This is a genomic window from Cellulomonas gelida (assembly GCF_006538725.1).
Classification (GTDB): domain Bacteria; phylum Actinomycetota; class Actinomycetes; order Actinomycetales; family Cellulomonadaceae; genus Cellulomonas; species Cellulomonas gelida.
In genome coordinates this window covers 1-56916 of the sequence record NZ_BJLQ01000013.1, presented here as the reverse complement: position 1 = coordinate 56916, position 56916 = coordinate 1, and the positions used below count along the sequence as shown (strand labels likewise).

The following is a 56916-nucleotide window of genomic DNA, read 5'->3' as shown; positions in this document are numbered from 1 at the left end:
GGTGGGGGAGTCGGACGAGCCTGTGGTTGCTCCGGGCTCGGGCCGGGGTGGCCGGAGTGATGACTGGGTCGTGGTGGGGGAGGCGGGCGAGCCTGTGGTTGCTCCGGCCTCGGGGGCGGGTGGCCGGAGCACGCACTGGGTCAGGGGACGGGGACGACCGAGCCGAGGGCGTGGGGCTTGCCCGTGCGGGGGTGCCAAGCCGCCATCGTGAACGACGAGCCGTCCGCGGTCCGGCGGGTCGCGGTGGCGACGGTCGCCGGCAGCAGGATCGGCTTGACGAAGTCCACGTGCCAGACGAACGCGTCGCCGCGGGCCGGGCCCACGTCGGCGAGCAGGCGCGACGCGGTGTACATCCCGTGCGCGATCGCCTTGTCGTACCCGAGCGCCTTGGCCGTGAGCGCGGACAGGTGGATCGGGTTGCGGTCGCCGGAGACCGCGGCGTACCGGCGGCCGGTGTCGGCGGCGAGCCGCCACTGCCCGGTCGGCAGCGGCGCCACGAACGGCGCGCGCTCGTCGTCGTCCGGCACCAGACCGCCGAGCCGCACGCCCTTGGCGAGGTACGTGGACGTGCCGCGCCAGACGAGCTCGTCGTCGGACGTGACCTCGACGACGAGGTCCACCTGCGTGCCGGTGCGGTGGGGCCGCAACCCGTGCGCGCTCGCGACCACGTCGAGCGTCTCGTCGTACCGGACCGGCCGGTGCTGCTCGACGACGTTCGCGAGGTGCACCATCCCGGCCAGCGGCAGCGGGAAGTCCGCGCGCGCCATGAGCGCGATCGCGACGGGGAACGCGAGCACGTGGACGAACCCCGCGGGCAGGGTGTCGGTCGCGCTCTCGCCGACGAGGCGCTGGAACGCCGTCAGGTGCTCGAGCGTGGGGCGCACGCCGCGCACGCGGTAGGCGACGTCCGGCAGTGACGTGGGCGCGTTGCCGGTCCGACGAGCGAGCGCGAGCCGCCCGGAGGCGCCCGCGCCGCGCACGTACAGCCCGCCGAGCCCGGGGACGGCGGGCAGCTCGACGAGCGTCATGCGCCGACCACGTGCTGGCCGCACACCCGCAACGTGCGCCCGACGATCCCCCCGGCCTGCGGCGAGGACAGGAACGCGACGGCCTCGGCGACGTCGACCGGCTGCCCGCCCTGCTGCAGCGAGTTCATCTGCCGGGCGACCTGGCGCGCGAGCGCGGGCATCTTGGCGGTCATCTCCGTCTCGATGAACCCGGGCGCGACCGCGTTCGCGGTGCCGTCGAACGGCTCGAGCAGCGGTGCGGTCGCGCGGACCATGCCGATCACCCCGCCCTTGGTCGCGGCGTAGTTGGCCTGCCCGCGGTTGCCCGCGAGCCCCGTGGTCGAGGAGATCGAGACGATGCGCGGCGCGTCGGTGAAGTCGCCCGAGGTCAGCAGGGCCTCGTTGATCGCGAGCTGCGCGGCGATGTTCACGGCGATCACCGCGTCCCACTGCGCATCGGTCATGTTGGCGAACAGCTTGTCGCGCGTGATGCCTGCGTTGTGCACGACGACGTCGAGCCGCCCGTGCCGTGCGAGCGCGTGCTCGAGGATCGTGGCGCCCGCGTCGTCGGCGGTGATGTCGAGCTGCAGCGCGGTGCCGCGGATCCCGTTGGCGACCGCCGCCAGCTGCTCGCCCGCGGCGGGGACGTCGACCGCGACGACCGTCGCGCCGTCCCGCGCGAGCGTGCGGGCGATCGCCGCGCCGATGCCGCGTGCCGCGCCGGTCACCACCGCGACGCGTCCGGCGAGCGGGGCGTCCCAGTCGGTCGGCAGCGCACCGGCCTGCGAGTCGACGGCCAAGAGCTGGCCGTGCACGAACGCCGAGCGCGTGGACAGCAGGAAACGCAGCGCCCCGACGACCGAGGCCGCGGTGACGGGCACGCCGTCGGCCAGGACGATCCCGTTGGCCGTGCTGCCGCCCCGCGACTCCTTGGCGATCGTGCGCACCACGGCGTCGATCCCCTGACGGGCGGCGGCCACGGCGGGAGCCGCGTCGTCGGCCGAGCGGGAGATCGTCACGACCCGCCCGCCGCGCGCGAGCTTCTTGAGCGTGCCGGCGACGGCCAGCAGCGGCGCGTGCAGGTCGGACGGGTGGTCGACCTCGGTGAGCACGACGACGACCGCGGCGTACCGCTCGTCGGGCACCGGGTGCCGGTAGACGTCCAGGCCCCAGCCGTCGAGGACCTCGTCGCCCGACGCGTCGGGCGTGGCCGAGGGCGCCGACGGCGAGCCGGACAGGAGCGCCGCGATCGCATCCGCGTCCGCGTCGGGACCCGTGCCGGAGCCCAGTACCAGGACCTTGCCGTCGACGAGCGGCTGCCCGGGTGCCCAGCGCCGCAGCGGTGCCGCGGGCGAGAAGCCGAGGACCCCGGAGAGCTTGGCGGACAGCGTCGTCGTGATCGGGTTCGCCATGTCAGGCCGCCTCGAGGATCGCGGTGAGGCCGAGCCCGCCGGCCGCACAGATGGACACCAGGGCGCGCGGCGTGCCGCCGTCGCGCTGCTTGCGCAGGTGGAGCTCCTTGGCGATGGTCGCCACGATGCGGCCGCCGGTCGCGGCGAACGGGTGGCCCGCGGCGAGCGACGATCCGTGCACGTTGAGCCGGGCGCGGTCGACGGTCCCGAATGCGCCGTCCAGGCCCAGGCGCTCGCGGCCGAACTCGGGCGACTCCCACGCGGCGAGCGTGGACAGCACCGTCGCGGCGAACGCCTCGTGGATCTCGACGTAGGCGAAGTCGTCCAGCGCGAGGCCGTGGCGTGCGAGCAGGCGCGGGACCGCGAACGCGGGCGCCATGAGCAGGCCGTCCTCGCCGTGCACGAAGTCGACCGCGCCGGCCTCGGCGTCGACGACGGCGGCCAGCGGCGTGAGCCCGTGGCTCGCGGCCCACTCGTCGGAGCCGAGCAGCACGGTCGAGGCGCCGTCGGTGAGCGGCGTCGAGTTGCCGGCCGTCATGGTCGCCTCGGCGTCCAGGCGGGTGCCGAACGTCGGGCGCAGCGACGCAAGCTTCTCGAGCGAGCTGTCCTTGCGCAGGTTCCCGTCGATCGTCTGGCCGCGGTACGGCGTGACGAGGTCGTCGAAGAACCCGGCGTCCCACGCGGCCGCGAGCCGCTGGTGGGACGCGAGCGCGAGCTCGTCCTGCGCCTCGCGCGTGATGCCCCACTGCGCGGTCGTCAGCGCCTGGTGCTCACCCATCGACAGGTGCGTGCGCGGCTCGCTCGTCGACGGCGCGACGGGCGCGAGGTCCTTGGGCCGGATGCGGCCGAGCGCCGCGAGCTTCTGGGCGGCGGTCTTGGCGCGCGACAGGTCGAGCAGCGCGCGGCGCAGGCGGTCGGTGACGACGATCGGGGCGTCGGAGGTGGAGTCGACGCCGCCGGAGATCGCGGACTCGAGCTGGCCGAGGCGGATCTTGTTCGACAGGCCGACGAGCGTCTCGAGCCCGGTCGCGCACGCCTGCTGGACGTCGTACGCGGGCGTCGTCGCCGCGAGCGACGAGCCCAGCACGGCCTCCCGCGTGAGGTTGAAGTCGCGGCTGTGCTTGAGCACCGCGCCCGCGGCGACCTCGCCGATGCGTTCGCCCTGCAGCCCGTAGCGGGCGACGAGCCCTTCGAGCGCGGCGGTGAGCATGTCCTGGTTCGAGGCGTGGGCGTAGGCGCCGCCCGAGCGGGCGAACGGGATCCGGTTGCCGCCGAGGACCAGGGCGCGGCGGCGCGCGCTCGTGGGGCCTGTCTTCTTGAGTGCCATCTGCGTGGCGCTCCTCTCGCGTCGTCGCGATCAGCGTCGGACCCGCAGGTCCAGGGACGTTCGTCCCGAAGTGGTGTCCAGAACCCACAGTACCTGATACCTTCAGTTTCGTGAGCCCGATCACACGTGGCCCGTCGACGACGACGGCCACCACCGGCAACGCCGCCGCGACCAGCGCCGGCGCACCCCACGCTGCGCGCGACCTACGACGTGACGAGCCCCGCCGCGACGACCCCCGACGCGACGACCCATTCGTCGTCGACGGCCGCTCCGCACGCTGGGCGGACCACCGCGAGGCCCGCCGCGCCGAACTCGTCCGCGTCGCGCGTCGCACGGTCCACCACAAGGGTCCCGACGTCTCCATGGAGGAGATCGCGACGGCCGCCGGCACGTCGAAGTCGATCGTCTACCGCTACTTCTCGGACAAGACCGGGCTGCAGATCGCGGTCGCCGAGGCCGTCGTGCTGCAGATCCAGGGCGCGCTCGAGGGCGTGCTGCGCGTCGCGCCCACGCCGCGCGACGGCCTGCGCGCGATGGTCGCGGTCTACCTCGAGATGATCGAGTCCTCGCCGAACGTGTACGCGTTCGTGACGCGCGACGGCTCGGTCGAGTCCGGCGGTCCGCTCGGCCACTTCCTCGACTCGGTCACGCACCTGGTCGCGCTGCCGTTCGCGCGCGAGCTGGGAGAGCACGACGCGCCCGCGCCCACGGTGGCGCACGACGACATGGCGCACGACGACATGGCGCACGACGAGGCCGCCGACGCCGCGAAGGCCGCGCGCGACTCGCTCGCCGAGGTGTGGGCCGCCGGGGCCGTGGGCTTCGTGCGCGGCTCGGGCGAGTGGTGGATGGCGCACCGCGGCGAGCCCGGCACGCCCGACCGCGCCACCTTGACCGCACAGGTCGCCGCCTGGCTCTGGGCCGGCCCGGTCGGCCTGCTCGCCCGTGAACGCACCAGCACGCGTACCGCGTGGGAGATCCGATGACCCGGGAGACCCGATGACCACCACCACCGCGACCGACCAGCGCGGCCACGAAGGCCGTTCGCCCGCCCTGTCCGTGCACGAGGACCCGCGCATCGACGTCGCTGCGCTGACCGACCAGCTGCTCGGCCCCTACGCGCAGCTGCGCCGGGAGGCCCGCGCGGTCGCCGGCAGCCCCGAGTTCCACAAGATCGAGGGTCTGCCGCTCGCCGAGCACCGCGAGCGCGTCCTGCACCAGCTGCGCGAGCTCGTCGCGAAGCACGACGTGCTGCGCGCGTTCCCCACCCGGCTGGGCGGCGCCGACGACCACGGCGGCAGCCTGTCGCGGTTCGAGGAGCTCGTCGCGGGTGACCCGTCGCTGCAGATCAAGGCCGGCGTGCAGTGGGGCCTGTTCGCGAGCGCGATCCTGCACCTGGGCACCGAGCACCACCACGACGCGTTCCTGCCGGACGCGATGTCGGTCGAGGTGCCCGGCGCGTTCGCGATGACGGAGACGGGGCACGGCTCGGACGTCGCGTCGATCGGCACGACCGCCGAGTACGACCGCGAGACGCAGGAGTTCGTCATCCACACGCCGTTCCGTGCGGCGTGGAAGGAGTACCTCGGCAACGCGGCCCTGCACGGCACCGCGGCCGTCGTGTTCGCCCAGCTCGTCACGGCGCCCGAGGGCGGTCAGCGCGTCAACCACGGCGTGCACGCGTTCTACGTCCCGATCCGCAACCCCGCCACGGGCGAGTTCCTGCCGGGCGTCGGCGGCGAGGACGACGGCCTCAAGGGCGGCCTCAACGGCATCGACAACGGCCGCCTGCACTTCGACCACGTGCGCGTCCCGCGGACCAACCTGCTCAACCGGTACGGCGACGTCGCCCCCGACGGCACGTACTCCTCGCCCATCAAGAGCCCCGGTCGCCGGTTCTTCACCATGCTCGGCACGCTCGTGCAGGGCCGCGTCTCACTCGACGGTGCCGCGGTCAACGCGAGCAAGCTCGCGCTCGCGATCGCGGTCCGCTACGCCAACGAGCGCCGCCAGTTCGCCGGTGCGGGCGAGGACGAGGTCGTCCTGCTCGACTACCAGCGCCACCAGCGCCGCCTGCTCCCGCTGCTCGCCCAGACGTACGCGTCGACGTTCGCGCACGAGGAGCTGCTCGCCGCGTTCGACGAGGTCTTCTCCGGCCGGGGTGACACGCCCGAGGGTCGCGAGGACCTCGAGACGCTCGCCGCCGCACTCAAGCCCACCTCGACGTGGAACGCGATGACGACGATCCAGGAGTGCCGCGAGGCGTGCGGCGGGGCGGGCTTCATCGCCGAGAACCGCCTCGTCGGGCTGCACCAGGACCTGGACGTCTACGTGACGTTCGAGGGCGACAACACCGTCCTGTACCAGCTCGTCGGCAAGCGCCTGCTCGGCGACTACGCCAAGGCCCTCAAGGCCGGTGGCGCGGGCGACGTCGCGCGGTTCGTCGCCGACCGTGCCGTGCACCGCACGCCGCTCGTGCGCGCGGTCCAGACCATCGCCGACGTGGGCGACGCGCGCCGCTCCGCGGGCCAGCTGCGCGACGTCGAGACGCAGCGCGAGCTGCTCACCGACCGCGTCGAGGTCATGGTCGCCGAGCTCGCGGCCGCGCTGCGCCCTGCCGGCAAGCTCCCGCCCGCCGAGGCCGCCGCGCTCGTCAACGCCCACCAGCACGAGCTCATCGAGGCCGCCCAGGCGCACGCCGAGCGCGTGCAGTGGGAGGCCTTCACGCGCGGCGTGCAGGCGGCCACGGACCCCGGCACCAAGCAGGTCCTGACGTGGCTGCGCGACCTGTTCGGGCTCACGCTCGTCGAGCGGCACCTCGCGTGGTACCTCGTCAACGGTCGGCTCTCGGCCGGCCGTGCGCGCACGGTGTCGTCGTACATCGACCGTCTTCTGGTGCGGCTGCGGCCGCACGCGCAGGACCTGGTCGACGCGTTCGGCTTCGGTCCCGAGCACCTGCGCGCGCCGATCGCGTCGGGCGCCGAGGCCGAGCGGCAGCAGGAGGCGCGGGCGTACTACCGCGCGGAGCGCGCCGCCGGACGCCTGCCCGTCCCGGAGAAGCACCTGCGCTGAGGGCCGACGCGGGCCGCCCGGGCCCGCGTCCGCCCTGGCAGGTCAGGCGCCACCGCGGCAGGATGGCCGCAGGGGGCGGCGTGCGACCGCCCGGACCACTGGAGGTCCGATGTCCGCGGGACAGCAACCGGTCGAGAGCAAGCCCGTCCCCTGGCGCCCGATCCTGGGGCTCGTCGTGCTCGCGGCGGCGCTCGTGCTGATCTTCCAGAACGCCGACGAGTACCCCGTCCACCTGTTCTGGACGTCCGTGACGATGCCGCTGTGGATCCTGCTGGCGATCACGTTCGTGCTCGGGGTGGTCGTCGGCTGGATGCTCAAGACGCGACGCGCGCGGCGCAACCGCTGACCGGTTCCCGGCTCAGGTCGGGTTGCACCGGGTCGCGATCATCTCGAACGGGTCCACGTCGGGACGCCACGGCTCGAGGTTCCACGTGGCCTTCGAACGTGCGCCGAGCTGGTGGCACGCGAGCTGCGCGAGCATGCTCGCCGAGCCGGCCTCGGCGTCCGCCGCCTCGAGCTGGGCGGCCGCGAGCTCCTCGGCCGCGTGGCCGCCCGCGCGGGTCCAGTCGGCGGGCGTGACCGCGAGCGAGCGCCCGCCCTCACGCTCGCCCCAGGCCAGGTCGAGGATCGCGCGCGCGGTGAACCACAGGCCCGTCGGCTGGGCCCGCGCGGTCAGGACTGCCGCATCGCCGTGCGCCTCGAGCCGGCCTGACGGGTCCGCCCGCAGCCCCGCGACCGGGACGTCGCCGTCGAGCACGAGCGCGGTGCCGTCGGGCAGCACGTCGAGGCGCAACGGAGCGGGCGCCGCGACGACGAGGGACGTCCCGGCTCCGTCCGTCGTGTCACGCTCGGCAGCGTTGCTGTGCGCCGCCGTGGGTACCGCGGTAGGCACTGCGGCGAGAGCGGCAGTGGGGCCACCGGTCGGTGCGGCGAGGTCCACCCGGACGCTGCCGTCCTCGAGCGCGCGTGGCGTGCTCGGTGCGAGCACCAGCACCGTCACGCCCTGCGACGTGATCGGCACGCCGTCGCGCAGCGCCGCGGCGGCGAGGTCAGGCTCCGCGTCCGGGGTGCCGGGTGACGACGCACCTGCCGACGGCTCGGCGGTCGAGGCGCCGGTGCTCGGGTCACGCGACGTCGACGGGCGGTCCGTCCCGGGTGCGCACCCGCTCGTCGTGACCGCGACGGCGAGCCCGATGCCGAGCAGCCCGACGACGAGCGTGCGCCCCGTCACGGAGCGGGCTGCGGCGGGCATGGCCCGACCGTAGCCCGCCCGGGCGGCCCGGAGCTCGACCAGCGAGCTCCGGGCGCGCACTCAGCCGCGGTGGGCGGGCAGGTGCCGGCGGCGGACGTGGATCATGCGCAGGGTGATGCCCGCGACCAGCGCGGTGAGCGCGAACGCGAACCCGGGCAGCAGCGAGTCGGAGCCGGTCACGGCGAGCGGGGGCTCGTCCTCGCCCTCGACGAGGACCTCGGAGTCGATGCTCGGGGTCGGCGTCGGCTCGGGGCCGGCGACCTCACCCTCGTCGTCCCCCGGGGTCGTGGGCTCGGGCGACGGGGCCGGCGTCTCCTCGTCGGACGGCACGGGGGGCACGGCCGGCGTCGTCGTGGGCTGGGGAGCGGGCGTCGACTCGACGGGCTCGGGTGCCGGGGGCGGGGTCTGCGACGGCTCGGGCTCGGGCGACCGCGTCGGCTCCGGGCTGGGCTCCTGCGTGGGCGGCGGCGTCGGCGTCACGGTCGGTGTGGGCGACGGCTCGGGCTCGGGCGACTCCGAGGGGGACGGGCTCGGCGTGGGGTACGGGTTCGGCTTCGGCTTGCACGTCGTGTTGCAGACGGGCTTCTGGCCGCCCTCGCCGAAGTGCTCGTCGTACCCGCTCACCTGCACCCACGTGATGCACGAACCCTGGGGGACGCCGACGAGCTCCCACCGCACCGTGCTCTTCCCGACGAGCGCGGCGCTCGACCGGCCGGGCTCGATGTGGATGTTGGCCGAGCCGTCACGGCCGTGCTTGGTGTAGCGCACGTTGACGTGGTCGTGGACGTCGAACGTGTCACCGACGGGGAGCGTGAGAGCCTCGGGGGAGACGTCGTAGGGGATGGGCGCGTCCGAGCCGCCGGCCGTGGCGCTCGCGGAGCTCGCGAGCAGCAGGAGGCCGGACAGGGCGGGGACGGCAACGGCGGCGACGGCGCGGCGGAGCATCAGACCTCGAATCCTCGACAAAACGGGCTAAACGGGCATCCAGCCGCGCCAGACCTTAGGGCTGATCAGGCAAAACGCACAATTGCCTCACCGGCGTGTCGGCCGCGAAACGCCGGTGAGGCAACTGTCGTCACCCGAAGGGCGGAACGACACGTGTCACCCCTTGGTGGCCTGCGGTGGGACCGCCCTGGCCCGCCGCGCGCTCGCCGCCGGCCCGTCTCGCGCCGCGCCCGCCTCGTCGCGCGCCCCGGTCGCGGGCCTGGACAGCCGTTCGGGCGGCCGCGGAGCGTCGCTATCCTGGGCCCGTCCGCCGACGACGGCCGTGCGTCCTGCCGACCAGCGCAGGCCGCGAGCGATCTCGCCCAAGGGAACCGATGACCTCCGCACCCGCGCGCCCCAGCAGCGACCAGCACTACGACACGGTCGAGGGCGCCGCCGCGACCCCCGACCTCGCGCAGCCGTACGCCGAGCTCGGGCTCAAGCCCGACGAGTACCAGCGCATCCGCGACATCCTCGGGCGGCGCCCCACGGCCGCGGAGCTGGCCATGTACTCGGTCATGTGGTCCGAGCACTGCTCGTACAAGTCCTCCAAGACGCACCTGCGGCAGTTCGGCGACAAGACGACGCCGGCCATGAAGGAGCACCTGCTCGTCGGGATCGGCGAGAACGCGGGCGTCGTGGACATCGGCGACGGCTGGGCGGTCACGTTCAAGGTCGAGTCGCACAACCACCCGTCGTACGTCGAGCCGTACCAGGGTGCCGCCACGGGCGTCGGCGGGATCGTGCGCGACATCATCTCGATGGGCGCGCGCCCGGTCGCGGTCATGGACCAGCTGCGCTTCGGCGCGATCGACCACCCGGACACCGCCCGCGTGGTGCACGGCGTGGTCGCGGGCGTCGGGGGCTACGGCAACTCGCTCGGCCTGCCGAACATCGGCGGCGAGCTCGTGTTCGACCCCAGCTACCAGGGCAACCCGCTCGTCAACGCGCTGTGCCTGGGTGTGCTGCGGCACGAGGACATCCACCTGGCCAACGCCTCGGGCACGGGCAACAAGGTCGTGCTGTTCGGCGCGCGCACCGGCGGTGACGGCATCGGCGGTGCGTCGATCCTCGCGAGCGAGACCTTCGACGACACCAAGCCGTCCAAGCGGCCCTCGGTGCAGGTCGGCGACCCGTTCATGGAGAAGGTGCTCATCGAGTGCTGCCTCGAGCTGTACGCCGCGCGCGTCGTCGAGGGCATCCAGGACCTGGGTGCGGCCGGCATCTCGTGCGCGACGTCCGAGCTCGCGTCCAACGGTGACGGCGGCATGCACGTCGACCTCGAGAACGTGCTGCTGCGCGACCCCACCCTGACGGCCGGCGAGATCCTCATGTCGGAGTCGCAGGAGCGCATGATGGCGGTCGTCACGCCCGCCAAGCTGGACGAGTTCCTCGCGATCACCGCGAAGTGGGACGTCGAGACGGCGATCATCGGCGAGGTCACGGGCACGGGTCGCCTGACGATCGACCACCACGGCCACCGCATCGTCGACGTCGACCCGAAGACCGTCGCGCACGAGGGTCCGGTGTACGACCGCCCGTACGCGCGTCCCGCGTGGCAGGACGGCCTGAACGCGGACACGTCCGCGTCGCTCGCGCGTCCGACGAGCCCCGACGAGCTGCGCGCGACCGCGCTGCGGCTGCTCGGCTCGCCCAACCTGGCCTCGAAGTCGTGGGTGACCAAGCAGTACGACCGCTTCGTGCAGGGCAACACGGCGCTCGCGCAGCCCGACGACTCGGGGGTCGTGCGCGTCGACGAGACCACGGGTCTCGGCGTCGCTCTCGCGACCGACGCCAACGGCCGCTACGGCAAGCTCGACCCGTACACGGGCGCGCAGCTCGCGCTCGCGGAGGCGTACCGCAACGTCGCGACGACGGGCGCTCGCCCGCTCGCGGTGACCGACTGCCTCAACTTCGGCAGCCCCGAGCACCCCGACTCGATGTGGCAGCTCGTCGAGGCGATCCGCGGCCTGGCCGACGCGTGCCAGGTGCTCGAGGTCCCGGTGACCGGCGGCAACGTCTCGCTGTACAACGGCACGGGCGAGCCCGGCCTGATCGACTCGGCGATCCACCCGACGCCCGTCGTCGGCGTGCTGGGCGTGCTCGACGACGTGGCCGCCGCGGTGCCCTCGGGCTGGACCGCGCCCGGCATCGCGGTCTACCTGCTCGGCACGACGCGCGCCGAGCTCGACGGCTCCGCGTGGGCCGACGTCGTGCACGACCACCTCGGCGGCCTGCCGCCCGCGGTCGACCTGGCGGCCGAGCGTCGTCTCGGCGCGGTGCTGCAGAACGCGGCGCGCGACGACCTGGTGGACGCCGCGCACGACCTGTCGGAGGGCGGTCTGGTCCAGGCGCTGCTCGAGTCCTCGCTGCGGTTCGGCGTGGGCGTGCGCGTCTCGCTCGACGCGCTGTGCGAGCGCGACGGCGTCACGCCGTTCGAGGCGCTGTTCTCGGAGTCCACGGCGCGTGCGCTGGTCGCCGTGCCGCGCTCGGAGGAGGTGCGCTTCGCCGACCTGTGCGTCGCGCGCGGCGTGCCGGCACTCAAGCTGGGCCAGACGGCCGACGTCGCGACGGGCGACGAGGAGGCGGGCCCCGCCGTCGAGGTCGAGGGCCTGTTCACGATCCCGCTGGCCGAGGCCGGCGAGGTCTTCGAGGCGACGCTCCCGCGCCACTTCGGCTGACCACCCCTGCTCGGACGAAGCCCGCGGTGCCGCTCGGTGCGGCCCGCGGGCTTCGTCGTCCCTGCGCGCGTCAGGGTCGTGCGGGGTCGCCCGACGATAACCCGACTTATTCAGTCCAGATTGTGGGACCGACGGGATGCGCCGTTGACTCCGTCCGGCCCCACCCCTAATTTCTGACCAGCGCAGTCCGGATTGTCGGTCTGCGGACAGAGGTCATGAGCTCCGACGCGTAGCCCCGGCTGGTCGGACGGCAACCCTCCCGCGCGGCGGGGTGCCCCGGGTGAGGACCTGGCTCGAGCGGCACCCGCCGTCCGAGCAACGCGCCAGACCCCGGACAGGGGACGAAGGAGACCGCACGCATGAGCACGAGGAGCCTGACCGCGGACGTCCGCGCCACGCACCTGTGCACGCGCTGTCGCGTCATGTGCGCCGCCGAGAGCTGTCGCTGAGACGACGTCCCGCGCACCGGGGCCCGCGGGCCACACCGCTCGTCGCCGGCGCTGACCGGCGCTGACTGGCGCCGTCCTCCCGGACCGCGCCCGTCTGGGCGGGCCACGCCGGCGCCGGCGACCTTCCCACCCACCACCTGACGGCCCCAGCCGTCCGGTCCTGCGCGCGTGCGCCGACCGCGGCGTCCTCGCCGACGGCAGGCGGGCCCGCGGCACGCCACGGACCACCGATCACCCGCCGCGCACGCGGCCTCGAGATGGAGCCCTTCGATGTCCCAGCACTCCCACCCTCGCTCGCGCTCGGACCGCACTCGGTCGGTGCATCTGGGCGTCGACCTCACCGACGCCGGTGCGCACCCCGCCGCCTGGCGCACGCTCGGCTCGCAGGCGCAGCGGCTGTTCGACGCGCAGCGCCTGGACGCCCTCGTCGCGACCGCGCAGCGCGGCCTGCTCGACCTCGTCGCGTTCGACGACGCGTTCTCGCTGCAGCCCGTGACCCGCCACGGCGTGCAGGGACGGCTCGACGCCGCGCTCGTCGCCTCGCGCCTGGCGCCCCGCTCGGCGGGCATCGGTCTGGTGCCGACGATCGACACGACGCACACCGAGCCGTTCCACGTCTCGAAGGCGGTCGCGACGATCGACCACGTCAGCAGGGGGCGCGCCGCGTGGCAGGTCGGCTGGTCGACGACGCAGCAGGCGACGGACGCGTTCGGGCGCAAGGCCGCGCAGGACGAGGTCGACGCGATCGACGAGGCGGGCGAGGTGATCGACGTCGTCGGCCGGCTGTGGGACTCGTGGGAGGACGACGCGGAGATCCGCGACCGGGCCACGAGCCGGTTCGTGGACCGCGACAAGCTGCACCACGTCGACTACGAGGGCATCCGGTTCGCGGTCAAGGGTCCGTCGATCACGCCGCGACCGCCGCAGGGCCGGCCGCCGGTCGTGGTGACGGCGACGAGCGACGAGGCGCTCGCGTTGGCCGCGCGCCGGGCCGACGTGGTGCGCCTGCGCGCGACGAGCCTCGACGACGCGCTCGCCCAGCGCGCGCGGCTGGACGACCTGGCGGGCGACGCGGGCCGCAGCACCGACGAGGTGCGCGTGCTCGTCGACACGTACGTCGTCCTGGCCGACGACGAGTCGAGCGCGCGTGCGCGCCTCGAGCTGCTCGACGACCTCGAGCCGTCGTCGTGGGCGACGGACTCGCTCGTGCACGTGGGGACGGCCGGTGCGCTGGCCGAGACGATCGAGACGTGGGTCGCGGCGGGTGCCGTCGACGGCTTCCACGTGCGGCCGTCGTCGCTGTCCACCGACCTCGACGTGCTTGTCCACCGGGTCGTGCCGATCCTGCAGAGCGCAGGACTGTTCCGCACCGCCTACCCGGGTCGCACGCTGCGCGACACGCTCGGTCTGACGCGTCCCGCCAACGTGTTCGCCGCGACGGCCTGAGGGCGGGGCCATGACGACGCGACCGCGCAAGCAGATCCACCTGGGCATCCACTTCCCGGGGGTCAACAGCACGACCGTCTGGAGCGACCCGGACTCGGGTAGCCAGATCGACTTCGACTCGTTCGAGCACCTCGCGACGCGCGCCGAGGCCGCCAAGCTCGACTTCTTCTTCCTCGCCGAGGGTCTGCGCCTGCGCGAGCACAAAGGGCGTATCCACGACCTCGACGTCGTCGGCCGGCCCGACACCCTCCCGGTGCTCGCGGCGATCGCGGCGGTCACCGAGCGCATCGGGCTCGCGGGGACGATCAACACGACGTTCAACGAGCCGTGGGAGCTCGCGCGGCAGTTCGCGACGCTCGACCTGCTCTCCGGTGGTCGCGCCGCGTGGAACCTGGTGACGAGCCCGGACGCGTTCACGGGCGAGAACTTCCGGCGTGGCGGGTACCTCCCGTACGCCGAGCGGTACGAGCGCGCCGCGGAGGTCGTGCGGGTCGCCCGCGCCCTGTGGGACTCGTGGGACGACCACGCGGTGCTCGCGGACACGGCGACCGGCCGGTTCCTGCGCGACGCCGGCGTGCGTGAGGTGGTGCACGACGGCACGCACGCGCAGGTCCGGGGGACGTTCACGACGCCGCGCGGGCCGCAGGGTCATCCGGTGCTGTTCCAGGCGGGCGACTCGGCGCAGGGCCGGGACTTCGCGGCACGCACCGCGGACGTCATCTTCTCGATGCACTCGACGTTCGAGGCGGGCCGTGCGTTCTACGACGACGTGCAGGCGCACCTCGTCGCGAACGGCCGCAACCGTGGGGACCTGAAGATCCTCCCGGCGACGACGGTCGTCATCGGCCAGACGCCCGACGAGGCGCACGAGCGCGCCGAGCACATCCGGCGGCAGCAGGTCTCCGGCCCGACCGCGATCGCGTTCCTCGAGCAGGTGTGGGGCCGTGACCTGACGGCCTACGACCCGGACGGCCCGCTGCCGGAGGTCGACCCCGACGTCGAGAACATCTCGATCACGCGCGGTCGGGTGCGCCACACTACCGACCCGCTCGCGGTCGCCCGCGCGTGGCGTGAGCAGGCCGAGGCGAACCGCTGGTCGATCCGCGACCTCGTGATCCGCACGACGACCCGCGGCTCGTTCGTCGGAACGGCGCAGCAGGTGGCCGACGACCTGGACAGGCACGTCCAGGAGGACGCCTCGGACGGCTTCATCCTCGTCCCGCACCTGACGCCGCACGGTCTCGACGACGTGCTCGACCAGGTGATCCCGCTGCTGCAGGAGCGCGGCTCGTTCCGCTCCGACTACACCGGCCCGACCCTGCGCGACCACCTGGGCCTGGCCCGCCCCGATCCGGCGTCGCAGCACGCGGCGGCCGAGCTCACCGCCTGACCGGACCAGCGCTCTGCCCGTTCATCCCCCGGCCTTCGGGCCCCTCGAGAGGACATCATGACCAGCACCGTCGACCGCCGCCGCACCCGCTACCGGGTGCTGGCCGCCTCCTTGCTCGCCCCCGCCCTGCTGCTGGCCGCCTGCTCGTCGGGCAGCGGCGACCCCGCGGCCGGACCCGCGACGTCCGCGACCTCGACCCCGGATACGGCCACCGCGACCCCGGGCGGGACGCTGCGCTTCGCGCTCGGTGCGTCGCCGTCGGGCGTCGACCCGCAGCAGGTCGGCTCGAACGTGAGCATCTACATCGCGCGCCAGCTCGCGGACTCCCTGACCGACCAGGACCCGGCCACGGGCGAGATCGTGCCGTGGCTCGCGACGAGCTGGGACGTGAGCGACGACCTCACGACCTTCACGTTCCACCTGCGCGACGACGTGACGTTCTCGGACGGCACCCCGCTGACCGCGACCACGGTCAAGGCGAACCTCGACGCGCTCGCGGGCCCGCTCGGCGCGTCGGCGCCGCTCGCGGCGAGCTACCTGGGCGGCTACACCGAGACGCGCGTGGACGACGAGCACACGGTCACGGTCGTGTTCGGCGCACCCAACGCGCAGTTCCTGCAGGCCACGTCGACGGTCTCGCTCGCGATCCTGTCCGACGCCACCGCGACGGCCGACCCCGCCGCACGGCTGCAGGGCGAGGTCGTCGGCTCGGGCCCGTTCGTGCTCGAGAGCTACACGCAGGACCAGGGTGCGGTGATCACGCGGCGCGACGGCTATGCGTGGGCCTCGGAGGTCTCGCAGAACCAGGGCGAGGCGTACCTCGACCAGATCGACTTCACGGTGGTCCCGGAGTCCGGGGTCCGCGCGGGCGGACTCGCGTCCGACCAGTTCGACGCGGTGGGCGACGTGCTCCCGCAGGACGTCGCGCAGGTCGAGGGCGCCGGGGGATCGGTGCTCACGCGCACCAACCCGGGCGTCACGTTCGTCCTGCAGCCCAACGTGACCGTCGCGCCGCTCGACGACCCGGACGTCCGCCAGGCGCTGAACGTGGCGATCGACCGGCAGCAGCTCGTCGACACGGTGCTCTCGGACGCGTTCAAGCCCGCGACGAGCGTGCTCGCCTCGACCACTCCCGGGTACACGGACCTGTCCGACGACCTCGCGTTCGACGCCGCGAAGGCCGAGCAGCTGCTCGACGGCGCGGGCTGGACGAAGGGCACCGACGGCATCCGCGAGAAGGACGGCGCGAAGCTGAGCGTCGACGTGGTCTACGCACCGCTGTTCACCGGCTCGCAGGCCGTGCTCGAGCTCGCGCAGCAGCAGCTGCGGGCCGTCGGCGTCGACCTGGTGCTGCGCCAGCTCACGCCCGCGGACCAGCAGGCCGTGCTGACCTCGGGCGACTACGACACGTACTACTACAACGTCACGCGCGCCGACGCCGACATCCTGCGCACGCAGTTCTCGTCCGCGGGCCGCAACGTCAACAAGCGTGCGGCCGACGACGTGCTCGACCCGCTCCTCGACTCCCAGCTCGCCACCGCGGACCCGGCGGCGCGAGCGGACCTCGTCGCGCAGGCGCAGCAGGAGATCGTCGGCGAGGCGCTGGCGATCCCGCTGTTCGAGCTCGCGCAGTCGATCGGCGTGGCCGGTGACGTGCACGGGGTGGCCTTCGACGCCTCGTCGCGCCTGCTGTTCCACGACGCCTGGATCGAGCAGCCCTGATGAGCGCCTACGTCCTGCGCCGGGTCGCCGCGGCCGTCGTCGTGCTCCTGGCGGCGTTCACGGTCACCTTCGCGGTGCTGTACCTGCTGCCCAGTGACCCGGCGAGCATCATGCTCGACGCGGGCACGGGCGGCGGGGGCGTCGACCCGGCGCAGGCGGAGGCGCTGCGCGAGCGGCTCGGGCTCGACCAGAGCCCGGCCGAGCAGTACGTCGCGGCGCTCGGCCGCACGGCCACGGGCGACCTCGGGACGTCCATCTCCTCGGGTGCGCCGGTCGCGACCCTGATCGCCCAGGCGCTCCCGGAGACGGCCAAGCTCGCGGGGTTCGCCCTGCTGCTGGCCGTCGCCGGCGGGGCCGGGCTCGCCTCGCTCGCCACCTGGACCCGTTCGCCGCGGCTGCGTGGGCTGCTCCTCGCGCTGCCGCCGCTGGGCGTCGCCGTGCCGACGTTCTGGGTCGGGCTGGTGCTGCTGCAGCTCTTGTCGTTCCGGCTGCCGGTGTTCCCGGCGGTCGGCAACCAGGGCTTCGCGAGCCTGGTCCTGCCGGCGGTCACCCTGGCCGTCCCGCTGTCCGCGACGATCGCGCAGGTGCTCGCCCAGGGGATGCGCGCGGCGTGGGGTGCGGCCTACGTCGAGACCGCGCTGGCCAAGGGTGCGACGCGCACCCGGGTGCAGCTGCGGCACGTGACCCGCAACGCGGCGCTCCCGTCGCTCACGCTGCTCGGCGTGCTCGTCGGGAACCTGCTCGCGGGGGCGGTGGTCGTCGAGACCGTCTTCTCGCGCCAGGGCTTCGGGCGCCTCGTGCAGGCCGCCGTCACCACGCAGGACATCCCCGTGGTGCTCGGGCTCGTGCTCGTCGCGGCGCTCGTGTTCGTCGTCGTGAACCTCCTGGTCGACCTCGCCTACCCCCTGCTCGACCCGCGCACGGCCGTGACCTCGTACGCAAGGAGCCTGTGATGAGCCTTCTCGGCACCCGCCCCGCCGACGTCGTCGGCGCACGACGCGCGTCCGCCGTCCTGCCGGCGAGCCCCGGACCCGTCAGCACCGGAACGACGAGCACCGGAGCCTCGAGCGCCGGGGCGGCTCGGACCACGAGTCTGCGCGCCAGGCCCGGGACCGGCCCGGCGACCGGGCGGCTCGCGCGGGCCCGCCGGCACCCGCTCGCGCGGCCCGGCGCGCTCGTGGCGCTGCTCGTCGTGACGGTCGTGGTCGCGTGGGCGCTCGTGCCCACGGCGTTCACGTCCGCCGACCCGATCACGGGCGTGCCCGCGGACAACCTCCTGCCGCCCAGTGCGGCTCACTGGTTCGGGACCGACCACCTGGGTCGCGACCTGTTCGCGCGCACGGTGCACGGCACGGGCCTGTCGCTGCAGGCCGCCGCGGTCGCGATCGTCATCGCGCTCGGTGCCGGGTCGCTGCTCGGGCTCGTCGCGGGGTTCGTCGGCGGGCGCGTCGACGACGTGCTCATGCGCCTGACCGACGTGCTGCTGGCAATCCCCGGGCTGCTGCTGTCGCTCGCGGTCGTGACCGTGCTCGGGTTCGGGACGCTCAAGGTCGCGATCGCGGTGGGTGTCGCGTCGGTCGCGACGTTCGCGCGCGTCATGCGCGCCGAGGTGCTGCGGGTGCGCAGCGCGACCTACGTCGAGGCGGCGCGGCTCGCGGGCGCTCGTCGTGGCTCGGTCGTGGTGCGTCACGTCGTGCCGAACGCCGCGGGTCCCGTGCTCGCGCTCGCGACGATCGAGCTGGGGACCGTGGTCCTGGCGGTCTCGGCGCTGAGCTTCCTGGGCTTCGGCGCGATCCCGCCGACCCCCGAGTGGGGCTCGCTCGTGGCGGAGGGCCGCAACTACCTCGCGACCGCGTGGTGGTACTCGACGCTCCCGGGGCTGGTCGTCGCGGTCGTCGTGCTGTCCGCCGGGCGCCTCGGCCGCGCGTTCGAGCGCGGGGGGAGGACGGCCCGATGAGCACCCAGACGCCGACGCTGCCGGGCGCACCCGAGGAGACGCACGCACCCGACGCGCGGCCCGTGCTGGCCGTGCGGGACCTGCGGGTCACCTACGACGGCACCGACGGACCCGTCGAGGCCGTGCGCGGCGTGAGCCTCGAGGTGCACCCGGGCGAGGTCGTCGCGCTCGTCGGCGAGTCCGGCTCGGGGAAGTCCACCACGGCGCACGCCGTCGTCGGGCTGCTGCCCGAGACGGGCCGGATCGCCGGCGGGCGAATCGACCTGGGCGACGACGAGCGCACCTCGCTCGAGCTCGCGTCCCTGCCGGTCCGCGCGTGGCCGCGGGTCCGCGGTGCGCGCATCGGGCTGGTCCCGCAGGACCCGGGCGTCGCGCTCAACCCCGTGCAGCGCGTCGGCGACCAGGTCGCCGAGGCCCTGCGCATCCACGCCCGCGCGGGCAGGCGCGAGGCGCACGCGCAGGCGGTCGAGATCCTGCGCGCCGTCGGGATCGACGAGCCGCAGGCCCGCGCCCGGCAGTACCCGCACGAGCTGTCGGGCGGCATGCGGCAGCGCGTGCTGATCGGCATCGCTCTGGCGTGCGAGCCCGAGCTCGTGGTGGCCGACGAGCCGACGAGCGCGCTCGACGTGACCGTGCAGCGCCGCGTGCTCGACCTGCTCGCGGACCTCACGTCGCGCACCGGCACCGCGGTCCTGCTCATCACGCACGACCTCGCCGTCGCTGCGGACCGTGCCGAGCGGATCGTCGTGATGAAGGACGGCGAGGTCGTCGAGACCGGGCCGACCGCACGCGTGTTGAGCGACCCGCAGCACCCCTACACGCGTGAGCTGCTCGCCGCGGCACCGGGCCTGCGTGCGGCGCAACGACCGGGGACCGCACCCCTGCCCGACGAGCGCGACCGGGGCTCGTCGTCCCGGGTGCAGGTCCGCGCCCGCGCGGTCGCGGCGGACCTGCCCACCCCGCCGGCGGGCGGCCTGCTCGTCGTCGACGGGCTGCGCAAGACGTTCCAGATCGGTGGACGCCGCTCGGGCGCGAGCGTGCGCGCGGTCGACGACGTGTCGTTCTCGGTGCCGCGCGGGTCGGCGTTCGCGCTGGTCGGTGAGTCGGGGTCGGGCAAGTCGACGACCGCGCGGCTCGTGCTGGATCTCGAGCGCGCCGACGCGGGCTCGGTGCGGTTCGACGGTGTGGACGTCGCGGGTGCCCGGGGTGACGCGCTGCGCACGCTGCGGCGGCGCACGCAGCTCGTGCACCAGAACCCGTACGCGTCGCTCGACCCGCGCTTCACGGTCGGGCAGGTGGTCGACGAGCCGCTGCGCGCGCACCGCGTCGGCACGGCAGCACAGCGCCGGGACCGCGTCGCCGAGCTGCTCGACCAGGTGCGGCTGCCCGCGGCGCTCGCGCGGCGCCGCCCCGGCGAGCTGTCCGGCGGGCAGCGGCAGCGCGTCGCGATCGCCCGGGCGCTCGCGCTGGACCCCGATCTGCTCGTCCTCGACGAGCCGACGAGCGCGCTCGACGTCTCGGTGCAGGCCCGCGTGCTCGACCTGCTCGCGGACCTGCGCGCGCAGCGCGGCCTGACCTACCTGTTCATCTCGCACGACCTGGCGGTCGTGCGTCAGGTCGCGGACGAGGTCGGCGTCATGAGCGCCGGGCGGCTCGTCGAGACCGGACCGGTCGACCAGGTCTTCGACCACCCGCAGCACCCGTACACCGTCGAGCTCGTCGGGGCGATCCCCGGCCGGCACCACGAACGAGAGGCGATCCGATGACGACGACCCTGCCCGAGAACCCGACCGCCGCTGTGCACGTCGACCAGGACGCGCACGTCGAGTGGGAGCAGTGGCACGCAGCGCGCGAGCGCGAGCTGGCGACGACCCACGGCTGGCTCACGCCCGTGGCCTACCTGCCGCTGCCGTCGCAGCCCGCCGCGTTCGACGGCGTCCCGGGCGTGTGGTGGGCCGACGAGCACGGCGCGCACCACAAGCGCGCCGCCGACGAGCCCGGCGCGGGGACGACGCACGTCGTCGCCGAGGCGGGCTCCTCGATCGTGCAGACGTTCGTGCCCGAGGGCCGCACGGGCGCCGAGGCAGAGGTCGCGGTCGAGCTCGTCCGGCGCACGGGCCGCTACGCGCTGCGCCTGCGCGACCCGCGCGCCGCGGCGCGTGCCGCCTTCACGGGCGTCCCGACGTTCCCGTACGACGCGTCGTGGGTGCTGGACGCACCCGTCCGCTGGTACGACGAGCCGCGCCCCGCGGTCGTCGGCGCGGCGCGGCCCGGGCTCGTCCACCGCACGACCGTCGTCGGCGAGGTGGACCTGGAGCGCGCGGGCCGCAGCGTGACGCTGCAGCTCACGGGCGGGAAGGGCGGCTCGGCGGCGCTGCTGTTCACCGACGAGGCGCCCGGCCTCGCGCCGTGGCGCGTCCTGACGGTCGAGCGCTCGTCGGACCCGGGCGCGACGGGCTCGCCGGAGACCGCGACCGTCCGCCTGGACCTCAACCGCGCGGTCAACCTGCCGTTCGCGTTCAGCGACCACGGCACGTGCCCCGCGCCGGTGCCCGGAAACCACGTGCCGTTCGCGGTCGCGGCCGGCGAGCGAGCCCCGCGATGAGTACGGTCCAGCTCGCGCAGGACGAGTCGCGCGTGCTCGTGCCGCCGCCGGTGCGGCCCGTGGTCACCGCGGCCGACGAGCCGCCGCTCGAGGAGCTGCGGATCGTCGGCGCCCGGCACCCGGGCCGCTGGCTCGCCACGGGCGTCGTGCTCCTGCTGCTCGCGATGGTCGTGAGCTCGCTCGTGACGAACGAGCGGTGGGAGTGGGATCTCGTCGCGCAGTACCTCACCTGGCCGTCGGTGATCGACGGAGCGTGGGGCACGATCCGGCTCACCGCGGTGGCGTCCGTGGTCGGCTTCACGCTCGGCACGGTGCTCGCGCTCATGCGCCTGTCCCGCTCGCCGCTGCTGCAGACGGTGTCCTGGACGTACACGTGGGTGTTCCGCTCGGTGCCGCTGCTGCTGCAGCTCCTGCTCTGGTACAACCTCGCCTACCTGTACCCCCACCTGAGCGTGGGCGTCCCGTTCGGTCCCGAGCTCGCCTGGCTCGACACGCTCTCGCTCGTCGACAAGTTCTGGGCCGCGATCCTGGGGCTGGGCCTGTCGCAGGCCGCCTACTCGGCGGAGGTCGTGCGGGCCGGGATCCTCTCGGTGGACCAGGGCCAGCAGGAGGCCGCGGCCTCGCTCGGCATCCCGCGCCGCCGTCAGGTCACGCGGATCATCCTCCCGCAGGCGATGCGCTCGATCGTGCCCACCGCGGTCAACGAGGTGATCGGGCTGCTCAAGGGCACGTCGATCGTCTACGTCCTGGCGTACGGCGAGCTGTTCTACATCGTCAGCGTGATCATGGGCCGCAACGGCCGGATCGTCCCGCTGCTGCTGGTCGCCTCGATCTGGTACCTGGTCCTCACGACTCTCATCACGGTCGTGCAGTACTACGTCGAGCGGTACTACGCCAAGGGCGCGGTGCGCACGCTGCCGCCCACGCCGCTGCAGCGCGTCCGGTGGGCGACGCTGGTGCTCGCCGCCCGGGTCACGGGCCGTCCGGTGCCCGCGAGCGTCCCCCCGGCCTACGCCGCCCGCGCCCGCGTGGGTGTGCTGACCCGCACGCGCCGCAGCGTCGGGGGGCTCGCATGAGTGCGCCGACGAGCGAGACGCAGCCGGGTCTGGTCGAGGTGCACGGCGTCCACAAGAGCTTCGGCACGCTCGAGGTGCTGCACGACGTGTCGCTGACGGTCGAGCCCGGCTCGGTCACCGTCATCCTCGGACCGTCCGGCTCGGGCAAGTCGACCCTGCTGCGTGCGATCAACCACCTCGAGAAGGTCGACCAGGGCTTCATCGCGCTCGACGGCGAGCTCATCGGCTACGTGCGCAAGGGCCGCACGCTGCGCGAGCTGTCCGAGCGGGAGATCCTGCGCCAGCGCACGCAGATCGGGTTCGTCTTCCAGAGCTTCAACCTGTTCCCGCACCTGACGGCGCTCGAGAACGTGGTCGAGGCGCCGGTCTCGGCGCAGCGCCGCCGTCGCGAGGACGTCGAGCCCGAGGCCCGCGAGCTGCTCGCCCGCGTGGGCCTGGCCGACAAGGCCGACGTCCGCCCGCGTCAGCTCTCGGGCGGCCAGCAGCAGCGCGTCGCGATCGCGCGCGCGCTCGCGCTGCGCCCCACGGTCCTGCTGTTCGACGAGCCGACCTCGGCGCTGGACCCCGAGCTCGTCGGCGAGGTCCTCGAGGTCATCAAGGACGTCGCCCGCACGGGCACGACCCTCGTCGTCGTGACGCACGAGATCGGCTTCGCGCGTGAGGTCGCCGACACCGTCGTGTTCATGGACGCGGGCGTCGTCGTCGAGCAGGGCCCGCCCGACCAGGTGCTCGACGCCCCGCAGCACGAACGCACCCGCAGCTTCCTGCAGAAGGTCCTGTGACCGGCGCGAGCCCGCGCCGGCCCCTGCAGCCGTCCCCCGAGCCCTGGCCACCCGGCCTCCCCGATGCGGCCCACGCCGCACCTGACCGAAAGGCACCTCCCGTGACGACGACGACCCGGCGCACCCGCGCCCGTGCCGTGCCCACGAGGGCGCTCGCCGCGCTCGCCACCGCCTCCCTGCTCGCGCTGACCGCCTGCGCGTCGGTGAGCACCGAGAAGCCGCAGGAGACCCAGAAGGCGGGAGGTGCCGTGACGGCCGCGCCCGCCGCGGCCGGCCTGACCGTGAGCACGAGCCCGGACCAGGACCGCATCCGCACCACCGAGTCCGCCGAGGCGGTCGCGCTGCTGCCGGACGCGTGGAAGAACAAGGACGAGATCGTCGTCGCGATCAGCGCCGGGGCCGCGCCGCCGCTCGGCTTCCTGGCGGACGATGACGAGACGCCCATCGGCAACGAGACGGACATCGCCCAGCTCGTCGCCGACGCGCTCGGCAAGGACGTCCGGATCGAGGTCAAGGCGTGGGCCGACTGGCCCCTCGCGCTGCAGTCGGGCGACGTCGACGCGGTGATCTCCAACGTCACGGTGACCGAGGAGCGCAAGGAGACGATCGACTTCTCGAGCTACCGCAACGACGAGCTCGGCTGGCTCGTCAAGACCGGCTCGGACCTCACGTCCATCACCACGCGCGAGGACATCGCGGGCAAGGTCGTCGCGGTCGGCTCCGGCACCAACCAGGAGAAGATCGTGCTCGAGTGGGACCGCCTCAACCAGGCGGACGGCCTCGAGCCCATCAAGGGCCCGGAGTACTACGAGCAGTTCACCGACGTGCTGCTCGCGCTGCAGTCGGGGCGCATCGAGACGTACGTCGGCCCGAACGCGTCGCTCGCCTACCAGGCGGCGATCTCGCCCGACGACTTCACGGTCGTCGGCACGCTCAACGGCGGCTGGCCGGACACCGCGCAGATCGCGGTCGCGACGAAGAAGGGCGCCGGCGCGGTCGACGCGGTGACCGCGGCCATCAACCACGCGATCGACGACGGCACCTACCTGCAGGTGCTGCAGCGCTGGGGCCTGGAGTCCGAGGCCATCGAGAAGTCCGAGTCCAACCCGCCGGGGCTGCCCAAGACGTCCTGACCGGACGCCACGGGTGCCCGCGCGCCGACTCTCCCGGCGCGCGGGCACCCGCCCCGCACGACCACCACAGGAAGGGACCTCGATGACCGAGCACGTGGACCACCTCGTCGTCGGCGGCGGCGTGATGGGCTCGGCCGCGGCCTGGCAGCTCGCCCGCCGCGGCCGCGAGGTCGTGCTGCTCGAGCGGTTCGGGCCGGGCCACGACCACGGCGCGTCGCACGGCTCGTCGCGCATCTACCGCACGTCGTACCCCGAGCCCGTCTACCTCGACCTCGCCCAGGAGGCGCTCACACTCTGGCGGCTGCTCGAGGCCGAGTCCGACGAGGCGCTGCTCGAGGTCACGGGCGGCGTGAGCCACGCGCGGCCCGATCTGCCCACCGCGCGGCGCACCGAGCAGATCGCGCGGGCGTTCGCCGCGCGCGGCGTCCCGTTCGAGTGGCTCGACCCGGCCGAGGCCGCCCGTCGGTGGCCCGGGATCCGGTTCGAGGGCCGGGTGCTGCACGAGACCGCGACCGCGGGCCGGCTGCACGCCGACCGTGCCGTGAGCGCGTTGCAGAGGCGGGCCGCCGCGCACGGCGGCGACGTCCGGCACGAGACCGCGGTGCGTCACCTCGAGCTCGCGGGCGACCGCGTCCGCGTCGTGACGCAGCGCGGCGAGATCCTCGCGCGCAGCGTGGTCGTCGCGGTGGGTGCGTGGAGCGCCGGCGTGCTGGCGGAGGTGCTGGACGACGCGCGTGACCCGAGCGGCCCGTCTGGTCGGGCGGGGCGCGCCGCAGCGGACCAGTTCCTCCCGCTCGTCGTGACGCAGGAGCAGCCCGCGCACTTCGCCCCGCGCGACCCGGCGGTGCTCGCCGGCACCGCCCCCTGGCCGAGCTTCACGCACGACCCGGGGCCGGACGCAGGCTTCCCGAGCGGCGTCTACGGGCTCGCTGCGCCCGGTGAGGGCGTCAAGGTCGGGTTCCACGCGGTCGGGCCGCGGGTCGACCCGGACCGCCGTGACCGGACCCCCGAGCCCGAGCAGCTCGCCGCGCTGCGCCGCTACGTGCGCACCTGGCTGCCGGGCCTCGACCCCGACGCCTACGAGCCCGTGAGCTGCACGTACACGACGACGCCCGACCACGACTTCGTGCTCGACCGGCGCGGGCCTGTCGTCGTCGCCGCCGGCTTCTCGGGCCACGGCTTCAAGTTCGCGCCGGCCGTCGGCCGCGTCCTGGCCGACCTCGCCGACCTCGCGCGGGACCGCCCGCACGCCACCCCGACCGCCACCCCGACCGTGCGGCCGGACCTCGCGCGGTTCGCGCTCGCGCGCTTCGCCGCCGCGCGCTCGCTCGTCGCCCCCTGACCCGCCGCCCGTCCGCTCACCGCCAGTCCCTCGACCGTCACCCGTACCGCAAGGAGCCACCTCGATGACCGACCGCCCCGCCGCCCCGCGCGTGCCCCTGTCCGTGCTCGAGCTCGCGATCGTGCCCGAGGGCGGCTCGGGCGCGGACGCGGTGCGCCGCACCGTGGACCTCGCGGTCGAGCTCGACCGGCTGGGTTACGCGCGCGTGTGGTTCGCCGAGCACCACCTGGCCGCGGGTGTCGCATCGGCATCGCCCGCCGTGCTCGCCGCGGCGGTCGCCGCGCGCACCGAGCGGATCCGCGTCGGCAGCGGTGCCGTGCTGCTCAGCACGACGAGCCCGCTGATCGCCGCCGAGCAGTTCGGCACCATCGCGGCGCTGCACCCGGACCGCGTGGACCTCGGCCTGGGCCGCGCGTTCACCCCACCGCCGGCCGCCGCCGACGACGCCCCCGTGCAGGCGCGCGCGTCCACGCCGCGGCCGAGCACGGGCCCGCGCGTCGTCGACGGTCTCTACGTGCCCGGGGCGCCGCCCGTGGACTTCACGGACTCCGCGCTGCGCGAGCGGCTGCTGGCGCACAAGCGCGTCGTGGGGGCCTCGCGTACGCCGTCGTCGTTCCGCGACGAGCTCGAGCTCGTGCTCGGGCTACGGGCCGGCACGTACCGCGACGCCGACGGGCACCTCTACCCGAGCCCGCCCGTCGAGGGCGCGTCGTGGGAGCCGTGGGTGCTCGCGTCGAGCGCGGGGGAGAGCGCCCGGGTCGCGGGCGAGCTCGGGCTGCCGGTCGCGGCCAACTTCCACGTGAGCCCGGCCACGACGCTCGACACGATCGCCGCCTACCGCGCGGCGTTCCGCCCGGGTGTCCTCGCCGAGCCTTACGTGATCGTGTCCGCTGACGTGCTCGTCGCCGACACGGTCCAGCGCGCGCGGGACCTCGCGCGGCCGTTCGCCGACTGGGTGCTGTCCATCCGCACGGGCAGCGACGGCGCGATCGCCTACCCGCAACCGTCGGGCGTGGCGTCGTGGGAGGACCGGCCGCAGGCCGAGCGTGACCTCGTCGCCGACCGCGTGGACACCCGCATCGTCGGCGACCCGGAGACGGTCGTCGCACGGCTCGAGACGCTCCAGCGCGTCACGGGCGCGGACGAGCTGCTCGTCACCACCGAGGCGCACGACCCGGCCGATGCGCGGCGCTCGTTCGAGCTCCTCGCGCAGCACTGGTTCGCCGCGACCACCGCCACCGCGGACGTCACCACCCCGACCTCTGCCACCCCGACCTCTGCCACCCCGACCGCGTCGACCGGGCTCGAGCTCGCGGCGCGCTGACCACACAAGGAGACCCACCATGCCCGTCGAGTTCCTCGGCATCGCCACGACCAACGACCAGTCGGAGACGAGCGCGCGCAGCACGCGACCGTTCGACCTCGGCTACCTGGAACGCCTCGTGCGCGCGCACGCCGACAACGGCTGGACGCGCGTGCTGTTCGCGTACGGCTCGTCGGGACCCGAGCCCGCAGCGCTCGCCGCCCACGTCGCCGCACGCGTGCCGGACATCGAGCTGCTGCTCGCGCACCGGCCGAACGTGTCCTACCCGACGTACGCGGCCAAGACGTTCGCGACGCTCGACCAGCTCTCGGGCGGTCGGCTGTCGGTGCACTTCATCACGGGCGGCAACGACCACGAGCAGCGGCGCGAGGGCGACACGCTGACCAAGGACGAGCGCTACGCGCGCACGCAGGAGTACATCCAGGTCGTCAAGCAGGCGTGGGCCAGCGACGAGCCGTTCGACCACCACGGCCCGTTCTACGACTTCGACGACTTCGTGCTGGACACCAAGCCGTTCGAGGGGCGCACGCCGACGATCTCCTTCGGCGGCTCGTCGGACGCGGCGTACCGCGTGGGCGCCGCGGAGGCGGACATCTACGCGGTGTGGGGGGAGCCGCTGGACCGCACGCGCGAGCAGATCGAGCGCGTGCACGCCGAGGCCGCCGCGGCCGGCCGCACGCCGCCGCCGCGCATCCACGCCGCCTTCCGGCCGATCGTCGCACCCACCACCGAGCTGGCCTGGGAGAAGGCCCACCGGGTCCTCGACCGCATCGAGGCGCGCAAGGCCGCCGCGGGCGGGACGCTGAGCCGCCGGCACCCGATCACCTCGCCCGAGAACGCCGGGTCTCAGCGCCTGCTCGCGATCGCCGCGGCAGGCGAGCGGTACGACGACGTGCTGTGGACGGCGACCGCCAAGGCCACGGGCGGCGCGGGGAACTCGAACGCGCTCGTCGGGACGCCCGAGGACGTCGCCCAGGCGCTGCTCGCCTACTACGACCTCGGCGTGCGCGTGATCTCCGCGCGCGGCTACGACCTGCTCGACGACGCGATCGACTTCGGCCGCTACGTCATCCCGCTGGTCCGCGAGGGCGTCGCCGAGCGGGACGCGCGCGCCGCCGCGGCCGCACGGGCCGACGAGCCCGCCGTGGCCGACGAGCCCGCCGCCTGACCCCACCGGCCCCCACACCCACCCGCAGGAGCATCCGTGCGTTTCCAGGTCCTCGACATCGTCTTCAACCCGCCGCACCCCGTCACGGGTGAGGCGATCCCGCCGTCCGACCGGCTCAACCGCGTCGTCGAGACCGCGGTGCTCGCCGAGGAGCTCGGGTTCGACTCGTTCGCCGTGGGGGAGCGGCACGCCGGCGAGGTGCTCTCGTCGGCCCCCACGGTGATCCTCGGTGCGATCGCGGCGCGCACCGAGCGGATCCTGCTGTCGACGGGCGTCACGGTCCTGTCGCTGCTCGACCCGATCCGCGTCGCCGAGGACCTCGCGACCGTCGACCAGCTCAGTCGCGGGCGGCTCGAGATCGTCATCGGCAAGGGCAACGAGGTGCTGCAGTACCCGCTGCTCGGCCTCGACCTGGGAAAGCAGTACGAGTACCTGCAGGAGAACTACGAGCTCCTGCGCCTGCTGCTCAGCGAGGAGGACGTGACCTGGCAGGGTGTGCACCGGCACCGCCTGGAGGACGCGACGACCCTGCCGCGGCCGTTCTCCGGCCCGTTCCGGATCTGGCACGGGTCGGCGACCTCGCAGTTCGCGGTCGACCTCGCGGCGCGCCACGGCGACCCGATCGTCTCGGCGAACGCGTTGCAGCCGCGCGAGCGCTATCGCGCGCTGATCGACCGGTACCGCGAGCAGTACGAGGCGCACGGCCACGACCCGGCGTACGCGTTCGTCGGCTCCGGCTCGGGCGGCCTGTACCTCGCGGACACCACCGAGCAGGCGGTCGAGCAGTTCCGGCCGATCTTCGAGGGCCAGCTCGCGGCGCAGCGCAGGCGCGGCTACGGCCCGCAGCACGTGGGCGTCGGGTCGAGCTTCACGACGGTCGAGGAGGCCGTGGAGCGCGGCCCGGCGCTGGTCGGATCGCCCGAGCGGGTGGTCGAGAAGATCCTCGACTACCACCGGACGTACCAGCACGACCTGCAGTCGGTCTCGGTCAACCACCTGCTCCCGCCCGACCACCAGGCCGACGTGCTGCGTCGGTTCGCCGAGGAGGTCGTCCCCGCGGTCAGGGCCGAGGTCACCACGACCCTGTGGTCCGAGTCCGACGAGCGCCGCGCGGCCGGCTTCACCGCGAAGTGACGGACGCTCCCGCGTCGCCCGCGTCCGCGAGCCGGCCGCCGCTGTCAGGGGTGCACTGGTTCCTGCCGACCTCGGGCGACGCGCGGGGCATCCTCGGGGGCTTCCACGCCAAGGACTCGCGCGGGCACGCCGCGGGCTACCGCGCGCCGAGCCTGGAGTACCTCACGCAGGTGGCGCAGGCCGCGGACTCGCTCGGGTACGACGCGGTCCTGACGCCCACGGGCACGTGGTGCGAGGACGCCTGGGTGGTCACCGCGGCGCTCGCCGCCGTGACGCAGCGCCTGCGCTTCCTCGTCGCGCTCCGGCCCGGGCTGGTCTCCCCGACGCTCGCGGCGCAGACCGCCGCGACGTTCCAGCGGCTGTCCGGCGGACGCCTGCTGCTCAACGTCGTGACGGGCGGTGACGAGGTCGAGATGCAACGGTTCGGCGACTGGCTCGGCCACGACGACCGGTACGCGCGCTGCCACGAGTTCCTCGACGTGGTGCGCGGCGTGTGGGACTCCTCGCCGTTCTCCTACTCCGGCGAGCACTTCCGCGTCGCGGGCGGGGCCGTCCCCGTCGCGCCCGAGCCGCGGCCGGAGATCTACTTCGGGGGCTCGTCGTCGGCCGCGCTGCCCGTGGCGGCGGCGCACGCGGACGTCTACCTGACGTGGGGTGAGCCTCCCGCGCAGGCCCGGGCGAAGATCGACGAGGTGCGCGCGCTCGCGGCGGCGCGCGGCCGCGACGTGCGGTTCGGCGTGCGGCTGCACGTGATCACGCGCGACCGCTCGTCGGGCGCGTGGGACGTCGCCCAGCGCTGGCTCGACGACCTCGACCCCGCGTCGATCGCGCAGGCTCAGCGGGGTCTGTCCGCGTCGGGTTCGGTGGGCCAGCAGCGCATGGTGGCGCTGCACGGCGCGGGCGCGCTCGCGGACAGCCGCGACGCACGCGCGCTCGAGGTCCATCCCGGGTTGTGGGCAGGCATCGGGCTCGTGCGAGGCGGCGCGGGAACCGCGCTCGTGGGCAGTCACGAGGAGGTCGCGGACCTGGTCGCGGAGTACCACGCGGCGGGCTTCGACGAGCTCGTCCTGTCCGGCTACCCGCACCTCGAGGAGGCGTACTGGTTCGCCGAGGGCGTCCGCCCCCTCCTCGAGGCGCGTGGCGTGACCCGTCAGATCGCGGAGTGCCCGCCGATCCGGTGGTAGGTCCGGTCGTGGTAGACCAGCGGCGACGCGGCCTCCAGTCCCGTGCGGTGCGCGCTCTCCGGTTCGACGTGCACGCTCGAGGAGATCGCCTCGACCGAGACGAGGTGGCTCGACCCGACGGCCGTGCGCTGCACGACCCGGCCCCGCACCCACGCGAGCGCGCCGTCGATCACGGGCTCGCCGGTCTCCAGAGCGCTCCAGCCGCCTGCCGCGAACCGGTCGATGCCGCTCGTCGCGAACCGTGCCGAGACGTCGTCCTGGTGGTCGGCGAGGAAGCTCAGCGTGAGCGTGACGGCCCGCTCGACGGCGGGCCAGGAGGACGACGACGACGCGAGCGAGAACGCGAGCAGCGGCGGCTGCGCGGACACCGAGATCACCGACGTCGCGGTGAAGCCGACGGGCCGGCCGTCCTCGTCGCGCAGCGCGACCACGACCACCCCCGCGGGGTGGCCGCGGAACACGGCCTTGTACTCCTCGGGTGACAGACGCGGCGTCGGCGCGGCGCAGGACGTGCCGGACGTGCCGGACGTCCCCGAGCGCGGCCCGACGACGGGCTCGGCGGTCATCGGGCCGCCGCCGCGAGCTCGTGGGCCTCGACGCCCGAGGGGCGGGTGTCCCGTGCGGCACCCAGCGAGCGCCGTAGCGCCTCGCCCCCGCGCGCGAGCCACGCGTCGACCACGGGGGACAGGTCGGACAGGTCCGCCTCGGTGATGCTGAGCGAGCGGGTCGGCGCGACCGCGCCGAGCTCGACGAGCACGGGCCGTAGGTGCACCTCCCCGACCAGCGCGTGGGCGGGGGTCCCGGACACGACGAGCGGCACGACGACGACGCCGGCCAGGCCGTCGGGCCCGTACAGGTCGAGGAACGCCTTGAGCAGCCCGGTGTAGGAGGCCTTGTAGACGGGCGTCGCGACGACCGCGACGTCGGCACCGGCCAGTGCGGTGCGGGCCGCGTCGGCCCGGGGGTGGTCGGCGGTGAGGATCTCGTCGGCGAACGCGGCCAGGTCGATCGGTGCGGCGACCTGCCCGTCGACGTGTGCCGCGATCGCCGCGGCGACCTGCCGGGCCGCGCCCAGCGTGCGCGATCCCTCGCGCGGGTTGCCCGACACCACCACCACGGTGGGTCGGGGCGTGGCCTGCGTGCTCATGTGGGTGCCCCTCGCATTCCTCGTCCGTCACGGTTGCCGACCCCAAGGGCCGGCCCGGTCTCCCCCGGGAGCACCCCGTCGTGACCGGGGTTGCCGACCAGCGAGCCGGGGCTTGGCGCTGGTTCTCGTGACCTGGCAGAGGGGTATAGCAGCGGCGTCGCAAATGCGTACCGAATAAGTCGGAAATCTCGTCAGCTGGACGGGTGCCGGAGGCTCACGAGGCGTCGGCGGGGGGCAGGTTCACGAACTGGAACTGCCACTGCGCGGGCAGGTCCCGAGGCACCATCACGGTCGTCGCGCCCGCGTCCCACGACGACGGGACCAGGAACATCGCGTCGGGCCCCTGCACCAGCAGGCGCAGCCCGCGATGCCGCCAGCGGGGCGCCTGGGCAGCCACGCACCCTTCGTCGGGCGCAGGCGTGACGCCGTCGTCGGGGTCGTCGTCGTGCACGCACAGGTCCTCGACGGCGATCGTCGTGTCCGATAGGCGCAGCGGCGTCGTCGTGTCCAGCACGACGAGCGGGAGCTCGTCGAGCTCGCGCGCGGTCTGCTGCGCGAACCCGACCCCCGCCCAGCCCGCCGTGATCGAGACCACCCACAGCACGCCGGCCACCACGAGCACCCACAGCCCGGCGACCACCCCTGCGGGCCGCTCCCGCACGTAGCGCAACGCGCCCGCGGTCGCCGCCGCGCCCACCGCGATCACCGCCGCCGCGACCAGCGGCAGCCACACCCACGACCCCCACCACGCGTACGCCAGCAGGAGCAGGACCCCCGCGCCGAGCACGCCGGACCCCGCGAGCACGGCCGCCCGCGCGCGGTCCGCGAGCCGCTGCGCACCCTCCGGCGTCGCGCGTAGGTGCCGCGCCCGCACCTCGAGCCGCGAGTGCACCGTGGCGACGGTGACGAACAGCGTCGTCAGCACGACGAGCGGCACCGCCAGCGACTTCGGCGAGCGCATGACGAACTCGCGCGGCGACAGGCCGATCGTGTCCACGTCGAGCCCGAAGTACCAGAGCTCGGACCGTGTGAACGCGTACCCGTAGTAGAAGAGGAACGCCGAGACGAACGTCGCGGGCGCGACGAACTGCGTCACGACCGTGAACCACGGGGGCAGCACGCGCCGCGGCTCGTCGGTCATCGCTGCGCGGGGCTCATGGCTGGCCCTCGTCCACGGTGGGCTCGGTGGTCGGCGTCTGCAGCTGCTCGCGCTGGCTCTCGTCGACGAGCGGGAGCGGGGTGCCGGGCGACGCGAGCATGGTCTCGGCGGCGTGCGTGCAGTCGTCGTCGCTCACCTCGGCGGCGCAGCGCAGCGACCCGTGCGCCGCGATCGTCGCGTCCAGGTCGAGGTGCTCGGGGTCTCGCGGCACGGCGGAGATGCGGCACCCCTGCGGTGGCAGGTCGACGTCGACGCACACCGCGCCGGTCGCCTGGTCGCCGCACGCGTCCTGGTCCCAGATCCAGTCGCCGGCGATCACGAGCTCGTCGACGTGGAACGTGATCCCGTCCGCGAGGTCGAGGCCCACCAGCCCGCCGTTCCAGAACAGCGACCCGCACGAGGCCGTGCCGTCGAAGGTCGCGAAGCCGTCCACGGGCGGCGCGGTGGTGACCACGGGCTGTCGGCCCGGCGGCTCCTGCGGCTGCTCGCCGCCGCGCGTGCTCGTCGTCGCAGGCTCGCCGGTCGTAGTGCTCCGGGTGGACGCCTGGTCGTCGGGTGCGCTCGTCGGCTCGTCGGGCGGCCCCGCGCACGCCGCCACGACGACGAGGCCCGCGAGCAGGGCCCACACGCGCCGGGCCCGTCCCCGGGGCGTGGTCGAGCGCTGCCGGACCGTGGCCGGCGGTGCCGGGTTCGGTCGCATCGCCCCTCCCGTGCGTCGGTGGGCTCGTCGTCTGCTCGGAAGGTGGCCCGGGGTCGCCCGCGTGATACTGGACACGTCCGCCACGGGGTGCTGGCACCCCGGTGTCCACAGGGCGGTAGTCCCGCACGGGCGTGGGCGGTCGTGGTTAGCCTGATCGCGTCCTTCACCCGGTACGCGGAGCAGAGCGGAGCCGAATCATGCAGGTGCAGCTGGAGCGCGCCCGCGAGCAAGTGCTCGCGCGCAACGCCGGTGAGCGCGAGTTCCACCAGGCGGTCAACGAGGTGTTCGAGAGCCTCGGGCCCGTCCTCGTCCGCAACCCCGACTACGCCGACGCCGCCGTCCTGGAGCGGCTGTGCGAGCCCGAGCGGCAGATCATCTTCCGCGTGCCGTGGGTCGACGACGCCGGGGACGTGCAGATCAACCGCGGGTTCCGCGTCGAGTTCAACTCCGCGCTCGGCCCGTACAAGGGCGGCCTGCGCTTCCACCCGTCGGTCTACCTGGGCATCGTGAAGTTCCTGGGCTTCGAGCAGGTCTTCAAGAACGCGCTCACGGGCATGCCGATCGGCGGCGGCAAGGGCGGGTCGGACTTCGACCCGCGCGGCAAGTCCGACGGCGAGGTCATGCGCTTCTGCCAGTCGTTCATGACCGAGCTGTACCGCCACATCGGCGAGTACACCGACGTCCCCGCGGGCGACATCGGCGTGGGCGGTCGTGAGATCGGCTACCTGTTCGGCCAGTACAAGCGCATCACCAACCGCTACGAGTCGGGCGTGCTCACGGGCAAGGGCCTGACCTGGGGCGGCTCGCTGGTCCGCAAGGAGGCGACCGGCTACGGCACCGTCATCTTCGCCGAGCGCATGCTCGGCACGATCGGCGAGTCGTTCGACGGCCGCCGGGTCGTCGTCTCCGGCGCGGGCAACGTCGCGCTCTACGCGATCGAGAAGGCCCAGCAGCTCGGCGCGAAGGTCGTCGCGTGCTCGGACTCGTCGGGCTACGTGCTCGACGAGAAGGGCATCGACCTCGACCTGCTGCGCCAGGTGCGCGAGGTCGAGCGCGGGCGCGTCTCGGACTACGCCGAGCGCCGCGGAGCCGTGTACGTCGCGGGTCGTCGCGTGTGGGAGGTCGGGGCGCACGTCGCGCTGCCGTGCGCCACGCAGAACGAGCTGGACGACGACGACGCGCGCACCCTCGTCGCGTCGGGCGTGAAGGTCGTCGCCGAGGGCGCCAACATGCCGACGACGCCCAAGGCGATGACGCTGCTGCAGGAGGCGGGCGTGATGTTCGCGCCCGGCAAGGCGGCCAACGCCGGTGGTGTGGCGACGTCCGCGCTCGAGATGCAGCAGAACGCGAGCCGTGACTCGTGGTCGTTCGAGCACACCGAGGAGCGCCTCGCCACGATCATGGGCGACATCCACGACCGCTGCCTGGCCACGGCCGACGAGTACGGCGTGCCCGGCTCGTACGTCGCGGGCGCCAACATCGCGGGCTTCGTCCGCGTGGCCGACGCGATGCTGGCCCTCGGCCTGGTCTGACCCCGGCTGGGCCGAGCCCGTCCGGGCGCGACCTGAGCTGAGCAGCCACGAAGGCGGCGAGGAGCACATCCTCGCCGCCTTCGTCGTGTCTGCGCCCGGACACCGCCGTCCCCGCGGCAGGATCAGGCGCCATGAGATCCGTGCGCCGCGCAGCGGCCCTCGTCGCGCTCGCCGTGCTGCTCGCCGCGTGCAGCGCGACCGACGGCAAGACGACCCCGCCGCCCTCGTCGTCGGACGACCCGGCTCCGCCCGCGACCGAGGCCGCCGAGACACCTGAGGCGACCACGACCTCGTCGGCCGCGGACCGGGCGCCCGACGCGGCCGGGCCGGGCACGCTCTACCTCGCGCCGGGCTCGCAGGCCGCCGCGGCATGGCAGGCGGCGACGGGCGAGGAGAAGGCGCTGCTCGCGCGGATCGCGCAGCAGCCGCAGGCGACGTGGATCGGCGACTGGGTCGACGCCGCCACCGCGCGCGACCAGGTCGCGGCGCTCACCGCGGGCGCGCTCGAGGCCGACCAGGTCGCGGTGCTCGTCCTGTACGCGATCCCGGGACGGGACTGCGGCCTGCACTCGGCGGGCGGCGTCGAGACGAGCGAGTACGCGGCGTGGGTCGAGACCGTGGCGAGCGGGATCCAGGGGTCGCCGATCGTCGTGCTCGAGCCGGACGCGCTCGCGCAGCTCGGGGACTGCGACGGTCAGGGCGACCGCGCGGGCTTCCTGGCGCACGCGGCACGCGTGCTCGACGAGGCCGGCGCCCGCGTCTACCTCGACGCGGGCAACTCGGGCTGGCACCCGGCCGCTGAGACGGCGCGGCGGATCGAGCTCGTCGGCACGCAGCACCTCGCGGGCTTCGCACTCAACACGTCGAACTACTGGACCACCGCCGACTCGCGCGCGTACGGCGAGCAGGTCTCTGCGGCGCTCGACGGGCTGCGGTTCGTCGTCGACACCTCCCGCAACGGCAACGGGAGCAACGGCGAGTGGTGCAACCCGCGCGGCCGTGCGCTGGGCGAGGCGCCGCGCCTCGTCGACGACGGCACCGCGCTCGACGCGCTGCTGTGGGTCAAGTCGCCGGGCGAGTCCGACGGAGCGTGCAACGGCGGACCCGCGGCGGGCGCGTGGTGGCAGGAGATCGCCCTCGAGCTGGCCCGCAACGCAACCGGGTGACGCCGGGAGCAACCTCGCCCCCGTGCGGTCGCGGCGCTGCTAGCGTGCCGTCGCCGACGGGGTGCTCCCGCCGCGACGCCCAGGGGGGACGATGAGGTTCGGACGTGTGCTCGCGGCGACGGCAGCGGCGGTGGTCGCCGCAGCAGGACTCCTCCCGCCGGCGTCCGCGGGCGAGCCCGCGGCGGCGTCGGTGCACGTCGTGCTCACCGGCAAGGCGCTGTACCCCGACGGCAAGCCCGTCGCCAGGGTGAGCGTCCTCAACCTTCCGTCCTCGACGTACGTGAGCCTGCTCGAGAGAGGGTCGATCGCGAGCACCGTGCCGGACGCGAGCGGCCGGTACCGGTTCGAGCTCGACGTCGAGAAGGGCACGCGGCTCGTCGTCCGGGCGCGCACGACGTCCCACGACGCCGGGAAGTACCACGACGTGTACGTCGGCTCGGGCACGGCCGCCAAGGCGACCTACCTACTCGTCGACCCGGTCGTCGCGGCCGAGGGTGAGCGCGCGCTCGCGACCGCGCGCCTCCAGCGCACCGGCACGGTCACGCTGACCACGTCCGTCCCGGTGCAGTGCGGCATCCTGCAGCGCGTCAACGGCGAGGAGCTGTCGAAGCAGTGCGTGCAGACGCCGCGCAGGACGTTCACGTTCCGCGGGCTCGCCTCGGGCCGCTACTCGCTCACGGCGCGCTGGGACAGCCGGGTCATGTCCACGCAGCGGCTCACCGTGAAGGTGCGGTCCGGCGAGACGACGAAGGCGAACCTGGAGATGGAGCCGTCGCGCTCGATCACGGGCGTCGTCCGCAACGGTTCCGGCAACCCGCTCAGAGGCGTCGCGGTCTGGGGCTACGACACCACCGGTAGCGGCTCGCTGCTGCGCGGCGTCACCGACGCGAACGGCCGCTATCGGTTCCGCGGGCTCACGTCCGGCACGTACGTCGTCGACTACTCCGGCGCCTCCGGCACATCGGACGCGGTGCGCAAGTACGCGACCGTGACCACCACCGTGAAGGCCGGCGGCGCGGGCACCACCGTCAAGCTGAACCGGACGATGGCGCTCGGTGGCTCGGTCCGCGCGACGATCACGCCCTCGAGCAGCGAGACCAACGTCTACCTGCGGGTTTTCGACGCCACGGGTGCGTACGTCGCCGAGTCCTCGGGCTGGGCCGAGTCCGGTGCCGCCCCGACCGTCGTCGTGCGGGGACTCAAGCCCGGGTCGTACTCGGCGGTCGTGCAGAACGACTCGGGCACGTGGCTGCGCCGCTCCTTCGTGGTCGCGGCCGGGAAGGTCAGCACGCTCGGTTCGCTCAAGCCCACGCAGGCCCCCGCCACGCTCACGGGCAAGGTCGCGGGGTCCGGGAAGCGGGACATCTCCCTCGCGTACGCCAAGGGCGTGGGCTGGGCGGGCGGCGCCCAGGTCGGGTGGGGAGCGAGCACGTACACGATCTCCGGACTGGTCCCGGGGACGTACGTCGCTCAGGTCCGGGCGTCCACCGGCTCCGGTGACTACGAGGGCAAGCGCGTCACCGTCACCGTCGGCACGGGGACGACGACGGTCGACCTCGCCAAGGCGACGACCGTCGTGCGCACCCGCTCCGAGGTGACCACGAGGTTCTCTTTCCGGGGCACGCCCATCCAGGGGGTCGCGGTGGGCCGCCGCGGTGACGAGTTCTGGCACTGCGGCTTCAGCTCGTCGACCGGCCGCGGCTGCGCCCTCTGGCCGGGGCAGGGTTGGTCGAAGAGCGTGGTCCACACGCAGTACTTCTTCGAGTGGAGCACGCCGTACTACTTCCCGGTGAAGTCCCCGACGACGATCCGGTCGGCGTCCGACCTGCGCAGCGTCACGCTCGGCGAGGTCGCCGGCGGGCTCTGACGAGGAGGGCGCGACGAGGGCCGTGACCTAGGACTGCGATGGCCGACGAGGCCTCCTCGGCCGAATGGGTGAAGTCGGGCCCAGTCCCGGATGGAGCTGCGGGCGTGGTCGATACGTTCCTCTCGCCTCTCCCCTCACGGAAACGGAGTCCCGGTGCGACGCCGATCTCGTCTCGCTCTCGCTCTCACCACGGCGCTCGTCGCCGCAGGCCTGGCCGTCCCGGCCGCCGCGGCCACGACCGTCACCACGTCCTTCACCGGTACCGCGGTGCTGCAGGGGACTGGCGCGCACGCGAGTCGGGTGGAGGTGCTCGTCGCGTCGTCGACCGCGCACCTGGCGCCCGACACCATGGTCGTGAGCAGCGAGTGGGTGAACTCGGACGGGACGTTCTCCGTCGACGCCGAGACGGCGCCGGGCGCCAAGGTCTACCTGCGCGTGCACTCGGGGACGTCTGAGCACGTGGACGAGCTCGTCGTGGGCGCCGACGGGGCCACCGCCCTGAGCTACCTGCAGCTCGCGCCGATCGTGGCTGGCGGCGGCACGGTGACCCTGCCGACGACGCGCGTGCCCGGGTACGCGACGGTGCGCTACACCGCGTCGCGAGCGGTCGCGTGCGCCCGGCTGCTGCGTCTCGACGGCTCGCTCGTCTCCGAGGAGTGCAGCTCGTACGGCACCACCTCCACGACGTTCACGTTCACACAGGTCGTGCCCGGCAGGTACAAGGTGCAGCCCCGCTGGTGGACCGGGGCCACGAACGCCGCGGGCTCCGCCGTCTCCCTGACGGCCGCACCCGGCACGACGACGCGCGTGAGCTCGACGGTCTCCACCCCCGCGGTCCTCGCCGGGACGGTGACCAACGCGTCCGGCAAGGCCGTTCCCGGGGTCGCGGTCTACGCGGTCAGGGGTGACTCGGTGACGAGCACGATGACGAGCACGAAGGGACGGTACGAGTTCCGCGGACTGAAGGCGGGGACGTACGAGGTCGAGTACAGCGGCGCGTCCGGCTCGTCCACGACGGCCGCCAAGTACCGCACGACGAGCACCACGGCCAAGGTCTCCTCGGGGACGACGCGTACGGTCAACCGCACGCTCGCGGTCGGGGCGTCGATCAAGGCGACGGTCGCTCACGCGGGCACGGGGCTCATCAGCGTGACGGCGGTGGACGCGAGCGGGAAGACCGTGGGCCAGACCTCGTCGTACCGAACCGGTGCCGGCGAGGAGAAGGTGACGCTGCAGGGCCTGCCGAAGGGCACGTACACGCTCACGGTCGTCGACGAGGGCCGGCACCGGTACGTCACGAAGACCGTCAAGGCGAAGACGGGTGCGTGGGTCTCGGCCGGGACCCTCAAGCCGGCCAAGCGGACCGTGACGCTGACCGGGACCGTCGCGGGGGCGACGTCGGGATCTGTCATGGCGCTGGGCCCCGGCTCGCGTATCCAGGTGGATGACTCGGACATCTCGACCACGGGGCGCTACGAGCTCACGAACCTCGTGCCCGGGACGTACGACGTCGATGTCGTCGTGTTCGGGTCCAGGGGCATGTACGGCTACCGCACGCCGCGCACGGTCACGGTGCCCGCCACGAAGACCCTCGCCCTTCCCCGACCGGTACTCGTCATCGAGTCGCCGACCAGGGTCAGCGCGACGGTGACGTACCAGGGCCTGCCGATCGAGCGCGTCGAGCTCTCCGACACGACCAACCGCGGCGCCCTGGTGTCGGAGTCCAGCAACGCCCAGGGGAAGCTGAACGTGTACTGGGAGCGCACGCCGGTCACGGTGTCGGCGACTGGTGGGTGGGACTCGCTGCTCGGCGGTCATCTCTCGCCGCTCTACCTCAAGGTCGTCTCGCCGACGTCGGTGTCCAGCGCCGCCGACCTCAAGACCATCTCGCTCTCGGGTGTGGGTGGCGCCTGACGCGGACCCGTACGGTGTGCGCGTGATGCGCGTCTCGCCACGCTCGGCCCTGGACCGGGGACGACCGTCCGGCACCGTCCGGACCGTTGTCCCCGGTCCTGCGCGCTGGGCGGTCGTGCTGGTCGCCGCGGTGGCCGTCGCGTGGCTGCCCGGCGGGATGTTCCCGTTCGTGCTGCCCAAGCTCGCCGTCGTGCTCGTCGGCGTGGTGCTGGCCGCGTGCGCCCCCGCGCGCGGTGCGCTGCCGCGCGGCGTCGGCGCGCTCCTCGCGGCGGGGGGCGGCTGGCTCGTCGTCTCCGCGCTCGCGGGCGAGTCCCCGGCCACCGGACTGGTCGGGGCGTTCGGGAGATACGAGGGCGTGCTCGCGCTCGGGTCGTACGCGGGGGCGCTGTGGGTAGGCGCGCGGCTGCTGTCCGACGACGAGCACGGGCGTACCGCGGGCGCGTGGACGACCCTCGACCGTGCCTGTGCGGCCGCGGCGCTGCTCGTCGCCGCCGGCGCCCTGCTCGAGGCCGGTGGACTGCGCCCGTTCGCCGGTGAGGCCGACGAGCGTGTCGGCTCGCTGCTGGGCAACGCGACCGACATGGGCGCGGTCGCCGCGCTCCTCGCCCTCGTGCTCGTGCGTCCCGCGCTCGCGCTGATCCCGCCCGCGACCGCCGGTCGCCCGACGCCCGGGGCGCGCGGTCGCGCGCCGGGCGACGCCTGGCTCGCCGGTGCGGGACTGCTCGCCGCGGTGTGCGCGGTGGTGCTGTCCGGCTCGCGCGCGGCGCTGCTGGCACTCGTGGGCGGTGCGCTCGTCGCGGGCGTCGCCGGCACCTGGCTGCAGCGCGGCGCCTCGCCGTCCGACGAGCGCCGGTGGCACGCGAGTGCCGGGCGCGTGGGGTGGAGCGGTCGTCCGTCTGGCGTGCGCGCGGTGCTTGTCGCGGTGTGTGCGGTCGGGGTGCTGGGCGCGCTCGCCGTCCCGACGACCGCCGCGCGCTTGCTCGGCGGCGACGCGGCCGCAACGGCATCGGTGTCAGGGCGCGTGCTGATCTGGCAGCGCACGCTCGAGCTGGCCGGCGACCACCCGTGGCTCGGGGTCGGCCCCAGCGGTTACGCGCACGCGATCCTCGCGCTCACCGACGAGCGCTGGGCGCGCGACGTCGGCTTCACGCACCCGCTCGACTCGCCGCACGCGTGGCCGCTGCAGGTGCTCGTCGTGGGCGGCGTGCCCTTCGCGCTCCTGGCTGCGGCGCTGCTCGTCGTGCTGGCGCGTGCGTGGTGGCGCCGCGCGAAGGCGACCGCCGACCCCTGGCGCCACGCGCTCGCGACGGGAGGCGTCGTCGCGGTGGGCCTCGCGCTCCTCACCCATGTGACCGGAGCGGCCACGCTGTGCCTCGCGCTCCTGCTCGTGGGCGCCCTCACCGCCGGTCCGCCGCGCGCGGTGCCGGCCGCCGCGCGGACGGCACCCGCTCCCGGCGCCTCGCCGGCGAGCGGCTCCGCGGCCAGCCTGCGGGCGGCACGACGCGGGGTCGCGACCGCCGGCGGACGGGACGTCGCTGCCACGTCGCCGGGCGGCCGGCTTGCCGGCGATCGGGTCGTGCGGTGGGCGTGGGGGATCGCGGCCGGGGCGCTCGCGTTCGTCGCGCTCGTCGGGGCCCGTGCCGAGTGGCCGCTGCGTGCCGCGCACGACGCGGCCGCGCGCGGGGACGCCGAGGCCTACTCCACTGCCTGCGACTCCGCGCGCACCCTGCGTGCGTGGGACCGTGCGGTCCCGTCGATCTGCGCTCAGGACGCCGCCGCTGCGCTCGACGCTCGACTCGGCGCCGAGCCGGCCGCCGAGTCCGACGTGCCCCTCGTCGCGGCGGCGACCGAGATGGCGGACCGGGCGCTGGCCACCGACCCGCACGACCGGGGAGCGCTCGGTGCTCGCGCCGTGCTCCGCCAGGCGGCCGACGACCTGGACGGCGCGCTCGCCGACGTCGAGCGGGTCCTGACGCTCACCCCCGACGACCCGGCGGCCCTGCTGCGGGCCGGCGCGCTGCGGGCCTGGTCGGGTGACGTCGACGGCGCGGTGGCCGACTTCGAGCACGTCCTGCGCATCGACCCGGGCGACGAGCGGGCCCGGACGAACCTGGCGATCCTCACCACCGGCTGACCTCATCCCCGGCGCGCGCGGCGAGGTCGTCAGCCCTGCGGCGGGTCGTCAGGTGGCACCGACGACATCGTGTGGACCTGACGATCTCGGCGGCGAGGGGCTCAGAAATCGGTGGAGGGGGGCGGCCGGGGCGGCCTAGCGTCGGGGCGTGACTTCTGGCCAGTGGCGCGTCGTGCGCGCCGAGCGGACCGCGGTGCTCGTCGTACCCGCCGGTCCGTCCGGTGACCCCGGTGACGTCCGCGGGGGCGCGACCGAGGCAGCGCACGCGCACCTCGCGGGCGACGGCCTCGCGGGTGGTGACGCCCGCGCGAGCTCGCCCGAGCCACTGCCCGCCGGCCTTGCCCGGGACGGGCTCGCGGACTCCGACGAGGGCCGGACGGCCGTGGCCGTGGGTGACCTCGTCGAGCTGGATCCTGAGTCCGGGCTCGTCGCGACGGTGCTGCCGCGCCGCTCGGCGCTCGTGCGCGACACCGCGGGCCGCACGTCGCACGTGCAGGTGCTCGCCGCGAACGTCGACGTCGTGCTCGTCGTCGAGCACCTCGACCCGGACCCGGACCTCGGGCGCGTCGAGCGGCTCCTGACCCTCGCGTGGCGCTCGGGCGCGCAGCCCGTCGTCGTCCTCACCAAGGCCGACCTGGTCCCCGACCCGCACGGCATGGCTCAGGACGTCGCTGCGGCGGCGCTCGCGGTCGACGTGCACGCCGTCTCCGCTGCGACGGGGGAGGGCCTCGACCCGGTGCGCGCGCTGCTCGGTCCCGGGGTCACGCTCGTCGTCGTCGGGCCCTCCGGTGCGGGCAAGTCGACGCTCGTCAACGCGCTCGCGGGCCGCGAGATCATGGCCACCGGTGAGCGCAGGCAGGACGGGCGCGGACGGCACACGACGACGCACCGCGAGCTCGTCCCGCTGCCGAGCGGTGCGATGCTCATCGACACCCCGGGCCTGAGGGCCGTGGGCCTCGTGGCCGACGCCGACGCGCTCGACCACACCTTCGCGGACGTCGCCGAGCTCGCGGCCCGCTGCAAGTTCGCCGACTGCTCGCACGTGAGCGAGCCGGGTTGCGCGGTCCTCGCCGCGCTCGACCGCGGCGAGCTCGACCAGCGCCGCTTCGCGAGCTGGCGCAAGCTCGAGCGCGAGGCCGCCTACCAGGAGCGCCGGGTCGACGCGCGTCTGGCTGCTCCCGAGAAGGCGCGCTGGAAGCGCATCACGCAGGAGTACCACCGCGGCCATCGAGGTGCGGGCGCTCCACGCCCCTGACCCGGTGCCGATGCGCTGCCGCGCCCGCTCTCGCGGGGGTGGAGCACCGCTCGTGGTGGGGCGGGTGCGGCAGGACGGTGCCCCGCCCGTGCGCGGGGGAGAATCGAGCCGTGCCACCTCGTCGTCGTACCGATCCTGCCGCGGGCCGCGCGGCGCTCGCGGCATGGCGTGCGGACCCGTCGTCCGTCGTCGACCGCCGGACCGCCGTGCGGTTCACGCTCGAGGAGCTCGCGGACGTCGCGCCCGGGAACTCGGTCGAGGTGCGGGTCCCGCCGGACGGTGCCGTGCAGGCCGTCGCCGGGCCGCGCCACACGCGCGGCACGCCGCCCAACGTCGTCGAGACCGACCCGCAGACCTGGCTCGAGCTCGCCACCGGCGCACTCACGTGGCCGGACGCGCTCGCGTCGGGCCGCGTGCACGCCTCGGGCGAGCGCGCAGACCTCGCCGACTGGCTCCCCCTCCAAGCCACCCGCCCCCGCTGACCACCGCAGCGCCCCGCCCCGCCCGCTGCGCGCACGCCCGCGCCGACCCCGGTGCCCCGTCGGTGCAGCGATGAATGCAGGTGGGGTGGCCAGACCGTGCACGCCGCCTGCATTCATGGCTGCATCGACGTGGGTGGGGGGCGGGAGTGGGTGGGCGGGACTCTTGTCCCGGCAAATGCTGACCGAGTGGTAAGAAACTTGGCGGAGGCGCCGGCGCCTCACCGGCGTTGCTCGCCAGCCCGGAAAGGCCGTGACCGTGACCGACTTCTCGCCCCTCCTGCAGCCCGGACGCATCGGATCCCTGACGCTCCCCAACCGCGTGATCATGGCCCCGATGGGGACGGAGATGGGCACGCACGAGGGCCTGTTCACCGAGCGGGAGATCGCGTACTACACCGAGCGTGCGAAGGGCGGCACGGGCCTCGTCGTCACCGGGATCAGCGCCGTCTCGCAGGACTACGAGCAGATCAACCCCGGGCTGTGCCGGGTCGACACCGACGACTGCGTCCCTGGCCTGACCGCGCTCGCTGCGGCGATCCACGAGGTCGGCGGGCTCGTCTCGCTGCAGCTCACGGCGGGCCTCGGCCGCAACATCAACGTCGTCGACCCCGACCGCCTGCCCATCTCGGCCTCCGACAACCCGCACTACGCCACGCCCGACGTGCTGTGCCGCCCGCTCGAGCTCGACGAGATCCGGGTCATCGTGCAGCGGTTCGGGGAGGCCGCCGCGCGCGCCGCCACCGCGGGGATCGACGCGATCGACATCCACGGCCACACGGGCTACCTGATCGACCAGTTCATGAGCCCGCAGTGGAACCGCCGGACCGACGAGTACGGCGGCTCGACCGAGAACCGCTGCCGGTTCGCCGTCGAGATCATCCAGGCGGTCAAGGCCGCGGCGCCCGGCCTGCCGGTGAGCTTCCGGCTCTCGGTCGACCACCGGTACCCGGGCGGACGCGGCGTCGCCGAGTCGCAGGAGATCGCGAGGATCCTGCAGGACGCGGGCCTCGACCTGATGATGGCCGACGAGGGTTCCTACGAGGCCATGGACTACGTCTTCCCGCCCTACTACCTGGGTGACGCGTGCATGGTGCCCGCGGCGCGGGCCATGAAGGAGGTCCTCTCGATCCCCGTGATGGCGGTGGGCAACCTCACGCCCGAGAACGCCGTGGCGGTGCTCGAGGACGGCGACGCCGACTTCGTCGGGATCGGCCGCGGGCTGATCGCCGACCCGCAGTGGGCGGGCAAGATCGCCGCGGGCCGCCGTGACGACATCCGCCCGTGCATCCGGTGCAACCAGCTGTGCGTCGGCAACGCGTTCTTCGCGCTCCCGCTCGGCTGCGCGGTCAACCCGCAGGTCGGCTTCGAGCGCGAGCGTGCGCTCACGCCCGTCGACACGCCGCGCCGTGTCGCGGTCGTCGGAGGCGGGCCGGCGGGCCTCGAGGCGGCGCGCGTCGCCGCGATCCGTGGTCACGACGTCGACCTGTACGAGTCCGAGCACCACCTCGGCGGTGTGCTGTGGCCGGCCGCGACCCCGGAGTTCAAGTCCGAGCTGCGCAAGATGATCGCCTGGTGGGAGCGGCAGCTCAGCGGCCTGTCGGTGCGGGTCCACCTGGGCACGACGATCACCGCGGAGTCGCCCGAGCTCGACGGGGTCGACGACGTGATCGTCGCGACGGGCGCGGCGCCGGTCGTGCCGCTGTCGATCCCGGGCATCGAGCGCAGCGTCGACGTGGTCGACGCACACCTGGACCGCGCGCTGGTCGGGCACCGTGTGGCCGTCGCGGGCGGCGGGCTCTCGGGCGTGGACCTGGCGCTCGAGCTCGCGGAGGACGGGCACGAGGTGACCGTCGTGGAGATGTCCGAGGCGGTCGCCCCCGACCTGCTCATCATCAACAAGATCACGCTGCTGCGTCGGCTCGAGGCCGCCGGCGTGCGGCTCCTCACCGGGCATGCGGTGGTGCGGGTGACCGACACCGGGCTCGTCGCCGAGGGCCCCGACGGCACGGTCGAGGTCGAGGCGGACACCGTGGTCTCGGCGTTCGGGGTGCGCGCCGCGCGCGGCCTGGCGGACTCCCTCGAGAGCCGCGTCAAGGTCCACCCCGTCGGGGACTGCGTGCACCCGGCGAAGGTCGCCGAGGCCGTCAACGCGGGCTTCGAGGCCGCCTTCGCGCTCTGAGCCCCGGGCCGTGCCGACCCCGCCCCCGGGTCGGCACGTCCCGGCCCTGGCCTAGGATCACGGGGTGCCGGACGACCCCCAGACCCCCCAGCAGGACGCGCAGGAGCCGACCGAGCCCGAGGCTCGCCAGCCCCGGCGGACGGCGTCCGACCCCGTCACGCGAGCGGCGGGCGAGTCCCCGTCCGACGAGGCCGAGATCGACGAGCGCGAGCTCGAGCGCGTGGCGGTGCCCGCGCGCGTGCGCCGCGCCCCCAAGTTCGGGGCGTTCATCGTGGCGGGCGCGGTCGTCGGGGTCGTCGTCGCGCTGCTGGCCACGGCGGTCGTCGGGTGGGTGAGCGGCGACGGCGGGGGGCTCTCGTCGGACGTCCCCTCGGGCCAGGGCTTCATCTCGTTCCTCGACGGGCAGGGCACGATCCGCGTCGTGATGGGCGTGACCGGCGCGGTCGTCGGTGGCTTCGTCGGCGGTGCGCTGGCTGCGCGGGCGGACCGCCGCAGCCGCGACCCGCTGGCCTGACGCCCGGGGCGCGCCGAGCGCCTGCTCGTCGTGCGGACCGGTCGCGTCATCGCGTCATCGTGTCTCGCGGCCCGTGCTCCGCGCTGCGCCGGGTGGCGTCACCCGACCAGGGGCGACCGGAGGCCCTAATCGATGTGGTCGGCGCCGAGGTGTGGCCGCCGGAGGGAGAGGTCGGGTTCTCTCGTCGGTACCGGTCCCGGGCGGGCTCACGCGTCGACGTCGATGCGGAGGACGGCAAGGCATGCGCTCCGTCACCGCTCGGCGAAGCCGGACAGTCCGAGTCAGCAAGCTCAAGGAGCGTCCATGACCGCCCGTAGAACGTCCTCCCGGGCAGCCGCGCTGCTGTCCGCCGCCACGCTCGCGATCGGCGGCCTGACCGTCGCCGCGAGCTCGGCGACCGCAGCCGAGGGCTGCCGCGTCGACTACACCGTCCAGAGCCAGTGGCCCGGCGGTTTCCAGGGCGACGTGAAGATCACCAACCTCGGCTCGGCCATCTCGTCGTGGAAGGTCGCCTGGACCTGGCCGGCCTCGGGCCAGAAGGTCGCGCAGTCGTGGAACGCCGACGTGCAGACGTCCGGCTCGCAGGTCTCGGCGTCGAGCGTCGGGTGGAACGGTGCGCTCGGCACCGGCGCGAGCGCGTCGTTCGGCTTCATCGGCGCCTTCACGTCCGCCAACCCGGCGCCGACGTCCTTCACGGTCAACGGCGTCGCCTGCACGGGGACGGTCCCGACGACCGGCCCCACGCAGAACCCCACCCCGACCCCGACCCCCACCCCGACGCCGACGCCCACCCCGACGCCGACCCCCACGCCCACGCCCACGACGACCCCGCCGCCGCAGCCGAGCGGTGACCTGTACGTCGACACGACGAACCAGTCGTACACGGCCTGGCAGGCGGCATCCGGCAGCACCAAGGACCTCCTGGCGAAGATCGCGCTGACGCCGCAGTCGGTGTGGATCGGCAACTGGAACAGCCCGTCGGTCTCGCAGCAGCAGATGCGCGACGCGACGAGCCGTGCCTCGTCGGCAGGCAAGACGGTCTCGGTCGTCATCTACGCCATCCCGGGCCGTGACTGCGGCTCGCACTCGGGCGGTGGGGTGCCGGAGAGCGAGTACGCGCAGTGGGTCGACACGGTCGCGCGGGGCATCGTGGGCCGCCCGATCATCGTGCTCGAGCCCGACGCGCTCGCGCAGCTCGGTGACTGCAGCGGCCAGGGCGACCGCGTGGGCTTCCTGAAGTACGCCGCGAAGTCGCTCACGCAGGCCGGTGGCCGCGTGTACATCGACGCGGGGCACTCGACGTGGCTGTCGGTCGACACCGCGGTGAACCGCCTCAACCAGATCGGGTTCGAGTACGCGGTGGGCTTCGCGCTCAACACGTCGAACTACCAGACGACCTCGTCGTCGCAGTCGTACGGCGAGCAGATCTCGCAGCGCCTCGGCGGCAAGGGCTACGTCATCGACACCTCGCGCAACGGCAACGGCAGCAACGGCGAGTGGTGCAACCCGCGTGGCCGGGCGCTCGGTGACAAGCCGCGCCTCGTGAACGACTCGTCGGGCCTCGACGCGCTGCTGTGGGTCAAGCTGCCGGGCGAGTCCGACGGCTCGTGCAACGGCGGCCCGGCTGCCGGTCAGTGGTGGCAGGAGATCGCCCTGGAGCTCGCGCGCAACGCCAAGTGGTGATCTGATCCAGCGGTGAACGGGGGGCCATGGGTCCAGGGTCGGTGTGCGACCATGGACGCGTGGCCCCCCGCGCTGACGGACGACTGAACCACGACCTCCTCCCGGACGAGAAAGGCCCCCAGGACGCCTGCGGCGTCTTCGGTGTCTGGGCTCCGGGCGAGGAGGTCGCCAAGCTCACCTACTTCGGGCTGTACGCGCTGCAGCACCGTGGACAGGAGTCCGCGGGCATCGCGACGAGCAACGGCTCGCAGCTCCTGGTCTACAAGGACATGGGTCTGGTCTCCCAGGTCTTCGACGAGACCGCGCTGAACGCCCTGCAGGGGCACATCGCCATCGGGCACGCGCGCTACTCGACCACCGGCGCCAGCAACTGGGAGAACGCGCAGCCCACGCTCGGCCCCACGGCCGCCGGCACGGTCGCCCTCGGCCACAACGGCAACCTGACCAACACCGCCGAGCTCGTCGAGCTCGTCGCGGAGCGGTACGGCAGCCAGCGGCGCGGCGAGCTCGCACGCGGCAACACCACCGACACGGCGCTCATCACGGCGCTCCTGGCGGGCGACCCGGACCACACCCTCGAGTCCACCGCGCTCGAGGTCCTGCCTCGCCTGCGCGGCGCCTTCTCGCTCGTGTTCATGGACGAGCGCACGCTGTACGCGGCCCGCGACCCGCAGGGGGTGCGGCCGCTCGTGCTGGGGCGGCTCGAGCGCGGCTGGGTCGTGGCGTCCGAGACCCCGGCGCTCGACATCGTCGGCGCGAGCTTCGTGCGCGAGGTCGAGCCGGGCGAGTTCCTCGCGATCGACGCCGACGGTCTGCGCTCGACGAAGTTCGCGACGCCCGAGCGTGCCGGCTGCGTGTTCGAGTACGTCTACCTGGCCCGCCCGGACACGACGATCGCGGGCCGCTCGGTCCACGCGGCGCGCGTCGAGATGGGCCGCAAGCTGGCCCTCGAGCACCCCACCGAGGCGGACCTCGTCATCCCCGTGCCGGAGTCCGGCACGCCCGCCGCGGTCGGGTACGCGCAGCAGTCGGGCATCCCGTTCGGGCAGGGTCTGACGAAGAACGCGTACGTGGGCCGCACGTTCATCCAGCCGTCGCAGACCCTGCGCCAGCTCGGCATCCGGCTCAAGCTGAACCCGCTGCGCGAGGTCATCCGCGGCAAGCGTCTCGTCGTCGTCGACGACTCGATCGTGCGCGGCAACACGCAGCGCGCCCTCATCCGCATGCTGCGGGAGGCCGGCGCGGCCGAGGTGCACGTGCGCATCTCGTCGCCGCCCGTGAAGTGGCCGTGCTTCTACGGCATCGACTTCGCGAGCCGTGCCGAGCTCATCGCGAACGGGTTGTCCGCCGACGAGATCGCCGCGTCGCTCGGCGCGGACTCGCTCGGTTACATCTCGGAGGAGGCGCTCATCGAGGCGACCGAGCAGCCCGCGAGCCAGCTGTGCACCGCGTGCTTCTCGGGTCGCTACCCGATCGAGCTGCCGCCCGCCGACCGGCTCGGCAAGAACCTGCTCGAGCAGAACGAGCTGCCGCTGGGCGCACCCGAGGACGGGCTGGTCTCGATCCTGCCCGGCGGCGGTGCCGCCACGGCGCTCGACCACCCCTGACTCGACGACCTGTGACTCGACGACCCGCGAGCTGACGAACCCGACCCTGCGCCCGGCGCCCGCGCCCGGCAGAGCCGACCCCCTGGAGCGACCGTGACCTCCCTGCCCGACGACGCGCCCGCCACCGCCGCGCCGATCACCTACGCCACCGCGGGCGTCGACACCGAGGCGGGCGACAAGGCCGTCGAGCTCATGAAGGACGCCGTGCGCGCGACGCACGGTGCACGCGTGCTCGGCGGGGTCGGCGGCTTCGCGGGCCTGTACGACGCGAGCTTCCTCACGCGCTACCGCCACCCGCTGCTCGCGACGTCGACCGACGGCGTCGGCACGAAGGTCGCGATCGCGCAGGCGCTCGACATCCACCACACCATCGGGTTCGACCTCGTCGGCATGGTCGTCGACGACATCGTCGTGGTCGGTGCCGAGCCGCTGTTCATGACGGACTACATCGCCACCGGTCGCGTGGTGCCCGAGCGCATCGCCGACGTGGTGCGCGGCATCGCGCAGGCGTGCCAGGTCGCGGGGACCGCGCTCGTGGGCGGCGAGACCGCCGAGCACCCCGGCCTGCTCGCTCCCGACGAGTACGACGTGGCCGGTGCCGCGACGGGCGTCGTCGAGGCCGACGAGCTGCTCGGTCCGGAGCGCGTGCGCGCCGGCGACGTCCTGGTCGCGCTCGCGTCCAGCGGGCTGCACTCCAACGGCTACTCACTCGTGCGCGCGGTGGTCCGCCAGGCGGGCTGGGGCCTCGAGCGGCACGTCGACGAGCTCGGCCGCACGCTCGGCGAGGAGCTCCTCGAACCGACGCGCGTCTACGCCGCGGACTGCCTCGCGATCGCGCGCCGTGCGGGGACTGCCGGCGTGCACGCGTTCAGCCACGTCACGGGCGGCGGGCTCGCCGCGAACGTGGCGCGCATCCTGCCGGGCGGTCTGGTGGCCGACGTGGACCGCGGGGCCTGGACGCTGCCCCCCGTGTTCTCGCTGGTCCAGGGCCTCGGTCAGGTGCCGTGGACCGACCTCGAGGGCACGCTCAACCTGGGCGTCGGCATGGTGGCCGTGGTCGCCGCGGACGCCGTCGACGGCGTGCTCGCGCACGCCGCACAGCTCGGGCTGCCGGCGTGGGAGCTCGGCACGGTCCGTGACGCCGACCCCGCCCGTGACGTCGTCGGCGCGCCGGGGTTCGTCTCGGGCACCAAGGGGGTCGCGGGTGGCGCGGTCCGCCTGACGGGCGAGTACCGGGTCTCCTGACCGGCGCGTCCCGACGACGCGCGGTCACCGCACGCACTCGTCGCCTGCCAGGCCGGGCCGGGCAGGCGACGAGGGACGAGCAGAAGAACGACGGCTCAGCGTGAGGAGAGCACGACGCCGACGTGGTCGGCGTGGGTGTCGTCAGCTCGTCGCGCGAGACGGGTGACGACGCGCGAGGGAAACGCTCGCAGGGTCAGCGATCGTCGTCGAGCCAGCGGCGACCGTAGTCGTCGTCAGGCTCGTCGTCGGTGTCGACCGCGGCTACGCTACGGCGCTCGATGGGGTCGACGTGAGTCGACAGCTCCTGCTCGAGCGCTCGGTAGTTGGTGTCCGGGCTGAAGTACTTCAGCTCCCGCGCCACCTTCGTCTGCTTAGCCTTCTGACGGCCGCGCCCCATGGCATCGACCCCCTCTAACGTGGAAGCGGGGCGGCACCGTGCTCACACGTGCGGCCCCGGGATGCTGAATCGTCTGTTCGTTCGGCAACGCTACATGGAATCCCGTTATTCCGGCCACTCGCGAGGGGGCGACTCGCATCACGTTCACCCAGGGCGCACCTCTGCGCCACGCCGGGGTATCGATGCTCCGCATCGCGGCTCCGCCGGGCGCGGGTGAAACGTCCGGTTTAGGCTGACCTTGCAAGCCGCTCACCAGCGGACTCGTCGGTTCACAGGACCGGGTTGTACCCTTTCGTAACGAAATCGTGTCCCGGAATGCGTCACATGCCGGGTTCGCACATGCTAGGGGGTGCGGCGAGGCGTCGATGTGGCGTCCTGGCTCGTACCGACAGCACCACCGCACCGGCGGTGGCCGGGAAGGGGAGTCCCGGCGTCGCCCGCAAGCCAGGAGGCAGCACCATGACCGTCAAGCCCGCACCCACCGACAACCTGCTCACGCCGTCCGAGGTCGCCACGCTGTTCCGCGTGGACCCGAAGACCGTGACGCGCTGGGCGAAGGCTGGCAAGCTCTCGTCGATCCGCACGCTCGGCGGGCACCGTCGCTACCTCGAGTCCGAGGTGCAGGCGCTGCTCCAGGGCATCCCCCAGCAGCGCGCGGTCAGCTGACCGACCCCGCCCCCGAGTCCGGCGCGCGAGGCGCGTCGGCGGGCGGGCGTGGGTCTCAGCGATGCCGCGTGGTCATCCGTGACGCCGTCCTGGTCGGACGGCCACAGGTCTGACCGCCGCGTGGCGCGGGGCCGGCTCCCTCACGTACGGGCCCCCGCCAGGACCCCGGGACGGATGTCCCGGGGTCTTCCCATGTCCGGACCCGCGCGAGTCCGGACAGGGGCCTGCCGTGGGTCAGCGCGAGCGGCGTGCGATGCGCAGCACGACGATCGTCGCGACGAACGCGGCGGCGATCGCGACGCCGCCGAGCACCTGACGGGCGTGCGCGCGGGCCTCCGGGCTCGCCTCGGGGCTCGTGGCGTCCGACGCCAGGCGACGAGCCGTCGTGATGGCCGCGTCCGCCTGGGCGCGCGGAGCGAGGCGAGCGGTGAGCTCGTCGACCGTCGTCGCGAGCTGGTGACGCGTCGCGGCGATCTCCGCCTCGATCGCGACCATCGACGGCGTGGTGAACGGGGTCGGCGCGGGCTTCTCGTCGGTCATCGGGCTCCTCCCAGCGGTCCAGCGATGCTCATGCCGACGGCCCCTTGAGCGCGGCGATGTCGTCCTGCACGCTCGCGATCGCCGCCTGGGGTGCCGGCGGCGACGCCTTCTGCAGCGCCTTGACGCCCAGCAGCCCGAGGATCAGGACGACCAGCAGAAGCAGGACCGTCACGATCAGCGCGGCCAGCCACAGGGGCAGCCACAGGTCGAGCACGATCACGAGCGTCGTGAGCACCGCGGCGAGCAGGTACAGCGCCAGGACGCCCGCCGCGACGAGCATGCCCGCCCCGGCGCCGAGGATCTTCGCGCGCTCGGCGATCTCGGTCTTCGCGAGCGCGATCTCCGCTCGGACGAGCCGGGAGGTCTGCTCGCTCAGGTCGCTCACGAGCTGCCCGAGCGAACGCTGCGGTGGCGCGTTCGTCGTCATCGGTGCTGCCTTTCGTCGTCCTGCCGGGTGCTGCGGCGCAGACCCTCAGTGTGCTGGGGTCGTCCGCGTGGCGCGCGGCGAACGCCCACGTCGTGCGTGCCGGCCCGGCCGGCCGGGTCCGCGTGCGGCCGTCGGGGTCAGTTGTCCCAGGGGTGCACGAGCTCCTCGGCGGGGTGCGTGCTCTCGGGGATCGGCGTGATCCGCGCGGCGGGCGTGCGGGGGAGATGGCTGCGGCCCCACGCGGCGAAGCCGGTCGCGACGAGCAGGAGCGCCGCACCGACGAGCAGCGCCGCGAGCCACGGCTCGACGACGTGCGCGAGGCCCATCACCGCGGCGGTCACGAACAGCGCGAGCCCGAAGAGCGTGAGCAGCGCCGCCGACGCGAACGCGATCGCCGACGGCCGGACCTGCACGGCCCGCGCCCGGACGCTCGCGCCGACCGCGTCGATCTCGGCCTGGATCGACGAGCGGACCTTGTCCTCCGCCTGCCCGAGCTTCTCGCGGGCGCGCTCGGCGATCGGCTCGGTGAGGCGGTCGAGGAATCGGCGGCGTTCGGGACCGCGGTCGGTCGTCACGGGCTCCTCCTGGGGCGACGGGTGTGTCGCCAGCCTAGTCAGGCAGGGGCGTCGCGAAGCAGGACGCGCGCAGGTTCTCCGTGGCGGGAACTGCGCGACGGCGCAGGAGGCACGGCGCACGGGGCTGGGAACGACGAAGCCCGCCAGGCTGCTCCCTGGCGGGCTTCGTGCAGTGGCTCCGACCGGCGTCGATCCGGTGACCTTTCGATTTTCAGTCGAACGCTCTACCAACTGAGCTACAGAGCCGTGGAGCTGCCTCCAACGACGATGCCGGCCACGAGGACCGGCATAAGTCGAGCGACCCCGACGGGACTTGAACCCGCGACCTCCGCCGTGACAGGGCGGCGCGCTAACCAACTGCGCTACGGGGCCTCGTGATGAGACCTAGTCTTGCATCTTCCACTGCACGTTCTCGTACCCCCAACGGGATTCGAACCCGTGCTACCGCCGTGAAAGGGCGGGGTCCTAGGCCGCTAGACGATGAGGGCGTCGCCCCAGACGTCGAGGCGTCGGTTGACCGTGGATGAGCATACGGGGACTTGCCCGGAACTCCAAAGCGGGCCGCCGCGACGCTGCTCACACCGCTGATCGCGCGGGTCCATCCGGCCCGGCCGGGGACGTGGCCGCTGCGGGCCGGGCAGGATGGACCCGTGTTCGAGATGTCGCGTGAGGAGTTCGACGACGCCGTCCGGGACGCGCTCGACGAGATCCCCGCCGAGCTCGCCGCGGTGATGGACAACGTCGTCGTGCTCGTCGAGGACGAGCCCCCGCCCGGCGAGGAGGACCTGCTGGGTCTCTACGAGGGTGTCCCGCTGACCGAGCGCACCGACTCGTGGGCCGCGGGCTCGCTGCCCGATCGCATCACGGTCTTCCGCAACCCCACGCTCGAGATCTGCGACACGCGCGAGGACGTCGTCGAGGAGGTCGCCATCACGGTGGTCCACGAGGTCGCGCACCACTTCGGCATCGACGACGACCGCCTCCACGAGCTCGGCTGGTCCTGACGCATCGGGCGGGCGGGCGCCGTCCCGCGCCGGGTGCCCGGGGCCGCGGCGCGGACGCGGTTAGGGTCGGCCACATGGGGATCGGTGTGCGGGTCGGGATCGTGCTGCTGCCGCAGGATCGCTGGGCGACGCAGCGGGACAAGTGGCGCCAGGCGGAGGAGTGGGGCTTCGACCACGCGTGGACGTACGACCACCTCGCGTGGCGCACGCTCGCCGACGAGCCGTGGTTCGCGACCGTGCCGCTGCTCGCGGCCGCGGCCGAGGCGACCTCGCGGATCGGGCTCGGCACGTTCGTCGCGTCGCCCAACTTCCGGCACCCGGTCCCGTTCGCCAAGGACGTCATGGGGCTCGACGACGTCTCCGGCGGGCGCTTCCTGCTCGGCGTGGGTGCCGGCGGTGAGGGCTTCGACGCGTCCGTGACGGGGACCGCGGTCACGCGCGGCGAGCGGACCCGACGGTTCGAGGAGTTCGTCGGCGTGCTCGACACGCTGCTCACGCATCCGGTCACCGAGCACGCGGGCGAGTTCTACACCGCGCACGACGCGCGCATGGTCCCGGGCACGATCGCGCGTCCGCGCACGCCCTTCGTCGTCGCGGCCGCGGGCCCGCGCACGATGACGCTCGCCGCGCGGTACGGCCAGGGTTGGGTCACCTACGGCGCGTCGTACGCGACGGAGGACCTCGAGGACGACCCCGCTCGCGCGCAGGAGCGCTGGTGGGCGGCGCTCGCCGAGCAGGCCGCCGCGTTCGACGAGATCGAGCGCGCGCACCGCCCGGGTGCCGTGCCGGTGCGCCGCTACCTGAGCCTGGACGGGGCACCGGTGTACTCGCTGACCTCGTCGGACCTCGCGATCGAAGGCGTCGAGCGGGCCGCCGCGCTGGGCTTCACGGACGTGATCGTCCACTGGCCCCGCGACGAGGGGATCTACGCGGGCACGCAGAAGTCGCTGGAGGCATTCGCCGCCCACGTCCTGTCCTGACGGCCCCGCGCCCGCACGCGGGCCGCCGGGAGTGGCGGGTCAGGCGCTCGAGCGAGCCGCCCAGGCGCTGCGGACCATGTCCTGGATCGTGTGGGTCATGCGCCAGCCCAGGTCGCGTGCCGCGAGCTCCCCCGAGGCGACGATCCGCGCGGGGTCTCCCGGGCGGCGGGCCGCGATCTCGGGCGTGAAGTCGATGCCCGTGACCTCGGCGACGGCCGTCATGATCTCGCGCACCGACAGCCCCTCGCCTGAGCCGAGGTTGTACACCGGCTCGAGCGTGCCGCCCTCGGCGAGCGTGCGGGCCGCCGCGACGTGGGCGTCGGCGAGGTCCGCGACGTGTAGGTAGTCGCGCACGCAGGTGCCGTCGGGTGTGGGGTAGTCGTCGCCGCGGATGACCGGCGTCCGGCCCGCGAGCAGGGCCTCGAACACGAGCGGGAACAGGTTGTGCGGGCTCGTGTCGTAGACGTCGGGGGTGCCCGAGCCGACGACGTTGAAGTACCGCAGGCTCGTGTGCTTGAGCCCCGTGGCGCGCGCCTGGTCGCGCAGCAGCCACTCGCCGACGAGCTTGGACTCGCCGTAGGGGGACTCGGGCGTGGTGGGTGTCTGCTCGGTCACGAGGTCGGTGTCCGGGGTGCCGAAGACCGCAGCCGAGGACGAGTAGACGATCGCGTCGACGCCCTGCTCGGCCATGGTCTCGAGCAGCGTGAGCGTGCCTGCGACGTTCTGCCGGTACGTGTGCAGCGGGCGCTCGACCGAGACGCCCGCGTACTTGAACCCGGCGAGGTGCACGATGCCCTCGATGCCGTGCCGCGCGAGCGTGTCGGCGACGACGTCCGGGTCGTCGACCGAGCCGTGCACGAAGGGGACGCCCGGCGGGACGAACTCCTCGTGGCCGCTGGACAGGTCGTCCAGGACGACCGGCTCGAGCCCGACCTTCGTGAACGCGCGCACCACGTGTGCGCCGATGTACCCCGCCCCGCCCGTCACCAACCACGTCATGCGGGTGAGCGTAGCGCGAGACACGTCCGACGAGGGGGGACTTTCGATCAGAAAACAACATGTCCGCACAGATTCGGACCATCGTGCCCGCGTTCCCTCCGTGTCTCCCGACGGCCGGGTGTTGAGATCTGATCGATTCGAGGCTTGCGGTCGGCGGCTCGTCGCGCTTCCGGCGCGTCGCCTGTGGGCGGCCACGGGGATGATCGGCGCATGGTCCGTGAGCGCCCCGAGGTCGCCCTCGTCGTCGACACCGAGCAGCGGCGCGCGCGGCTGGCTCGGCGGCACGGGCTCGCCGAG

The 56916-nt window shown here is 74.0% G+C and carries 48 protein-coding genes, 3 tRNA genes and 2 riboswitches; of the genes, 34 read left to right on the top strand and 17 right to left on the bottom strand.

Features of this window, described 5'->3' with window-relative positions:
- Positions 1–140: 140 nt before the first annotated feature.
- Genes CGE01nite_RS07940 through CGE01nite_RS07930 form a run of 3 tightly spaced genes read right to left on the bottom strand, consistent with a single transcriptional unit; the run spans position 141 to position 3746 of the window.
- Positions 141–1028: a MaoC/PaaZ C-terminal domain-containing protein gene (locus CGE01nite_RS07940; protein ID WP_048342350.1), complete on the bottom strand. Its 888-nt coding sequence runs from the start codon at positions 1026–1028 to the stop codon at positions 141–143.
- Positions 1025–2419: a 3-oxoacyl-ACP reductase gene (locus CGE01nite_RS07935; RefSeq protein WP_141370104.1), complete on the bottom strand. Its 1395-nt coding sequence runs from the start codon at positions 2417–2419 to the stop codon at positions 1025–1027. The genes CGE01nite_RS07940 and CGE01nite_RS07935 overlap by 4 nt, the downstream gene beginning before the upstream one ends.
- A 1-nt stretch (position 2420) precedes the next feature.
- The gene (locus CGE01nite_RS07930; RefSeq protein WP_141370102.1) at positions 2421–3746 is read right to left on the bottom strand and encodes an acetyl-CoA C-acetyltransferase; all 1326 of its coding nucleotides are present in this window, start codon (positions 3744–3746) and stop codon (positions 2421–2423) included.
- Positions 3747–3856: 110 nt separating this feature from the next.
- Between CGE01nite_RS07930 and CGE01nite_RS07925 the strand changes: the two genes are divergently transcribed.
- From CGE01nite_RS07925 to CGE01nite_RS07915, 3 genes are all read left to right on the top strand, one after another.
- Positions 3857–4732: a TetR/AcrR family transcriptional regulator gene (locus tag CGE01nite_RS07925; RefSeq protein WP_141370100.1), complete on the top strand. Its 876-nt coding sequence runs from the start codon at positions 3857–3859 to the stop codon at positions 4730–4732.
- A gap of 13 nt (positions 4733–4745) precedes the next feature.
- The gene (locus CGE01nite_RS07920) at positions 4746–6818 is read left to right on the top strand and encodes an acyl-CoA dehydrogenase family protein (protein WP_141370098.1); all 2073 of its coding nucleotides are present in this window, start codon (positions 4746–4748) and stop codon (positions 6816–6818) included.
- 109 nt (positions 6819–6927) lie between these two features.
- Positions 6928–7164, top strand: coding sequence for a LapA family protein (locus CGE01nite_RS07915; RefSeq protein ID WP_141370096.1), 237 nt, complete (start codon positions 6928–6930; stop codon positions 7162–7164).
- A gap of 12 nt (positions 7165–7176) precedes the next feature.
- Here the strand turns inward: CGE01nite_RS07915 and CGE01nite_RS07910 are convergent, their stop codons facing one another.
- Both CGE01nite_RS07910 and CGE01nite_RS07905 read right to left on the bottom strand, forming a co-directional pair.
- Positions 7177–8070 (bottom strand): DUF2599 domain-containing protein, encoded by an 894-nt coding sequence (locus CGE01nite_RS07910; protein ID WP_141370094.1) that lies wholly within the window; start codon positions 8068–8070, stop codon positions 7177–7179.
- A gap of 60 nt (positions 8071–8130) precedes the next feature.
- The gene (locus CGE01nite_RS07905) at positions 8131–9015 is read right to left on the bottom strand and encodes a hypothetical protein (protein ID WP_141370092.1); all 885 of its coding nucleotides are present in this window, start codon (positions 9013–9015) and stop codon (positions 8131–8133) included.
- 374 nt (positions 9016–9389) lie between these two features.
- On the opposite strand from CGE01nite_RS07905, the gene purL reads away from it, so the two are divergent.
- The 16 genes from purL (at position 9390) to CGE01nite_RS07825 (ending at position 30447) form a co-directional block, all read left to right on the top strand.
- Positions 9390–11735: a phosphoribosylformylglycinamidine synthase subunit PurL gene (purL, locus tag CGE01nite_RS07900; RefSeq protein ID WP_048342358.1), complete on the top strand. Its 2346-nt coding sequence runs from the start codon at positions 9390–9392 to the stop codon at positions 11733–11735.
- Between the two features lie 211 nt (positions 11736–11946).
- A riboswitch (SAM riboswitch) is annotated at positions 11947–12064 on the top strand.
- 438 nt (positions 12065–12502) lie between these two features.
- On the top strand, positions 12503–13630 hold the full coding sequence (locus tag CGE01nite_RS07895; RefSeq protein ID WP_229747498.1) for an LLM class flavin-dependent oxidoreductase: 1128 nt from the start codon (positions 12503–12505) through the stop codon (positions 13628–13630).
- Between the two features lie 10 nt (positions 13631–13640).
- Positions 13641–15020 carry an NtaA/DmoA family FMN-dependent monooxygenase gene (locus CGE01nite_RS07890; RefSeq protein WP_141370088.1) on the top strand — a complete coding sequence of 460 codons (1380 nt, stop codon included), beginning with the start codon at positions 13641–13643 and terminating at the stop codon, positions 15018–15020.
- Between the two features lie 57 nt (positions 15021–15077).
- The gene (locus tag CGE01nite_RS07885) at positions 15078–16742 is read left to right on the top strand and encodes an ABC transporter substrate-binding protein (RefSeq protein ID WP_141370086.1); all 1665 of its coding nucleotides are present in this window, start codon (positions 15078–15080) and stop codon (positions 16740–16742) included.
- On the top strand, positions 16742–17695 hold the full coding sequence (locus CGE01nite_RS07880) for an ABC transporter permease (protein WP_141370084.1): 954 nt from the start codon (positions 16742–16744) through the stop codon (positions 17693–17695). Before CGE01nite_RS07885 ends, CGE01nite_RS07880 begins: the two co-directional genes overlap by 1 nt.
- Entirely contained in the window at positions 17695–18699 is a 1005-nt protein-coding gene (locus CGE01nite_RS07875) for an ABC transporter permease (protein WP_141370082.1), read from the top strand. The genes CGE01nite_RS07880 and CGE01nite_RS07875 overlap by 1 nt, the downstream gene beginning before the upstream one ends.
- On the top strand, positions 18696–20465 hold the full coding sequence (locus CGE01nite_RS07870; RefSeq protein WP_141370080.1) for a dipeptide ABC transporter ATP-binding protein: 1770 nt from the start codon (positions 18696–18698) through the stop codon (positions 20463–20465). Before CGE01nite_RS07875 ends, CGE01nite_RS07870 begins: the two co-directional genes overlap by 4 nt.
- Positions 20462–21304, top strand: coding sequence for a DUF1684 domain-containing protein (locus CGE01nite_RS07865; protein WP_141370078.1), 843 nt, complete (start codon positions 20462–20464; stop codon positions 21302–21304). Before CGE01nite_RS07870 ends, CGE01nite_RS07865 begins: the two co-directional genes overlap by 4 nt.
- A complete protein-coding gene (locus tag CGE01nite_RS07860; protein WP_141370077.1) occupies positions 21301–22380 on the top strand; it encodes an amino acid ABC transporter permease in 1080 nt (359 codons plus the stop codon). The genes CGE01nite_RS07865 and CGE01nite_RS07860 overlap by 4 nt, the downstream gene beginning before the upstream one ends.
- A complete protein-coding gene (locus CGE01nite_RS07855) occupies positions 22377–23162 on the top strand; it encodes an amino acid ABC transporter ATP-binding protein (protein ID WP_141370075.1) in 786 nt (261 codons plus the stop codon). The genes CGE01nite_RS07860 and CGE01nite_RS07855 overlap by 4 nt, the downstream gene beginning before the upstream one ends.
- A gap of 101 nt (positions 23163–23263) precedes the next feature.
- Positions 23264–24295 carry an ABC transporter substrate-binding protein gene (locus CGE01nite_RS07850; RefSeq protein ID WP_048342365.1) on the top strand — a complete coding sequence of 344 codons (1032 nt, stop codon included), beginning with the start codon at positions 23264–23266 and terminating at the stop codon, positions 24293–24295.
- An 82-nt stretch (positions 24296–24377) separates the two neighbouring features.
- Positions 24378–25637, top strand: coding sequence for an FAD-dependent oxidoreductase (locus CGE01nite_RS07845; protein WP_141370073.1), 1260 nt, complete (start codon positions 24378–24380; stop codon positions 25635–25637).
- Between the two features lie 64 nt (positions 25638–25701).
- Positions 25702–26961, top strand: a complete 1260-nt coding sequence (locus CGE01nite_RS07840) for an LLM class flavin-dependent oxidoreductase (RefSeq protein WP_141370071.1) — start codon at positions 25702–25704, stop codon at positions 26959–26961.
- A 19-nt stretch (positions 26962–26980) separates the two neighbouring features.
- Positions 26981–28129 carry an LLM class flavin-dependent oxidoreductase gene (locus CGE01nite_RS07835; protein ID WP_141370069.1) on the top strand — a complete coding sequence of 383 codons (1149 nt, stop codon included), beginning with the start codon at positions 26981–26983 and terminating at the stop codon, positions 28127–28129.
- 36 nt (positions 28130–28165) lie between these two features.
- The gene (locus CGE01nite_RS07830) at positions 28166–29263 is read left to right on the top strand and encodes an LLM class flavin-dependent oxidoreductase (protein WP_141370067.1); all 1098 of its coding nucleotides are present in this window, start codon (positions 28166–28168) and stop codon (positions 29261–29263) included.
- 50 nt (positions 29264–29313) lie between these two features.
- A complete protein-coding gene (locus CGE01nite_RS07825) occupies positions 29314–30447 on the top strand; it encodes an LLM class flavin-dependent oxidoreductase (RefSeq protein WP_229747497.1) in 1134 nt (377 codons plus the stop codon).
- Here the strand turns inward: CGE01nite_RS07825 and CGE01nite_RS07820 are convergent.
- The 4 genes from CGE01nite_RS07820 to CGE01nite_RS07805 form a co-directional block, all read right to left on the bottom strand.
- Positions 30414–31013 (bottom strand): flavin reductase family protein, encoded by a 600-nt coding sequence (locus CGE01nite_RS07820; protein ID WP_082156259.1) that lies wholly within the window; start codon positions 31011–31013, stop codon positions 30414–30416. The genes CGE01nite_RS07825 and CGE01nite_RS07820 overlap by 34 nt on opposite strands.
- Entirely contained in the window at positions 31010–31594 is a 585-nt protein-coding gene (locus tag CGE01nite_RS07815; RefSeq protein ID WP_141370065.1) for an NAD(P)H-dependent oxidoreductase, read from the bottom strand. Before CGE01nite_RS07815 ends, CGE01nite_RS07820 begins: the two co-directional genes overlap by 4 nt.
- Positions 31595–31618: 24 nt before the next feature.
- Positions 31619–31727, bottom strand: a riboswitch (SAM riboswitch).
- An 81-nt stretch (positions 31728–31808) separates the two neighbouring features.
- On the bottom strand, positions 31809–32735 hold the full coding sequence (locus CGE01nite_RS07810; protein WP_141370063.1) for a hypothetical protein: 927 nt from the start codon (positions 32733–32735) through the stop codon (positions 31809–31811).
- Between the two features lie 13 nt (positions 32736–32748).
- On the bottom strand, positions 32749–33453 hold the full coding sequence (locus tag CGE01nite_RS07805; protein WP_141370061.1) for a hypothetical protein: 705 nt from the start codon (positions 33451–33453) through the stop codon (positions 32749–32751).
- Positions 33454–33650: 197 nt separating this feature from the next.
- Between CGE01nite_RS07805 and gdhA the strand changes: the two genes are divergently transcribed.
- From gdhA to purM, 12 genes are all read left to right on the top strand, one after another.
- Complete coding sequence (gene gdhA / locus CGE01nite_RS07800; RefSeq protein ID WP_048342371.1) at positions 33651–34985, top strand: NADP-specific glutamate dehydrogenase; 1335 nt, start codon at positions 33651–33653, stop codon at positions 34983–34985.
- A 131-nt stretch (positions 34986–35116) separates the two neighbouring features.
- A complete protein-coding gene (locus tag CGE01nite_RS07795) occupies positions 35117–36151 on the top strand; it encodes a glycoside hydrolase family 6 protein (RefSeq protein ID WP_141370059.1) in 1035 nt (344 codons plus the stop codon).
- Positions 36152–36242: 91 nt separating this feature from the next.
- A complete protein-coding gene (locus CGE01nite_RS07790; protein ID WP_141370057.1) occupies positions 36243–38018 on the top strand; it encodes a carboxypeptidase-like regulatory domain-containing protein in 1776 nt (591 codons plus the stop codon).
- 153 nt (positions 38019–38171) lie between these two features.
- On the top strand, positions 38172–39932 hold the full coding sequence (locus tag CGE01nite_RS07785) for a carboxypeptidase-like regulatory domain-containing protein (RefSeq protein ID WP_141370055.1): 1761 nt from the start codon (positions 38172–38174) through the stop codon (positions 39930–39932).
- 25 nt (positions 39933–39957) lie between these two features.
- Entirely contained in the window at positions 39958–42066 is a 2109-nt protein-coding gene (locus CGE01nite_RS07780; protein WP_229747512.1) for an O-antigen ligase family protein, read from the top strand.
- 148 nt (positions 42067–42214) lie between these two features.
- Complete coding sequence (rsgA, locus tag CGE01nite_RS07775) at positions 42215–43321, top strand: ribosome small subunit-dependent GTPase A (protein WP_170210918.1); 1107 nt, start codon at positions 42215–42217, stop codon at positions 43319–43321.
- 110 nt (positions 43322–43431) lie between these two features.
- Positions 43432–43803: a sterol carrier family protein gene (locus CGE01nite_RS07770; RefSeq protein ID WP_048344017.1), complete on the top strand. Its 372-nt coding sequence runs from the start codon at positions 43432–43434 to the stop codon at positions 43801–43803.
- 250 nt (positions 43804–44053) lie between these two features.
- Positions 44054–45982 (top strand): oxidoreductase, encoded by a 1929-nt coding sequence (locus CGE01nite_RS07765; RefSeq protein ID WP_229747496.1) that lies wholly within the window; start codon positions 44054–44056, stop codon positions 45980–45982.
- Between the two features lie 64 nt (positions 45983–46046).
- Complete coding sequence (locus tag CGE01nite_RS07760; RefSeq protein WP_229747495.1) at positions 46047–46496, top strand: histidine kinase; 450 nt, start codon at positions 46047–46049, stop codon at positions 46494–46496.
- A 303-nt stretch (positions 46497–46799) separates the two neighbouring features.
- Positions 46800–48179, top strand: coding sequence for a glycoside hydrolase family 6 protein (locus CGE01nite_RS07755; protein ID WP_141370051.1), 1380 nt, complete (start codon positions 46800–46802; stop codon positions 48177–48179).
- A 59-nt stretch (positions 48180–48238) separates the two neighbouring features.
- Positions 48239–49786: an amidophosphoribosyltransferase gene (gene purF / locus CGE01nite_RS07750; protein ID WP_048344018.1), complete on the top strand. Its 1548-nt coding sequence runs from the start codon at positions 48239–48241 to the stop codon at positions 49784–49786.
- 93 nt (positions 49787–49879) lie between these two features.
- Entirely contained in the window at positions 49880–51031 is a 1152-nt protein-coding gene (gene purM, locus CGE01nite_RS07745; RefSeq protein ID WP_229747494.1) for a phosphoribosylformylglycinamidine cyclo-ligase, read from the top strand.
- Positions 51032–51224: 193 nt separating this feature from the next.
- Here purM and CGE01nite_RS07740 read toward each other — a convergent pair whose 3' ends face one another.
- Positions 51225–51428 carry a DUF3073 domain-containing protein gene (locus tag CGE01nite_RS07740; protein ID WP_048344019.1) on the bottom strand — a complete coding sequence of 68 codons (204 nt, stop codon included), beginning with the start codon at positions 51426–51428 and terminating at the stop codon, positions 51225–51227.
- A gap of 459 nt (positions 51429–51887) precedes the next feature.
- Between CGE01nite_RS07740 and CGE01nite_RS07735 the strand changes: the two genes are divergently transcribed.
- Positions 51888–52094 carry a BldC family transcriptional regulator gene (locus CGE01nite_RS07735; RefSeq protein WP_048344020.1) on the top strand — a complete coding sequence of 69 codons (207 nt, stop codon included), beginning with the start codon at positions 51888–51890 and terminating at the stop codon, positions 52092–52094.
- Positions 52095–52328: 234 nt separating this feature from the next.
- Here CGE01nite_RS07735 and CGE01nite_RS07730 read toward each other — a convergent pair whose 3' ends face one another.
- The 6 genes from CGE01nite_RS07730 to CGE01nite_RS07705 form a co-directional block, all read right to left on the bottom strand.
- A complete protein-coding gene (locus CGE01nite_RS07730; RefSeq protein ID WP_141370049.1) occupies positions 52329–52634 on the bottom strand; it encodes a DUF3618 domain-containing protein in 306 nt (101 codons plus the stop codon).
- A 28-nt stretch (positions 52635–52662) separates the two neighbouring features.
- Positions 52663–53061: a phage holin family protein gene (locus tag CGE01nite_RS07725; protein WP_048344022.1), complete on the bottom strand. Its 399-nt coding sequence runs from the start codon at positions 53059–53061 to the stop codon at positions 52663–52665.
- Between the two features lie 137 nt (positions 53062–53198).
- Entirely contained in the window at positions 53199–53636 is a 438-nt protein-coding gene (locus CGE01nite_RS07720) for a phage holin family protein (RefSeq protein WP_048344023.1), read from the bottom strand.
- 173 nt (positions 53637–53809) lie between these two features.
- Positions 53810–53882, bottom strand: a tRNA-Phe gene (locus CGE01nite_RS07715).
- Between the two features lie 52 nt (positions 53883–53934).
- Positions 53935–54008, bottom strand: a tRNA-Asp gene (locus CGE01nite_RS07710).
- 43 nt (positions 54009–54051) lie between these two features.
- A tRNA-Glu gene (locus CGE01nite_RS07705) sits at positions 54052–54124 on the bottom strand.
- A gap of 171 nt (positions 54125–54295) precedes the next feature.
- On the opposite strand from CGE01nite_RS07705, the gene CGE01nite_RS07700 reads away from it, so the two are divergent.
- Complete coding sequence (locus CGE01nite_RS07700; RefSeq protein ID WP_082156507.1) at positions 54296–54640, top strand: metallopeptidase family protein; 345 nt, start codon at positions 54296–54298, stop codon at positions 54638–54640.
- A 74-nt stretch (positions 54641–54714) separates the two neighbouring features.
- Positions 54715–55620, top strand: a complete 906-nt coding sequence (locus CGE01nite_RS07695; RefSeq protein ID WP_304364755.1) for an LLM class flavin-dependent oxidoreductase — start codon at positions 54715–54717, stop codon at positions 55618–55620.
- A gap of 39 nt (positions 55621–55659) precedes the next feature.
- On the opposite strand, the gene galE is transcribed toward CGE01nite_RS07695, so the two are convergent.
- The gene (gene galE, locus CGE01nite_RS07690) at positions 55660–56619 is read right to left on the bottom strand and encodes a UDP-glucose 4-epimerase GalE (protein ID WP_141370047.1); all 960 of its coding nucleotides are present in this window, start codon (positions 56617–56619) and stop codon (positions 55660–55662) included.
- Positions 56620–56916: the final 297 nt, after the last annotated feature.

Excerpts from the sequence above, each read along its gene's own strand:
- CGE01nite_RS07940 (WP_048342350.1), bottom strand. The coding sequence starts at position 1,028 with ATGACGCTCGTCGAGCTGCCCGCCGTCCCCGGGCTCGGCGGGCTGTAC.
- CGE01nite_RS07935 (WP_141370104.1), bottom strand. The coding sequence starts at position 2,419 with ATGGCGAACCCGATCACGACGACGCTGTCCGCCAAGCTCTCCGGGGTC.
- CGE01nite_RS07930 (WP_141370102.1), bottom strand. The coding sequence starts at position 3,746 with ATGGCACTCAAGAAGACAGGCCCCACGAGCGCGCGCCGCCGCGCCCTG.
- CGE01nite_RS07920 (WP_141370098.1), top strand. The coding sequence starts at position 4,746 with ATGACCACCACCACCGCGACCGACCAGCGCGGCCACGAAGGCCGTTCG.
- CGE01nite_RS07915 (WP_141370096.1), top strand. The coding sequence starts at position 6,928 with ATGTCCGCGGGACAGCAACCGGTCGAGAGCAAGCCCGTCCCCTGGCGC.
- CGE01nite_RS07910 (WP_141370094.1), bottom strand. The coding sequence starts at position 8,070 with ATGCCCGCCGCAGCCCGCTCCGTGACGGGGCGCACGCTCGTCGTCGGG.
- CGE01nite_RS07905 (WP_141370092.1), bottom strand. The coding sequence starts at position 9,015 with ATGCTCCGCCGCGCCGTCGCCGCCGTTGCCGTCCCCGCCCTGTCCGGC.
- purL (WP_048342358.1), top strand. The coding sequence starts at position 9,390 with ATGACCTCCGCACCCGCGCGCCCCAGCAGCGACCAGCACTACGACACG.
- CGE01nite_RS07890 (WP_141370088.1), top strand. The coding sequence starts at position 13,641 with ATGACGACGCGACCGCGCAAGCAGATCCACCTGGGCATCCACTTCCCG.
- CGE01nite_RS07885 (WP_141370086.1), top strand. The coding sequence starts at position 15,078 with ATGACCAGCACCGTCGACCGCCGCCGCACCCGCTACCGGGTGCTGGCC.
- CGE01nite_RS07880 (WP_141370084.1), top strand. The coding sequence starts at position 16,742 with ATGAGCGCCTACGTCCTGCGCCGGGTCGCCGCGGCCGTCGTCGTGCTC.
- CGE01nite_RS07875 (WP_141370082.1), top strand. The coding sequence starts at position 17,695 with ATGAGCCTTCTCGGCACCCGCCCCGCCGACGTCGTCGGCGCACGACGC.
- CGE01nite_RS07870 (WP_141370080.1), top strand. The coding sequence starts at position 18,696 with ATGAGCACCCAGACGCCGACGCTGCCGGGCGCACCCGAGGAGACGCAC.
- CGE01nite_RS07865 (WP_141370078.1), top strand. The coding sequence starts at position 20,462 with ATGACGACGACCCTGCCCGAGAACCCGACCGCCGCTGTGCACGTCGAC.
- CGE01nite_RS07860 (WP_141370077.1), top strand. The coding sequence starts at position 21,301 with ATGAGTACGGTCCAGCTCGCGCAGGACGAGTCGCGCGTGCTCGTGCCG.
- CGE01nite_RS07855 (WP_141370075.1), top strand. The coding sequence starts at position 22,377 with ATGAGTGCGCCGACGAGCGAGACGCAGCCGGGTCTGGTCGAGGTGCAC.
- CGE01nite_RS07845 (WP_141370073.1), top strand. The coding sequence starts at position 24,378 with ATGACCGAGCACGTGGACCACCTCGTCGTCGGCGGCGGCGTGATGGGC.
- CGE01nite_RS07840 (WP_141370071.1), top strand. The coding sequence starts at position 25,702 with ATGACCGACCGCCCCGCCGCCCCGCGCGTGCCCCTGTCCGTGCTCGAG.
- CGE01nite_RS07835 (WP_141370069.1), top strand. The coding sequence starts at position 26,981 with ATGCCCGTCGAGTTCCTCGGCATCGCCACGACCAACGACCAGTCGGAG.
- CGE01nite_RS07820 (WP_082156259.1), bottom strand. The coding sequence starts at position 31,013 with ATGACCGCCGAGCCCGTCGTCGGGCCGCGCTCGGGGACGTCCGGCACG.
- CGE01nite_RS07815 (WP_141370065.1), bottom strand. The coding sequence starts at position 31,594 with ATGAGCACGCAGGCCACGCCCCGACCCACCGTGGTGGTGGTGTCGGGC.
- CGE01nite_RS07810 (WP_141370063.1), bottom strand. The coding sequence starts at position 32,735 with ATGACCGACGAGCCGCGGCGCGTGCTGCCCCCGTGGTTCACGGTCGTG.
- CGE01nite_RS07805 (WP_141370061.1), bottom strand. The coding sequence starts at position 33,453 with ATGCGACCGAACCCGGCACCGCCGGCCACGGTCCGGCAGCGCTCGACC.
- gdhA (WP_048342371.1), top strand. The coding sequence starts at position 33,651 with ATGCAGGTGCAGCTGGAGCGCGCCCGCGAGCAAGTGCTCGCGCGCAAC.
- CGE01nite_RS07795 (WP_141370059.1), top strand. The coding sequence starts at position 35,117 with ATGAGATCCGTGCGCCGCGCAGCGGCCCTCGTCGCGCTCGCCGTGCTG.
- CGE01nite_RS07790 (WP_141370057.1), top strand. The coding sequence starts at position 36,243 with ATGAGGTTCGGACGTGTGCTCGCGGCGACGGCAGCGGCGGTGGTCGCC.
- CGE01nite_RS07780 (WP_229747512.1), top strand. The coding sequence starts at position 39,958 with ATGCGCGTCTCGCCACGCTCGGCCCTGGACCGGGGACGACCGTCCGGC.
- CGE01nite_RS07755 (WP_141370051.1), top strand. The coding sequence starts at position 46,800 with ATGACCGCCCGTAGAACGTCCTCCCGGGCAGCCGCGCTGCTGTCCGCC.
- CGE01nite_RS07740 (WP_048344019.1), bottom strand. The coding sequence starts at position 51,428 with ATGGGGCGCGGCCGTCAGAAGGCTAAGCAGACGAAGGTGGCGCGGGAG.
- CGE01nite_RS07735 (WP_048344020.1), top strand. The coding sequence starts at position 51,888 with ATGACCGTCAAGCCCGCACCCACCGACAACCTGCTCACGCCGTCCGAG.
- CGE01nite_RS07730 (WP_141370049.1), bottom strand. The coding sequence starts at position 52,634 with ATGACCGACGAGAAGCCCGCGCCGACCCCGTTCACCACGCCGTCGATG.
- CGE01nite_RS07725 (WP_048344022.1), bottom strand. The coding sequence starts at position 53,061 with ATGACGACGAACGCGCCACCGCAGCGTTCGCTCGGGCAGCTCGTGAGC.
- CGE01nite_RS07700 (WP_082156507.1), top strand. The coding sequence starts at position 54,296 with ATGTCGCGTGAGGAGTTCGACGACGCCGTCCGGGACGCGCTCGACGAG.
- CGE01nite_RS07695 (WP_304364755.1), top strand. The coding sequence starts at position 54,715 with ATGGGGATCGGTGTGCGGGTCGGGATCGTGCTGCTGCCGCAGGATCGC.
- galE (WP_141370047.1), bottom strand. The coding sequence starts at position 56,619 with ATGACGTGGTTGGTGACGGGCGGGGCGGGGTACATCGGCGCACACGTG.